The sequence below is a fragment of the Agromyces sp. NPDC127015 genome (genome assembly GCF_042725165.1).
In the GTDB taxonomy this organism is placed as follows: domain Bacteria; phylum Actinomycetota; class Actinomycetes; order Actinomycetales; family Microbacteriaceae; genus Agromyces; species Agromyces chromiiresistens.
In genome coordinates this window covers 789456-846190 of sequence record NZ_JBHXDI010000001.1, presented here as the reverse complement: position 1 = coordinate 846190, position 56735 = coordinate 789456, and the positions used below count along the sequence as shown (strand labels likewise).

Sequence of the window (56735 nt, the reverse complement as noted above, 5' to 3'; positions counted from 1 at the left end):
CTCCCAGAGGCAGTGCATGAGGCCGCGCGAATCGGTCGAGCCGATGTACATGCCGGGGCGCTTGCGCACCGCCTCGAGCCCTTCGAGGACGGAGAGATGGCGGGCGGAATAGTCGGAGCTCACGTCGAACAAGCCTAGTGAGCGCGGCCGACACCGGAGTGCAGGCGCTACGCGCTGAGCGAAATGCCCGGCGGAACGGAAGTCCCCCGCTGCTACGCGTGTTTTCATTGATGAACGGAAGATCGAGCATGAGCGACGGAGGAGGAGCCATGACCCAGTACACCGAAACCACCGGTGCGGTCGAAGTCGAGACCCCCTACGAGCTCACGGCGCTCGACCGCTGCGACGCCTGCGGCGCCCAGGCCTACATCCGCGTCGTCGTTGCGAGCGGCGAACTGCTGTTCTGCGCCCACCACGGCCGCAAGCACCAGGAGAAGCTCTCGCAGATCGCACAGAGCTGGCACGACGAGAGCGATCGCCTCCTCGCCGACGACCGCAACTGACGACCTGACGCACGACACGAGCAACGCCCCGGCAGGACCGGGGCGTTGCTTCGTTGCGGGGCGGTGGCAGCCGCCGAACGCTCAAGCGTCGGGCGCCTCGACGCCGGCGGCGCGTGCTTGCACCGAGCGTGCCGCGGCCGCGTAGCCGTCGACCTCCTCGGAGCGCCCCCCGGGCGTGTAGTCGACCCCCGCGCGCTCGGCCATGATCGTCAGCAGGCGATCGGCGAAGGCCGGGTTCTTCGCGAGCACGGGGCCGTGCAGGTGGGTGCCGAACACCGAGCCCATGACCACGCCCTCCTGTCCGGAGTCGCGGCCGTTGCCGCCACCCGCGAGCACGCGGCCGAGGGGCGAGCCCTCGGCCCCGATGTAGTCGCGCGCATGGTTCTCGAAGCCGACGAGCATGCCGAACGCGGGTGAGCGCACGACGAGGTCGCCCGTGACGCGCTCGGCACGCGGCACGGCCCGCCCCGGGAGGATGCCGAGTCCCTCGATGCTGCGACCGTCCCCGGTCTCGATGCCCCAGCTGAGCAACTCCCAGCCGGTGCCGACGCCGAGGATCGGTACGCCCTCGGTGCCCCACCGCCGGAGTTCGTCGTGGAGTCCGAGGAGCCGTTCGCGGCTCGCCTCGAGCGAGGCGTCGCTGCCGGAGCCGAGCACGACCGCGTCGACGCGGTCGGGCAGCACGGCGGCATCGTCGACGGCACGGACGTCGGCCTCCAGGCCCGCCCACCGCGCGCGCATCGCGAGCACCTGCGCGTTCTGCGCGTCCCCGTTGGTGTTCTGCAGCGTCGGCAGCAGCGAGACGATCGTGAAGCTCATTCGGTACCCGTCAATCCGAGGTGCGCCCTCGTGCGGCGCATCGAGTCGGCCGAGAAGACGATCGTCTTCACGCCGGCGGTCGGCGCGGGTGCAGCGAGGAAGTCGTCGAGCGCGCGCGCCAGGTCGGGCTCGATGCGATCGATGCCGACGCCGTCGTAGGCGAGCATGAGCGCGGCCTCTGCCGCCTTCGATCCGCTGACGATCGCAACCCGTCGGAGCGACGACGCGTCCGCCGGCCAGAAGTACGACGGATCACGGACGTCGGACCCGATCGCGAAGAGGATGTCGCTCGTGCCGGGTTCGATGCTGTCCACGTTGAGCTGGTAGCTCGCAGGGTTCTGCACGAGCACGAACTCGACCTCCTGTCCTCGCACGGTCACTCGCTCGCCCCGGCCGAACACGGCGGGGATCGCGTCGAGCGCTCGCGCCGCGGTCTCGCCCGAGAAGCGTTCGCCGAGCACGGCCTTCGCCGTCGAGTACGCTGCCGCGGCGTCGACCGCGTAATGCGTTCCGCGTGCCGGCAGCCCGGCGACGACCCGACGACCTTCGTCGAGGAGCGTGGTCGTGCGACCCTCGACCGAGTCGATCACGACTCCTGCGGCGGGGTCGAGACGCGTCGTCGACGTCTCGGTGTAGCCGAGCCCCCGCGGCGCCGCGTCGAGGACCGATTGCGAGACGCCGAAGCGTCGCACCGAGACATCCGGCCCGACCTTCTCGGCGAGCCGCTCGAGGTAGGCGTCGTCGGCGTTCACGACGACCGACTCCCCCGCCCGGGCGGCGATCCGGCCGAGCATGCCCGCGACCATCTCGGAGTCGTGGAACCGGTCGATCTGGTCGACCATCACGTTCGTCAGGCAGACGACGCGCGCATCGACGCCCTGCATGACGAGCGCGCCGTGGCCCTCGTCCATCTCGAGGACGGCGACCTCGCCCGGCACCCGGCCCCGCCAGTCGGCCTGCTCGAGCAGCGCCGAGGTCAGCCCCTGGCTGATGTTCGCGGTCGACGGGTTGGTGAACACGTCGACGCCGTGCTCGCGGAGGATCGCGACGAGCATCTTCGTCGTCGTCGACTTGCCCGCCGATCCGGAGACCACGACGAGCCCCTGCGGGAAACCCGACAGGGTGCGCTTCAAGTAGTTCGGCGCGATCCGGTTCACGACCAGACCGGGAACGGCAGAGCCGCCGCCCGGCTTGCGCAGCCGGGCGGCGAATCTGGTGAGTCTGCCGACGAGGATCGCCGGCCCATAACGCAGGGATCCAGCGCGCACCGGCGGCCTACTCGAGGTAGTCGCGCAGCGACTGCGACCGCGAGGGGTGGCGGAGCTTCGCCATCGTCTTCGACTCGATCTGGCGGATGCGCTCGCGGGTCACGCCGAACGTGTCGCCGATCTGGTCGAGGGTCTTCGGCATGCCGTCGCCGAGGCCGAAGCGCATCCGGATGACGCCCGCCTCGCGCTCGCTCAGGGAGTCGAGGAGCGACTCGAGCTGCTTCTGCAGCATCGTGAAGCCCACGGCGTCGGCCGGCACGACCGCCTCGGTGTCTTCGATCAGGTCGCCGAACTCGCTGTCGCCGTCCTCACCGAGCGGCGTGTGCAGCGAGATCGGCTCGCGGCCGTACTTCTGCACCTCGATGACCTTCTCGGGGGTCATGTCGAGTTCGCGGCTCAGCTCTTCGGGCGTGGGCTCGCGCCCGAGGTCCTGCAGCATCTGGCGCTGCACGCGGGCGAGCTTGTTGATGACCTCGACCATGTGCACGGGAATGCGGATGGTGCGGGCCTGGTCGGCCATCGCGCGCGTGATCGCCTGGCGGATCCACCACGTGGCGTAGGTCGAGAACTTGAAGCCCTTGGTGTAGTCGAACTTCTCGACCGCGCGGATGAGACCGAGGTTGCCCTCCTGGATGAGGTCGAGGAACTGCATGCCTCGACCCGTGTAGCGCTTCGCGAGCGAGACGACCAGGCGCAGGTTGGCGCCGAGCAGGTGGCTCTTGGCGCGCTGGCCGTCCTTCGCGACCCACTGCAGCTCGCGACCGAGCTGCGACCGCTTCTCGGTGTCGCTCATCTGCGACAGCTTCTCCTCGGCGAAGAGTCCCGCCTCGATGCGCATCGCGAGCTCGACCTCTTCGGCCGCGTTCAGGAGCGCGACCTTGCCGATCTGCTTGAGGTAGTCCTTGACCGGGTCGGCCGTCGCGCCCGTGATGGTGGACGAGTAGACCGGCACCTCGTCTTCGTCGTCGGAGGCGCGCAGCACGAGCGCACCCGTCGGGTGCGGTTCGATGGCGACGGGCTTCGCGTCGTCGTCCTCGTCGGTCGCCTCGTCGTGGGCCCCCTCGGCGGCGTCGGTCTCGACCACCTCGAGGTCGGCGGGGTCGACCTCGTCGTCCTCTTCGTCGTCGGCGGCCTTGCCCTTCGCCTTGGTGCGGGGCTTCGCGGCGCTCTTGGCCGTGCTCGTGCGAGGCGTCTTCGACGCCGTCGTGGTCTTCGCAGCCGCCTTCGCGGCGGGCGCCTTCGCAGGCGCCTTGCTCGCAGTCGACTTCGCGGCGGTCTGGCGCTTCGCGGCCGGCTTCTCAGCCTCGGCCTCGGCCTTCGCCTTCGTCGTTGCCATACGTTTGAACCTCTCCTACCGTCGCGCGGCGTGTGCCCTCTCGGAAGGCGCGGCTCGTGCATTCGGTCCGGTCGTTTTCGGACACTATGAGGACCCATGTCAAGTCCGCGTGGATGGCACGGTCTCGATCGTGCCCGCGAACCCGAACGGGTCCTGCCTTAATTATACAGGTCCTGAACGATCGACGCGCACGCCCGACGCCCCGCCGCACATCCACAGACAACGTCGGCGGGCCACCCGCCATTCCCCGGATCGGACGGTCCTCGCGTTCAGGCGCCTCGCGGGGGTTCGTCGTCGCGCGACCGACGGAAGGCCAGGAACTTCTCGAGCTCTGCCGCGATCTCGTCGGCGCTCGGCAGTTCGCCGTCCTCGTCGGTGAGCGGGGATCGCAGGGTCGTGCCCTCCATGTAGGCGTCATGCCGCCCCTCGAGGGTGCCCACGAGCTTCGCGAGCTCGCCGTTCTCGGCGACCTGCTCGTCGATTCGTGCGATGAAGTCGCGCCCCTGCTCGCGGAGCGCGTCGGTCGGGAAGATGCGACCCGTCGCGGCACTGATCGCCTCGAGGGCGGCGATCGCGGCCGACGGATACTCGGTGTCCGCGAGGTAGTGCGGGATGAGCAGCACGAAGCCCGTCGTCGGATGCCCGAGCTCGACGAGCCGGTACTCGACGAGGTGCAGCGCGTTGCCCGGCACCTGGGTCGTCGGACGCCAGACGGACATCGTGTCGATGAGCTCGTCCCGGTTGCCGCTCACGGTCACCCGGATCGGGCGCGTGTGCGGCACCGGCATCGGAATCGAGTTCACCCAGGTCGTCGACGCCACCTGCAGTTCGTCGATGAGCTGCAGCACGGCCGCCGTGAACCACTCCCACTTGAAATCGGGTTCGAAGCCGGTGAGCAGCAGGAAGGGCCGGCCGAGCTCGTCGCGCGCGAGCTCGAGCTCGAGCCGCGGAGGCGTGTACTCGGTGAAGTGGTCGCCCTCGAAGAGCATGATCGGTCGCCGAGCACGGTAGTCGAGGAGCTCGTCGACGTCGAAGGTCGCGATCGATGTCGTCTCGAGCGTCTCGCGCAGGTACTCGGTCGTTTGCGCGACCGCCCCGCCGGCGTCGGCGAAGCCGGTGAGCCCGGCGACGAGCGGGAGCCCCGGCGGCACCGACACGTCGACGTTCAGCTCGTACAGGGAACGTGGATCGCGCATGTTTCCAGCCTACTGACGCGGTGCCGGCGACCCGCCGCCGACGGAGCCGCGCCGTGCATGCCCAGAGCGAACACGTAACATCTGGAGCCATGACCGTTCCCGCGCTCTCCGTGATCGACTCCACCGCCGCCTCCGCCGACGCCGACGTCGTGCTCCTCGTCGCCAGGCAGGGGGCCGACGGCGTCGAGCTCCTCACGCCCGAGGGCTTCGACTGGGTGCGCCCGCAGATCGTCGCGCTCGGCGCGACCGGCGCGGCGGAGGAGCTGACCCGGCTCCCGGGCGCCGACGGCGGGCCGCGCGTCATCGCGGTGGCCGGGGTGGGCGACCGAGCGGATGCCTCGAGCCTGCGCCTCGCCGCGGGTGCCGCCGTGCGTCGCCTCGGCAAGGCCGAATCGGTGGCCGTCGCAGTCGCGCTGGGCGACGCCGACGCCGTCGCCGCACTGCTCGAGGGCGCCGCGCTCGGCGCCTACGCCTTCGACGAGTACCGCAGCGAGGCGAAGCCGCGGGTCACGCGCATCGACCTGCACTCCGAACTCGGCGCCGAGGCGGTGGGACTCGACCGGCTCCGCTCCGTCGTCGCCGCCGTGGCACGCACGAAGGACCTTGTGAACACGTCGCCCTCGGAGCTCTTCCCGGCGAGCTTCGCCGAGCTCGCCGTCGCCGCGGCCGCCGAGGTCGGCGTGACGGCGACGGTCTGGGACGAGCGGGCGCTCGCCGCCGACGGCTTCGGCGGGATCCTCGGCGTCGGCCAGGGCTCCAGCCGCGGGCCGCGCCTCGTGCGCCTCGAATGGGCTCCGGCCGAGGCATCCGCCCACCTCGCGCTCGTGGGCAAGGGCATCACGTTCGATTCGGGCGGCCTCTCGCTGAAGCCGATGCTCTCCATGGTGGGCATGAAGACCGACATGGCCGGCGCCGCCGCCGTGCTCTCCGCGATGATCGCGTTCGCCGAGCTCGGACTGCCCATCCGCGTGACCGGCTGGCTGTGCCTCGCCGAGAACCTGCCCTCGGGTACCGCGACCCGGCCCAACGACGTGCTCCGCATCCGCGGCGGCAAGACCGTCGAGGTGCTCAACACCGACGCCGAGGGGCGGCTCGTGCTCGCCGACGGCCTCGTGGCCGCGAGCGAGGAGCAGCCCGACGCGATCGTCGACGTCGCGACCCTCACCGGTGCGCAGATGGTCGCGCTCGGCGGGCGCATCTCCGGCCTGCTCGGCGACGACGAGCTCGTGGCACGCGTCCGGTCCGCGGCGGACCACGTCGACGAGGCCGTCTGGCCGATGCCGCTGCCCAAGGACCTCATGCCGATGCTGAAGTCCGACGTCGCCGACCTCACCAACACGAAGCTCGGCCAGACCGTGCCCGGCATGCTGCTCGCCGGCGTCTTCCTGCAGGAGTTCGTCGGCACGCGCAAGGGCACCGAGGAGCGGATTCCCTGGGCGCACCTCGACATCGCCGGCCCTTCGCACAACTCCGGCGCGGGCTGGGGCTTCACCGGGACGGGAGCGACCGGGGCGGCCGTGCGCACCCTCGTCCGTCTGGGCGAGGAGCTCTCCGCCAAGTAGTAAGGTCGTTCAGGGCGAGAACGTCGCCCGAACGCCTGCCTGGGCGACACGCCCGTGGCAGTCCGTGTCGCAGATCAGGTGCGCAAGGGAGATTGCGGTTGTCCGAGCAGAACTTTGACATTGTCGTCCTCGGCGGGGGCAGCGCGGGCTATGCCGCAGCGATCCGCGCCGTCGAACTCGGCCTCACCGCCGTGGTGATCGAGAAAGACAAGCTCGGCGGCACGTGTCTGCACCGCGGATGCATCCCCACGAAGGCGCTCCTGCACGCGGCCGAGGTCGCCGAGGTCTCGAAGGAGTCCGCGAAGTACGGCGTGAAGGCCGCGTTCGAGGGCATCGACATGGGCGGCGTCACCGCCTACCGCGAGGGCATCGTCTCGAGCAAGTGGAAGGGCCTCCAGGGTCTCCTCAAGGCGCGCGGCATCCTCGTCGTCGAGGGTGAGGGCCGCCTCGTCTCCGCGAACACCGTCCAGGTCGGCGACGACCGCTACGTCGGCAAGAACGTGCTGCTCGCGACCGGCTCGTACTCGCGCTCGCTGCCCGGTCTCGAGATCGGCGGCCGCGTCATCACGAGCGAGCAGGCGCTCGAGCTCGACTTCGTGCCGAACAAGGTCGCCGTGCTCGGCGGCGGCGTCATCGGCGTCGAGTTCGCGAGCGTCTGGCGCTCGTTCGGCGCCGAGGTGACCATCATCGAGGCGCTCCCCCACCTCGTCCCGAATGAAGAGGAGTCGGTCTCGAAGCAGCTCGAGCGCGCGTTCCGCAAGCGCGGCATCGACTTCTCGCTCGGCGTCCGATTCCAGAGCGTCACGCAGAACGACCAGGGCGTCGTCGTCACGCTCGAGAACGGCACGACCTACGAGGCCGACCTGCTGCTCGTCGCCGTCGGACGCGGCCCCGTGACGCAGAACCTCGGCTACGAAGAGGTCGGCATCACGATCGACCGCGGCTTCGTCATCACCGACGAGCGCCTCCAGACGAGCGTTCCCGGCGTGTACGCCGCGGGCGACATCGTCCCCGGCCTGCAGCTCGCGCACCGCAGCTACCAGCAGGGCATCTTCGTCGCGGAGGAGATCGCGGGCCTCAGCCCGATCATCGTCGAGGACGTCAACATCCCGAAGATCACGTACTGCGAGCCCGAGGTCGCTTCGATCGGCTACACGGAGGCGAAGGCCGCGGAGAAGTTCGGCGCCGACCAGGTCAGCTCGTTCGACTACAACCTCGCCGGCAACGGCAAGTCGAGCATCCTCGGCACCGGCGGATCGATCAAGGTCGTCCGCGTGAACGACGGCCCCATCGTCGGCGTCCACATGATCGGCGGCCGCGTCGGCGAACTCATCGCCGAGGCGCAGCTCGCCGTGAACTGGGAGGCGTACCCCGAGGACATCGCCCCCTTCATCCACGCGCACCCGACCCAGGGCGAGGCGTTCGGCGAGGCTGTGCTCAAGCTCGCCGGCAAGCCGCTGCACGCCATCTGAGTCCGCTGCCCGACCCCACGACTGCAATAAGCTAGAACGCGTTCCCACGCTGTGAAGGAGACAAGCGCATGAGCGAATCCGTCAGCCTCCCGGCACTCGGCGAGAGTGTCACTGAGGGCACGGTCACCCGCTGGCTGAAGAATGTCGGCGACCGTGTCGAGGTCGACGAGCCGCTGCTCGAGGTCTCGACCGACAAGGTCGACACCGAGATCCCGTCGCCCGTGGCGGGTGTCATCGAGGCGATCCTCGTCCAGGAGGACGAGACCGTCGAGGTCGGCACCGCGCTCGTCACGATCGGTGACGGTTCGGGCGCTGCGGCGCCCGAGGCCGCTCCCGCGCCGGCCGAGGCTCCCGCCGCGCCCGAGGCTCCCGCCGCCGCACCCGAGCCGGTCGCCGCACCGCCGGCCGCCGAGCCCGCCGCTCCTGCGGCACCGGCCGCTCCGGTGGCACCTGCCGAGGTGCCGGCTGCGGCGCCCGCCGCTCCGGCAGCGCCCGCTGCTCCGGCGGCTCCGCCAGCCGTTCCGGCAGCGACGCCTGCCGCTGCGGCGCCTGCTGCTCCGGCTCCGGCCGCACCGGCCGCTGCTCCCGCTGCCGCACCCGCCGCGCCGGCTGCTGCTCCCGCTGCCGCGCCGGCTGCACCCGCTGCACCGGCCACTGCTCCCGCCTCCGGCGCGCACGCGGGTCCGTCGGGCTACGTCACGCCGATCGTCCGCAAGCTCGCGAACGAGCAGGGCGTCGACCTCGCGAACGTCACCGGCACGGGCGTCGGCGGTCGCATCCGCAAGCAGGACGTCATCTCGGCGCAGACGGCTCCGGCCGCGGCGGCCGCCGCGCCGGCACGTCAGCCGCTCGAGACCTCACCGCTCCGCGGCACGACCGTTCCGATGACGCGCCTGCGCAAGGTCGTCGCCGAGCGGGCCGTCGTCTCGATGACCTCGACCGCGCAGCTCACCACCGTCGTCGAGGTGGACGTGACCCGCATCGCGCGCCTGCGTGATCGCGTCAAGGGCGAGTTCCTCGCGAAGACCGGCAACAAGCTGTCGTTCCTGCCCTTCTTCGGCCTCGCCGCGGCGGAGGCGCTCAAGGCGTACCCGATCATCAACTCCACGGTCGACGGCGACAGCATCGTCTACCCGGCCCAGGAGAACATGAGCATCGCGGTCGACACGGAGCGCGGCCTGCTCACCCCGGTCATCCGCAACGCGGGTGAGCTCGACATCGCAGGTCTCGCCGCCCAGATCGCCGATCTCGCCGAGCGGACCCGCAACAACCAGCTGAAGCCCGACGAGCTCGCCGGCGGCACGTTCACGCTCACGAACACCGGTTCGCGTGGTGCGCTGTTCGACACGCCGGTCGTCTTCCTCCCGCAGTCGGCCATCCTCGGCACGGGTGTCGTCGTCAAGCGCCCCGTCGTGGTCAGCCAGGACGGCGCGGACGCGATCGCCGTGCGTTCGATGGTGTACCTCGCACTGTCGTACGACCACCGCATCATCGACGGCGCCGACGCCGCCCGCTTCCTGACGGCAGTCAAGGACCGTCTCGAGGAGGGCGCGTTCGAGGCCGACCTCGGCATCTAGTCGAACAGTTCCCGCAGTCGCCAACCGGCCTCGCCCCTCATCACGAGGAGCGAGGCCGGTTCGCGTTGTGGGTCGGCGTACGGGAGCTCGAGCAGCACGGCGTCGCCCATTTCGGCGCTCACGGAGAGTTGGTCGAGCGCGAAGCCGGGAACCTCCGGCACCTCGCCCTCGCGTGCCCGGGCGAGTGCCTCCCGGTCGGAGCGATCGAGCGCCGAGCCCGGCTGGTCGACCTGGTCGAGGCAGCCCGCGTCGATCGCGGCCAGGCACTCCTGCCGGCGCGTCATCAGCGCCACCGCCGCCGCCACCGGATCGACGAGGGCGTCTCCCTCCTCGGCGGCCGGCCCGTCGGAGTCCCGCTCGGTGCCGTGCGCCTCGTCAGCGCCGCCGGTCCCGCCCGTCGGCACTGCGGCCCGGCGCGCTTCGGTTCGGCCGGACGACGCGCTGTCGGTCGCGGTGAGCGTCTCGCGATCCGCGCCGCCGGCCTCCGCCGCCGGCGGCACGAGGGTCAGCAGCACCACGAGCGCCGCTCCGCCGGCGGCGGCACCGACCACCAGTGGGCGGCGCCGGCCCGCGATGAGTTCCCGCCATCTCCGTCGGGCGGCACCGGCACGGTCGGCGTCGGCCGAGCGCGCCACCCGCTCCACCGCCGGTATCGGCAGCTGCGCGAGCTCGCCGAGCGTGGCACGCCATCCACGCGCCCGGCTTCCAGCGGGGCGTTGCCGTTCGCGCGTCGCCTGCGACGTGACCGGGCCCGCCGTCGACATCATCGGTCCAGACGGCGACGGAGCGATCCGCGTCGGCAACGACCCTCGAGCCGCCGCGCCGACGTTCGTTCGCACGGGTGCGGCAGTGGCCGCGGCGAACAGCGCACGCTCGATCTCGCCTTCGGTGCGGGCGAACGGCCGGGACTCCGCCCCGGACCGTGCGATCGCAGCCGCGCGCTCGAACACTGCCGGTTGTCGCGTCGATCGCGCCACCTCCTCGATCAGAGCGGCCAGTCGCCGGTGGCTCTCGCGCAACAGCTCCGTGCGGGCGACGGCGGCGCCGGCGGCGTCGAGCGAACGCACGGCCCCGAGGCCGACGAGACGCGGCCTCCCGGTCTCGTCGATCATGACGTCGCTCGTCGCCATCCGCGTGTGCACGAATCCCGCGTCGGCGAGACCCGCCGCAGCCGCGACGAGCGGAGCGAGGATCGTGGTCGCCTCCCCCGGATCGAGCAGCCGTTCGCCGAGGAGATGCGCGAGCGTCGGCCCGGCGATGCGGTCGAGCACGAGGACGCGCCGGCGATCATCGAGCACGGCGACGTCGACGAGCGTCGGCAGCGTGCCCGAGGCATCCGCCCCCATCACCGCGATCTCGGTGCCGATCTGATCGTCGTCGACCCCATCGCGGTACACCTTCACGGCGACCGGCCTGCGAGCCGTCGCACCGTCGGCACCTGCCGGCGACCCTGCACCGTCGACGGCGTCGACCGCGAGGTGCACCTCGGATCGATCCCCGGTCGCGACGCGGCGAAGCAGCCGGTAGCCGGCGACCCGACCGTCACCTGCCGCGGCGCCGTCGCTCGGCACGGGCGCGCCCTGCGCCCTGGTGGCCGCCGTCACGGCCGCGCTTCTCGCTTCACGTCTCATCCCGGCAGTCTCCACGGAGCTCGTGGCGCACGCGATCGAGCCGACGGATCGGATGCCCCGATGCGGCACCGCCACGGTTGGGGAGGACGAGTCGCCTAGACTGGCCGAATGCTCGACATCGTCGTCACGGGGCTAAGCGCCAACTCCGTGCCGTACATCGAGGGTCTCGACCTTCAGCGCGCCGTCCATCGCGCGGTCGTCGCGGGCGAACGCCCCGACACCGTCCTCCTCCTGGAGCACCCCTCCGTCTACACTGCCGGGAAGCGAACCGCTCCCGACGAACGGCCGACCGACGGGACACCCGTCATCGACGTCGACCGCGGCGGCAAGATCACCTGGCACGGTCCCGGCCAGCTCGTGGGGTATCCGATCATCCACCTCGCCGAGCCGGTCGACGTCGTCGGCTACGTGCGCCGACTCGAGGGCGTCCTCATCGACGTCCTCCAGGAGCTCGGCGTCGACGGACGCCGAGTCGACGGACGCTCCGGCGTCTGGGTCGGGTCGCCCGGGCTCGAGAACAAGATCGCCGCGATCGGCATCCGTGTCGCCGAGGGCGTCACGATGCACGGCTTCGCCCTCAACTGCTCGAACTCGCTCGAGCCGTACGAGCGGATCGTCGCCTGCGGAATCCGCGACGCCGGCGTGACCACGATCAGTCGCGAGCTCGGCCGCACGGTGACGCCCGCCGACCTGGTCGACGCCGTGGGCGCACGTCTGCGCGACGAGTTCGAGGAGGCGCTGGCCGCATGACCACCGCACCCGAGGGGCGCAGGATGCTGCGCCTCGAAGTCCGCAACGCCCAGACGCCGATCGAACGCAAGCCCGAGTGGATCAAGACCCGGGCGAAGATGGGTCCCGAATACCGCGCGCTGCAGTCGCTCGTGAAGAGCGAGGAACTGCACACGGTCTGCCAGGAGGCCGGCTGCCCCAACATCTACGAGTGCTGGGAGGACCGCGAGGCCACCTTCCTCATCGGCGGCTCGCAATGCACGCGGCGCTGCGACTTCTGCCAGATCGACACCGGCAAGCCGGCCGACTTCGACTCCGACGAGCCGCGCCGCGTCGGAGAGTCGGTCGTGCGAATGCAGCTGCGCTACTCGACCGTCACGGGCGTCGCCCGCGACGACCTGCCCGACGGCGGAGCCTGGCTCTACGCCGAGACGATCCGCGAGATCCACCGGCAGTCCCCCGGCACCGGTGTCGAGATCCTCGTGCCCGATTTCAACGGCGAGCCCGAGCTGCTGCAGCAGGTCTTCGGCGCAGAGCCCGAGGTGTTCGCGCACAACGTCGAGACGGTGCCGCGCATCTTCAAGCGCATCCGCCCGGCGTTCCGCTACGAGCGCTCGCTCGACGTGATCACGCAGGGACGCGACGCAGGGCTCATCACGAAGTCCAACCTCATCCTCGGCATGGGCGAGGAGCGGTCAGAGATCACGCAGGCGCTGCACGACCTCCACGACGCCGGCACCGACATCATCACGGTCACGCAGTATCTGCGGCCGAGCCCGCGCCATCTGCCGGTCGCGCGCTGGGTGCGTCCGGAGGAGTTCCTCGAGATCAAGGCGGAAGCGGAGGAGATCGGTTTCCTCGGCGTGCTCTCGGGGCCGCTCGTGCGCTCGTCGTACCGCGCCGGACGGCTGTGGGCGCAGTCGATGCACGCGAAGGGCCGAGCACTCCCGCCCGGCCTCGCCCACCTCGCCGACACGTCGCTCGGCTTCGCCCAGGCCGTCGGCTGATCGACCGGTCGGCCCGACGACCTCGTCTTCGTCTGGGGCCGCTCGCTCCGCGCCCATCGCGGTCCGAGCGGCCTCCGGCCGCCGGTATCCTAGACACCATGGCACGCACGAAGGACGCATCGAAGGCTCAGAAGGAGCCGGGCCGGCTCAAGCAGATGTGGCAGGTCTTCCAGATGACCCGCCGCTACGACCCGACCGCGCAGTGGCTGATGCTCCTCGCGTTCCTCGTGCCGGTGCTCGCGGGCCTCGCGCTCGCCCTCTGGCTGAGCGAGGGCAATGGCTTCACGATCGCCCTCTGGATCGTCGCCGGCGTGCTCGCCGGCCTTCTGCTCGCACTCGTCGTCCTCGGCCGGCGTGCCGAGCGTGCCGCCTATGCCCAGATCGACGGGCAGCCGGGTGCCGTCGGCGCCGTGCTGCGCAGCGGCCTGCGCGGTGCATGGGTCGGCAACGAGATGCCGGTCGCCGTCAACGGCAAGACGCAGGACGCGGTGTACCGCGCGGTCGGCCGCGGCGGGGTCGCGCTCATCAGCGAAGGGCCGGCCACGCGCACGAAGCGCATGCTCGACGACGAGCAGCGCAAGGTCTCCCGCGTGCTGCCGAACGTGCCGATCACGCTCATCTCCGTCGGCCATGACGAGGGATCGATCGAGCTCTACAAGCTTCCGTCGACGTTGCGCAAGACCAAGAAGGCGCTCACGAAGCCCGAGGTGCTCGCCGTCACGAACCGCCTGAACTCGCTGCAGACGTCGCTGCCGATTCCCAAGGGCATCGACCCGATGAAGGTTCGGCCCCAGCGCGGCAAGATGCGCTGAGCGCACACGCCGACCACGCGGCATCCGCTTCACGAAGCGGGTGCCGCTCCGTCGTTCACGGGCCGGATGGCTCGGAGCCGGTCACGCCCGGATGAGCACCGTTCCCGCGACCTTGTCGTGGAAGCCGCGCTGGTCGGAGTCCCACACGAGCGCCGGCACGACGATGAGGAGCAGGGCCGTGCGGACGACGGGCCGCCAGAGGCCGATCCAGCCGCCCTCGAGCGGGACGACGTGCATGCCGAGGAGCCGGTGCCCGATGCTCCCGCCGATCGTCGGGATGAACACGATCTGCAGGACGGCGAAGACGAGCGGCGTCACCCACGTGTACGCAACGGATTCGTACGGCGTGAAGAGCAGCGAGATGAGCATCGCGCTGGCCCAGTCGATGAAGATCGCCGCGATCCGACGGCCCGCCCGGCCGACCGACCCCCTCCCCTCTGCGGGGAGCCCGAGTCGTTCGCCGGGCCAGCGGCTGGGTTCGAGATCTCCGAAGGTCTGGGGTTTCGCGTCGGGCACCCCACGAGTCTACCGATCGGGCATGGGCGTAACATGGCCGAAACATTCCGGTCACGGTCGGGAAACGGCGTGCGGATACCGTCGCCGTTGGCTGTGCAAGTCCATCCGTTCCACCCGCCCCCTGGAGATCATCACATGTTCAGTGATTCGTCCGAAGTGCTCAAGTTCATCAAAGAGACCGATGTCAAGTTCCTCGACATCCGGTTCACCGACCTGCCCGGCGTGCAGCAGCACTTCAACATCCCGGCCTCCACGGTCGACGAGGAGTTCTTCACCGTCGGGCAGCTGTTCGACGGCTCCTCGATCCGCGGGTTCGCGAACATCCACGAGTCCGACATGCAGCTCATCCCCGACGTGTCGACCGCGTACATCGACGCGTTCCGCGCCGAGCGCACGCTGGTCATGGTGTTCGACATCTACAACCCCCGCAACGGTGAGATCTACGCGAAGGACCCGCGCCAGGTCGCGAAGAAGGCCGAGAAGTACCTCGCCTCGACCGGCATCGCCGACACGGCCTTCTTCGCCCCCGAGGCGGAGTTCTACATCTTCGACGACGTGCGCTACGAGGTGAACCAGCACTCGAGCTTCTACTCGGTCGACTCCGAGGAGGGCGCCTGGAACTCGGGCCGTGCCGAAGAGGGCGGTAACCTCGGCAACAAGACCCCCTACAAGGGCGGCTACTTCCCGGTCTCCCCCGTCGACAAGCAGGCCGACCTGCGCGACGACATCTGCCTGAAGCTCATCGACGCCGGGCTGATTCTCGAGCGTTCGCACCACGAGGTCGGCACGGGCGGCCAGGCCGAGATCAACTACCGCTTCGACACGATGGTGCACGCGGCCGACGACATCCTGAAGTTCAAGTACATCGTCAAGAACACCGCCGAGCAGTGGGGCAAGACGGCGACGTTCATGCCGAAGCCCCTCTTCGGCGACAACGGCTCGGGCATGCACACCCACCAGTCGCTCTGGAACGACGGCAAGCCGCTCTTCTACGACGAGGCCGGCTACGGCGGCCTCAGCGACATCGCGCGCTGGTACATCGGTGGCCTCCTCAAGCACGCCCCCGCTGTGCTCGCCTTCACGAACCCGACGGTGAACTCGTACCACCGCCTCGTCCCGGGCTTCGAGGCCCCGGTCAACCTCGTCTACTCGGCGGGCAACCGCTCGGCGTCGATCCGCATCCCGATCACGGGCACCAACCCCAAAGCGAAGCGCATCGAGTTCCGCGCGCCGGATGCCTCGGGCAACCCGTACCTCGCGTTCGCCGCGCAGCTCATGGCCGGCCTCGACGGCATCAAGAACCGCATCGAGCCGCACGAGCCGGTCGACAAGGACCTCTACGAGCTCCCGCCCGAGGAGGCCAAGGCCATTCCCCAGGTGCCGGGATCGCTCGGCGAGGCGCTGGCCGCGCTCGAGGCCGACCACGACTTCCTCCTCGAGGGCGGGGTGTTCACGAAGGAGCTCATCGAGACCTGGATCGACTACAAGCGCGAGAAGGAGCTCAAGCCCCTCGCGCAGCGGCCGCACCCGTTCGAGTTCGAGCTTTACTACGGCGTCTGATCACCCGCAGCCCCCTGCTGCCAACGAAGGGCCGTCCCGCGCAAGCGGGGCGGCCCTTCTCGTGCATTCCGACCCCGAGGAAGCCGTTCGGATTCCACGTGGCGGGCGTGCGATCGCACGGCGCTGCTCGCGTCGTCAGACGGTCGGTTCGCGCTTCGGCTCGAGGCCGTAGAAGCCCCGTTCGAACACCGCACGAGACCGCCGGGTGAGTTGCAGGTAGTCGTGCTCGAGTTGCGTCGCCGAGCCCGCCGGGTAGCCCATGATGCGGGCGACGCCCTCGAGCTGCGAACGTTCGACGGGCAGCACGTCGGTCGTCTTGTCGAGCCAGAGGGTGAGCGCCGAGCGGGCCCGCGAGGCGAACACCCACGCCGCCCGGAGCGTCTCGGCATCGGCACGATCGATGAGTCCCGCCTCGGTCGAGGCGTCGAGCGCGCGGAGCGTCGACGTCGTGCGCAACGACGCGATCTCCGCGCCGTGCTGCAGCTGCACGAGCTGCACGAACCACTCGACGTCGGAGATCGAGCCGCGGCCGAGCTTCAGGTGGCGGGTCGGGTCGGCCCCCTGCGGAAGCCGTTCGTTCTCGACGCGCGCCTTGATGCGCTTGACCTCGCGGACCTCCTGCTCACCGATCTCGCTCGGATAGCGGACGGTGTCGGCGAGCTCGGTGAAGTCGTCGATCAGTGCGCGGTCGCCGGCGACGCCACGCGCCCGCAGGAGCGCCTGCGCCTCCCACGTGAGCGACCAGCGCGAGTAGTAGGCGCGGTAGGCGTCGAGCGATCGGGCGACGACGCCGTTGCGCCCCTCGGGCCGGAGGTCGGCATCGAGCTCGAACGGCAGCCGCGCATCCTCTGAGAGTCGCACGAGCTCGCTCACGATGCGCAGCGCGCGGGAATGCGCTGCATCGGGCTCTGCGCCCTGAGCGCGATACACGTAGATGATGTCGGCATCGGAGCCGATGCCGAGCTCCCGGCCGCCGAAGCGGCCCATGCCGATCACCGCGAACTCGATGCCGTCGGACTCGCCGCCCCGTATCGCCGCGACAAGCGCGGCGATGTGGTTCTCGGTGAGATCGGTGAGCCCGTGCCCGAGCTCTTCGACGGTCGTGACGTCGAGGATGCCGGCCAACGCGAGGCGCAGCATCTCGCGGCGCCGGATGGCGCGGAAGATCTTCGCCGCGTCGTCGGACTCGCCGTGACGTCGGAGCACGGCGCGCGTCTCGTCCTGGAGTGCGGCGAGCGAGCGGGGTCGAAGCTCCTCGAGGTCCTCGAGCCAGGCGACCGCCTCGGGTGTGCGCTCGAGGAGTTCGGCGGCATAGCGCGACCCCGACAGGACTCGGGTGAGCCGAAGCGCCGCGTCGGACGAGTCGCGCAGCAGCCGAAGGTACCAGTGCGTCGTCCCGAGCGTGTCGCTCAGGCGGCGGAAGGAGAGGAGCCCGAAATCGGGATCGGTCCCCTCAGCGAACCACGAGATGAGCACGGGCATCAGGTGTCGCTGGATCGTCGCCCGCCGCGAGAGGCCCGACGTCAGCGCGGCGATGTGCGCCAGCGCACCGCGAGGATCGCGGAACCCGATGGCGGCGAGCCTCGCCTCCGCCTGCGCACTGGTGAGCTCGAGGCCCGACGCGGGCAGCGCGGCCACCGCCGACAGCAGCGGCCGGTAGAAGAGGCGCTGGTGGAGACCGCGCACCCGCTGCCGCGTCGACTGCCAGACGCGGGTCAGCTCGGCGGCGTCGCGTCCGAGCCCAGACGCCCGAGCGAGGATGCGCAGGCTGTCGGCGTCTCGCGGCATCAGGTGCGTTCGTCGAAGGCGTTCGAGCTGCAGCCGATGCTCGAGCACGCGGAGCACCCGGTAGTCGCGGGAGAACTCCCCCGCCTCCTCGCGACCGACGTATCCTGCCTCGGCGAGGGCCGTGAGGGCGAGCAGGGTGCCGCCCTGCCGGATCGAATCATCGGTCGCGCCGTGCACGAGCTGCAGCAGCTGCACGGTGAACTCGATGTCGCGCAGGCCACCTGGACCGAGCTTCAACTGGACATCCACCTCGTCGGCCGGGATGTGCTCGGTGACCCGCTCGCGCATGCGCTGCACCGACTCGACGAAGCCCTCCCGGCTCGAGCTCGACCACACCATCGGCTCGACGCCGGCCGTGTATCGGCCGCCGAGTTCGAGGTCCCCCGCGAGCGGGCGCGCCTTCAGCAGCGCCTGGAACTCCCAGCTCTTCGCCCAGCGCTCGTAGTACTGGAGGTGCGAGTCGAGCGTGCGTACGAGCGCCCCGTCCTTGCCCTCCGGGCGCAGGTTCGGATCGACCTCCCACAGCGGCGGCTCGATGCCGGGCTCGCCGATCAATCGCATGGTCACCATCGCGAGACGCGTCGCGATCTCGACGGCGCGCGGAGTCGACACCGCCTGCTCGTCAGCGGATTCGGCGACGAAGATGACATCGACATCGCTCACGTAGTTCAGCTCGCGGGCGCCGGCCTTGCCCATGCCGATGACGGCGAGCCGCGTCGCCGCGACCTCCGCCGCGGGATACCGGCCGGGCGCGGCGGGGGCGCCCTCGTCGCGCGCGACGATCCGGCGTGCACCGGCGAGGGCGGCGTCCAGGGCGGCGCCGGCGAGGTCGGCGAGCCCCGCCGAGACGGACTCGACGACGTCGACCGCGTCGTGCCGGGTGAGGTCGTAGACGGCCACGCCGGCGAGCAGCCGGCGATATCGCACGCGGATCGCCGCAGCCAGCGCGTCGGGATCGTCGACGCGCTCGGGCGCGAGTCCGTCGACCGCTGCGAGCAGCGAGGATCGCGCCTCGGTGCTCGTGGGCGGCGGCGCCGGCACCGCCTGCAGCAGCGCGATCTCGGCGGGATGGCGGTTCAGGAAGTCGGCGAGACCCCGCGATGCGCCCACCAGTCGGGCGAGCCGCTCGGCCGCCGCGGGTTCGTCGAGCACCGCGGCGACCTCCGCAGGCGCCCGGTCGTGCAGGCGGCGGAACTCGATCAGCGCCGAGTCGGGGTCGGCCGCTGCGCCCAGCGCCGCGAGGAGCGCCTCGCCATCGACCCCGGTCGCCGCCGCGAGCTCCCCGAGGCGCGTCGACGCCCGGTCGAGGTCGTCGAAGCCGGCACGTGCGAGTCGGCCGAGCGTCGGCGCCTGTCGAGACATCCGGCGGTCAGAGGATCTCGAGATTGCGGTGCAGCTCGAAAGGCGTGACCTGCGAGCGGTAGTCGCGCCACTCGGCCCGCTTGTTCGCGAGCACGTAGTTGTAGACCTGCTCGCCGAGCGTCTCGGCGACGAGTTCGGAACCCTCCATGTACTCGATCGCGTGATCGAGGCTCGCCGGCAGCGGATGGTAGCCGAGCGCGCGGCGCTCGCTGTCGGTGAGCGCCCACACGTCGTCCTCCGCCTCGGACGGCAGCTCGTAGCCCTCCTCGATGCCCTTCATGCCGGCTGCGAGCAGCAGGGAGAAGGCGAGGTACGGGTTCGCCGCCGAGTCGATCGCGCGATACTCGACTCGCGCGCTCTGACCCTTGTTCGGCTTGTAGAGCGGAACGCGCACGAGCGCCGAGCGGTTGTTGTGGCCCCAGCAGATGAAGCTCGGTGCCTCGTCGCCGCCCCACAGCCGCTTGTAGGAGTTCACGAACTGGTTCGTCACGGCCGAGATCTCGTTCGCGTGGCGCAGCAGGCCGGCGATGAACTGACGACCGATCTTCGACAGCTGGTACTGCGCGCCGGGCTCGTAGAACGCGTTCGTGTCGCCCTCGAAGAGCGACAGGTGCGTGTGCATGCCCGATCCGGGGTACTGCGAGAAGGGCTTCGGCATGAACGTCGCGTAGACGCCCTGCTCGATCGCGACCTCCTTGACGACGGTGCGGAACGTCATGATGTTGTCGGCCGTCGTGAGGGCGTCGGCATAGCGGAGGTCGATCTCGTTCTGGCCGGGGCCCGCCTCGTGGTGGCTGAACTCGACCGAGATGCCGAGGTCTTCGAGCATGCGCACCGAGCGGCGGCGGAAGTCGTGCGCCGTGCCGCCGGGGACGTTGTCGAAGTACCCGGCCGAGTCGACGGGGATCGGCCCCTCGTCGCCGAACTTCGACGAGCGCAGCAGGTAGAACTCGATCTCGGGATGCGTGTAGAAGGTGAACCCGCGATCGGCGGCGCGCTCGAGGGTGCGCTTCAGCACGTTGCGCGGGTCGGCGACTGCCGGCTCGCCGTCGGGCGTGGTGATGTCGCAGAACATGCGACCGGTCGGGTCCACATCGCCCCGCCAGGGCAGCGTCTGGAACGTCGACGGGTCGGGGTAGGCCAGCAGGTCGGACTCGTACGTGCGGCTCAGGCCCTCGATCGCCGAGCCGTCGAACCCGATGCCCTCGGTGAACGCACCCTCGACCTCGGCCGGTGCGATCGCGACCGACTTCAGGGTGCCGACGACGTCGGTGAACCAGAGCCTGACGAACTTGACCCCCCGCTCCTCGATCGTGCGAAGAACGAAGTCGCGCTGCTTATCCATCCACACCCTCTCTCGCAGATCCCAGCGTACCGGCACCGGCCGCCGCAGGGCGGCCTCGCGGCAGCCGATCGGGCTCGGCCGATGTGCGAGGATTGCGGCATGTCAGGCGAGCCCCAGACCTCAGCATCCGACACCTCCGCCCCGACCGGCGCGGCCTCCGACGCCACGGCGGAGCTGAACCCCTACGGCGGCGCCTCCGCGACCGGCGGTCCGAAGCGGGTGCGCACCCGCCACTTCCAGAACGCGAAGCGCAACGGCATCAAGATCACCGGGCTCACGAGCTACGACCAGCTCACGGCGCACATCTTCGACGAGGCGGGCATCGACTTCCTGCTCGTCGGCGACTCGGCCGGCAACAACGTGCTCGGCTACGAGACGACGCTTCCGGTCAAGGTCGACGACCTCATCCCGCTGACGCGCGCCGTCGCCGGGGCGGTCAAGCGGGCCTTCGTGATCGCCGACATGCCGTTCGGCTCGTACGAGAACGGCCCCGAGGACGCACTGCACACCGCCGTGCGATTCATGAAGGAGACCGGGGCGCACGCCGTCAAGCTCGAGGGCGGGGAGCGCAGCGCCAAGCAGATCCGGCGCATCGTGAACGCCGGCATCCCGGTGATGGCGCACATCGGCTACACCCCGCAGAGCGAGCACGGGCTCGGCGGCCACGTCATCCAGGGGCGCGGCGAGGGCCTCGACCAGCTGCTCGCAGACGCCCGGGCCGTGCAGGATGCCGGCGCGTTCGCCGTCGTGCTCGAGATGGTGCCGGCCGAAGCGGCCCGCCAGGTCACCGAGCTCCTCGACATCCCGACCATCAGCGTCGGCGCCGGTCCGCACACCGACGGCCAGCTGCTCGTCTGGACCGACTGGGCCGGCCTCACCACCGGCCGGGTGCCGCGGTTCGTCAAGAAGTATGCGGATCTCGCCGGCGTGCTCAGTGCGGCGGCCAACGAGTGGCGCGCCGACGTCGAGTCGGGGGCGTATCCGACCGCGGAGCACTCGTTCGAGTGACCCGCTGATCAGTCGTCGGCCGCGTCCTCCTCGGCCCACTTCGCACTGTTCGCGCGAAGGATCTCGAGCGCCCGCTCGGCCTCTTCCCGCGTCTCGAAGGGGCCGACCCGGTCGACCGACTGCGAGACGAACCCCTGTTCGACCGCACCGGTCTTGAGGTTGTACCAGAACATGTGCTCGACGTCCTCGGTCATAGGCTGATCCTATGCCCAAAGACGCCGCCGGCCACCTGATCCCCGGACGACTCTCACCGGCGCGCGCCGTGCCCGCCGGCATCGCCCGGCCCGAGTACGTGGGCCGTCGTGCACCCGCCCCGAACCCGGGCGGCGACCGGTACGCACCCGACGAGGTCGAGCGCATCCGGGCCGCCGGCCGCATCGCGGCCGGCGCGATCGAGGAGGCCGCGGCGGCCATCCGCCCGGGCGTCACGACCGACGAGCTCGACCGCATCGTGCACGAGTACGTCACAGGCCACGGGGCGTACCCGTCGACCCTCGGCTACCGCGGCTATCCGAAGTCGAGCTGCACCTCGGTCAACGAGGTCATCTGCCACGGCATCCCCGACGACACCGTGCTCGTCGACGGCGATCTCGTGAACCTCGACGTCACCGCCTTCCTCGACGGCATGCACGGCGACCTCAACCACACGTTCCTCGTCGGCGACGCCGGCGAGGAGGCCGCGCTGCTCGTCGATCGCACGCGCGAGGCACTCGCACGAGGCATCCGCGCCGTCGCGCCCGGCCGTCAGGTGAACGTGATCGGGCGCGCGATCGAGGCGTATGCCAGGCGTTTCGGCTACGGCGTCGTGCGCGACTACACGGGGCACGGGGTGGGCCGGGCGTTCCATACCGGGCTCGTGATCCCCCACTTCGACGACCCGAGCGCGACGACGGTCATCGAGGAGGGCATGGTGTTCACCATCGAGCCGATGCTCACGCTCGGCACCGTCGAATGGGATGTCTGGGCCGACGATTGGACGGTCGTCACCCGCGACCGTTCCCTCACCGCCCAGTTCGAGCACACGCTCGTCGTCACCGACCGCGGCGCCGAGATCCTCACCCTCCCGTGACGCATCCGGCCTGAGCGTTCGCCGCACGGCACCGCGATAGTGTGAGCGCATGGCCACGGAACTCGCGATCGGCATCGACATCGGCGGCACGGGTATCAAGGGAGCAGTCGTCGACCTCGGCGAGGGCACCCTCGTCTCCGACCGCATCAAGGTCAAGACGCCCGAGGGCGGCCGTCCCGCCGACATCCTGACCGCGACCACCGAGCTGCTCGACCGGCTCTCGGCCGACTTCGACGAGTCGCTGCCGCTCGGCGTCTGCTTCCCGGCGATCGTCAAGCGCGGTCGCACCCTGTCGGCTGCGAACATCTCGCGCGAGTGGATCGGACTGCCTGCCGAGGAGCTCTTCGAGGAGACCTTCGGCCGCGAGATCCACTTCATCAACGACGCGGATGCCGCCGGCTACGCCGAGTCGCGCTACGGTGCGGCGGTCGACGCCGATGGGCTCGTCATCCTCACGACGCTCGGAACGGGCATCGGGTCCGCGTTCCTCTACGACGGCGTGCTGGTTCCGAACACCGAACTCGGGCACATCGAGCTCGACGGCACCGAGGCCGAGAAGCGCGCGGCGTACTCCGCGATGGAGCGCGAGTCGCTCGACTGGGCGTCGTGGGCCGCCCGCCTGCAGCGGTTCTACGCGCACATCGAGTTCATCTTCTCGCCCGACCTGTTCGTCGTCGGCGGCGGCGTGTCGAAGCACCACGAGCAGTTCCTGCCTCTGCTCGACCTGAAGACGCCGATCGTACCCGCCCGCCACCGCAACAACGCCGGCATCATCGGGGCCGCGTCGCTCGCGGCGAAATGACCGTGTGGTGCAACGCCGCCCGCGATCGCCGGCGCGATCACCGGAGTCGGCGCCACGCCTCGTGGTGCGAGCGGGCCGGCTGATACGCCGGGTTCTGTTCACCGCGAGCCTTGCGTCTCGCGGCTGGACGGCCATCTCTCTCGGGGCCACGTCGCCGTGACCCTCCAGCGGTCTACCCGGGAACGGGACGGGCAGCCCCATGGTTCCCTGTCTGACCTTGCTCCGGACGAGGTTTACCGAGCCGGCCGGGTCACCCCGGCCGCTGGTGGGCTCTTACCCCACCGTTTCACCCTTACCGCCCGCTCGCGCGGGAGGCGGTCTGCTTTCTGTGGCACTGTCTCGCGGGTCGCCCCGGGTGGGTGTTACCCACCGTCCTGCCCTGTGGAGCCCGGACGTTCCTCGGCGCACGGGGTGAACCGTGCGACGCGACCGTCTTGCCGACCCACTCGCCCCTGAAGTCTACCGTCAGAGCCCCGACTCGTCGGTGCGCACGAGGATGCGGTCGCACTCGGGGCACTGCACGACGTCGTCGGGCGCGGACCGACGCACCGACTCGAGGTCGGAGCCCGTGAGCGTCATCGTGCACCCGCCGCAGGTGCGCTGGCGCAGGAGGGCCGCGCCGACGCCGGCGCCGCGCGTGCGACGCTGCTCGTAGAAGGCGAGGAGTTCGGCGGGGACGCCCGACGCGACGACCTCCCGATCGCGCTCGGCCTGCTCGCGCTCGACGGTGATGCCGCCCGCTGCGGCATCGCGCTCGGCCTCGAGCTCGGCGACCTCGGATTCGATGGCGGCGCGCTGCAGGTCGATGCTCGAGACGACGACCTCGGCCTCCTCGACCCGCTCCATCACGACGAGCTCCTGGTCTTCGAGGTCGCCGCGCCGCTTGGCGAGGGAGGCGAGCTCCGCCTCGAGCGCCTGCACGTCCTTCACCGACGAGGTGTGCTGCAGCCGGTCCGAGTCGCGGGCGATACGGGCCTCGACGACGGCGACATCGGACTCGAGCCGGGCGAGCTCCGTCTTCGCGTCCTCGAGCGTGCCGATCGCCTCAGCACGGGTGCCGCGCACCGCCGTCTCGCGCTTGGCGAGCTCGGCGAGCTGCGCGGTCTGCGGCAGGACGCCGAGCCGGTGCGCGAGCTGCTGGATGCGGGTGTCGATCGACTGGAGCCGCAGCAGTTCCTGCTGGTCGGCGGGCGTGGCCTTCACGTGGTGCTCCTCGCGGGGGTCTGGGCTGGACTCGTCATCATTGCACGACCTGGAAGTCCCATGGGTCGGTGCGCAGCTCGCTCACGACGATCTCGAGCCCCGGCAGGGCCGCGCGCAGCTCGGCGGCGGCGACGTCCAGCCAGAGCCACTCGCTCGCCCAGTGCGAGACGTCGACGAGCGCGGGTCCGCCGCCGAGCGCGGCCTGCTCGCGCGCCTCGGAGGCGGGATGGTGGCGCAGGTCGGCGGTGACGTAGACGTCGGCCGCACGTACCGCAGGGTGCCCGAGCAGCGAATCGCCGGCCCCGCCGCAGACCGCGACCGTCTCGACCGGGTCGTCGAATCCGCCGGCAGCACGCACGCCGGTCGCGGTCGCCGGGAGGAGCTCGGCGATGCGTTGCGCGAGACGGCCGAGCGTGGTCGGCTCGGTCAGGCGACCGACCCGGCCGAGCCCCGTGTCACCGTCGTCGGATGCCTCGATCGGGCGCTGCTCGGCGAGGCCGAGCCGATCGGCAAGCACTGCGCTCGTGCCGGTCGCGACGACGTCCGCGTTCGTGTGCGCCGCGAGCAGGGCGCAGTCGGCGCGGATGAGCCGGGCGAGCAGCGCGCCCTTGTAGCGGTCCTCTGCGACCGTCGTGACGCCCCGCAGCAGCAGCGGATGGTGCGCGATCAGCAGGTCGGCGCCGGAGGCCACGGCTTCGTCGACCGTCGCGGCGACCGCGTCGACGGCCAGCAGCACCCGCCGCACGGGCGCGTCGAGAGCGCCGGAGACGAGCCCCGAGGCATCCCACGCCTCGGTGCCGGCCGCGGGCCAGAGGCGTTCTGTGACGGCGAGCACATCGGCGAGGACCAGCGACATGTGGGCCCTGCCGGGCTCGAACCGACGACATCCACGGTGTAAACGTGGCGCTCTACCAACTGAGCTAAAGGCCCTCGCGCCGCACGCGGCGCAGGCTCATCGTATCCGAGCGGCCGGGCGGCGCGGCATCCCGCCGGGTCAGGCGGCCCTTCGCAGCGAAGCGAGCGCCTCGCGGTACCGCTCGAGCGGACGCGCCTCGCCCTTCGGCGTGGCGAAACTGTCGACCACCACGCCGTCGTCGTCGATGAGGAAGGTCGCGCGTGCCGCGACGCCGTGCTCGGCGTCGAACGCGCCGTACGCCGCGGCGACCTCGCCGTGCGGCCAGAAGTCGGCGAGCAGGCGGAACCCGTAGCCCTGCGCCTCGCTCCACGCCCGGAGCGTGTGCTTGGAGTCGACCGACACGCCGATGAGCTCGACCGACTCGTCGGCGAACATCGCGAAGTTGTCGCGCAGCTCGCACAGCTCGCCCTGGCAGATGCCCGAGAAGGCCAGAGGGAAGAACACGAGCACGACCGGTCGCCGGCCGCGGAAGTCGGCGAGCCGCACGGTCTGCCCGTGCTGGTCGACGAGGTCGAAGTCGGGCGCGACGGCACCAGGGGCGAGGATCATGGACGGGGACCTCCGATCGGAACGGCCCATCATCGTACCGCCCCCGATTCCCGACGAGACTCATTAGGATGGCGGGGTGCCATGCGACCGCGAGGCGGTCAGCCTCGGCGTGCGCACGTCCACACCACGCAGGTGATCCCTGCAGAGAAGAGAGGTCGAGTGTGACTGTCAACGACCAGGATCCTTACTCGGTCGAGGCGATGGACTCGGATCCCGAGGAGACGAACGAATGGGCGGAGTCGCTCGACTCGCTCGTCGCCGAGAAGGGCCACCAGCGGGCGCGTGAGATCATGCTCAGCCTGCTGAAGCGCTCGAAGGAGCTGCACCTCGGCGTGCCGATGGTGCCCACCACCGACTACCTGAACACGATCGCGCCCGAGAACGAGCCGGAGTTCCCGGGCGACGAGGAGACCGAGCGCCGCTATCGCGCGTGGATCCGCTGGAACGCCGCCATGCTCGTGCACCGCGCGCAGCGTCCCGGCATCGGCGTCGGCGGGCACATCTCGACCTACGCGTCGAGCGCCGCCCTGTACGAGGTCGGCTTCAACCACTTCTTCCGCGGGCAGGACCACCCCGGCGGCGGCGACCAGGTCTTCTACCAGGGTCACGCCTCCCCCGGCATGTACGCACGCGCGTTCCTCGAGGGCCGTCTCTCGAGCGACCAGCTCGACGGCTTCCGCCAGGAGAAGTCGCACGCCCCGAACGGCCTCTCGAGCTACCCGCACCCGCGGCTCATGCCCGAGTTCTGGCAGTTCCCGACCGTGTCGATGGGTCTCGGCCCGATCAACGCGATCTACCAGGCGCAGCTCAACAAGTACCTCACCAACCGCGGCATCAAGGACGCCTCCGACCAGCACGTCTGGGCGTTCCTGGGCGACGGCGAGATGGACGAGGTCGAGAGCCGCGGCCAGCTCCAGGTCGCCGCGAACGAGGGCCTCGACAACCTCACGTTCGTCATCAACTGCAACCTCCAGCGGCTCGACGGCCCGGTGCGCGGCAACGGCAAGATCATCCAGGAGCTCGAGAGCTTCTTCCGCGGTGCGGGCTGGAACGTGATCAAGGTCATCTGGGGTCGCGAGTGGGACTCGCTGCTCGCGAACGACCACGAGGGCGCGCTCCGCAACCTCATGAACGTCACCCCCGACGGCGACTACCAGACGTACAAGGCCGAGTCGGGCGCCTACGTGCGGGAGAACTTCTTCGGCCGCGACCCCCGCGCCCTCGAGCTCGTGAAAGACCTGAGCGACGACGAGATCTGGGGCCTCAAGCGCGGCGGCCACGACTACCGCAAGGTGTACGCGGCGTTCAAGGCCGCGGTCGAGCACAAGGGCCAGCCCACCGTCATCCTCGCGAAGACCATCAAGGGCTACGGACTCGGTCCCGCCTTCGAGGGTCGCAACGCGACCCACCAGATGAAGAAGATGACGCTGGACAACCTGAAGACGTTCCGCGACTCGATGCGCATCCCGATCACGGACGCGCAGCTCGAGGAGAACCCCTACCTGCCGCCGTACTACAACCCGGGTGAGACCGACCCGGCGATCCAGTACCTGCACGAGCGGCGTCGCGCACTCGGCGGCTACACGCCCGAGCGCCGCGCGAAGTACACGCAGATCACGTTGCCCGACGAGTCGGCCTACGCGATCGCGAAGAAGGGCTCGGGCACGCAGGAGATCGCGACGACCATGGCGTTCGTGCGACTCCTGAAGGACCTGATCCGCTCGAAGGACTTCGGCCACCGCATCGTGCCGATCATCCCCGACGAGGCGCGCACCTTCGGCATCGACGCGTTCTTCCCGACCGCGAAGATCTACAACCCGAACGGCCAGCACTACACGTCGGTCGACCGCGAGCTGCTGCTGGCGTACAAGGAGAGCCCGCAGGGGCAGATCGTGCACGTCGGCATCAACGAGGCCGGCGCACTCGCCGCGTTCACCAACGTGGGCACGTCGTACTCGACGCAGGGCGAGCCGCTGATCCCGATCTACGTGTTCTACTCGATGTTCGGGTTCCAGCGCACGGGCGACGCGATGTGGGCCGCCGGCGACCAGATGGCGCGCGGCTTCATCATCGGCGCGACCGCCGGTCGCACGACGCTCACGGGTGAAGGCCTCCAGCACGCCGACGGTCACTCGCCGCTCCTCGCAGCGACGAACCCCGCGGTCGTCTCGTACGACCCCGCGTACGGCTACGAGATCGGGCACATCATGCGTTCGGGCCTCGAGCGCATGTACGGCGGCCAGCACGCCGACCCGAACGTCATGTACTACCTCACGGTGTACAACGAGCCGATCGTGCAGCCGGCCGAGCCCGAGGGCGTCGACGTCGACGGCATCGTCCGCGGCATCCACCGCCTCTCGGAGTCCGGTGCCGCCGGCCCGAAGGCCCAGCTGCTCGCCTCGGGTGTCGCCGTGCCGTGGATCCTCGAGGCGCAGCAGCTCCTCGCGGACGACTGGGGCGTGTCGGCGGACATCTGGAGCGTGACCAGCTGGTCCGAGCTCCGCCGTAACGGCGTCGCCGCCGACGAGCACAACTTCCTCAACCCCGACGCCGAGCGGCAGGTCCCGTACCTGACGCAGAAGCTCGGCGGGGCGCAGGGTCCGTTCGTGGCCGTCTCCGACTACGCGCACGCGGTGCCCGACCAGATCCGCGCCTACGTGCCCGGTCAGTACGCGACGCTCGGCGCAGACGACTTCGGCTTCTCCGACACGCGCGCGGCGGCCCGTCGCTTCTTCAAGATCGACGGCCCGTCGGTCGTCGTGCGCACACTCGAGCTGCTCGCCGACCGAGGCGAGGTCGACCGCTCGTTGCCGGCCCAGGCGATCGAGAAGTACCGGTTGCACGACGTGAACGCCGGTACGACCGGATCGGCCGGCGGCGAGAGCTAGCGGGCGCGAGGTGGCGACGAGGCCGAAGACGAAGGCGGAGACGCTCGCGTGGTTGCGCACCATCGCGGGTGAGCTCGCGACTGCGACGCTCAAGCGACTCGAGGACACGTTGCCGTGGTACGGCGACATGCCCCCGAGCCGCCGTTCCGCTGTCGGCCTCGTCGCCCAAGCCGGCATCTCGTCGTTCATCGCGTGGTTCGACGACCCCCGGTCGACGCCCTGGATCGCCGCCGACGTGTTCGGCGCCGCGCCGCGGGAGCTCCTGCGGTCGGTGAGCCTGCAGCAGACGCTGCAACTCATCCGGGTGACGGTCGAGGTCGTCGAGGAACGGGTGAAGGACGGCGGCGAGCCGCTCCGCGAGGCGATCCTGCTGTACTCGCGTGAGATCGCGTTCGCGGCAGCCGACGTCTACGCCCGCGCCGCCGAGGCGCGCGGCCTGTGGGACGCCCGGCTCGAGGCCCTCGTCGTCGATTCCATCCTCTCCGGCGAGTCCGACGACGAGCTTCCGAGCCGCATCGCCGCCCTCGGCTGGCACGGGCACGGCGAGGTGGCCGTGCTCGTCGGCACGGCGCCGAAGCAGCTCGACGTCGACCACGTGCGCCGCGCCGCCCGGCACATGCACGCCGACGTGCTCATCGGCGTGCAGGGCAATCGCCTCGTACTCGTGATCGGCCGGGCCGACCCCCTCTCCCCCGACGGCGAGGAGTCGATCGGCACCTCGCCCGCCCTCACGTTCATGGAGATCGCGGCGCAGCTCGAGCCGCACTTCGGTCCCGGCCATCTCGTGCTCGGGCACGCCGTGCCGAACCTCGTCGACGCGTCGAAGAGCGCGAAGGCGGCGCTCGCCGGGTTCGCGGTGGCCCGGTCGTGGCGGCACGCGCCGCGACCCGTGCACGCCGACGACCTGCTGCCCGAGCGCGCGCTCGCGGGCGACCCGCTCGCGCGTGCGACGCTCGTCCACCGCATCTACCGCCCCCTGCAGGCGCACTCGACCGAGCTGCTGACGACGCTCTGGAGCTACCTCGACAACGGCCGGTCGCTCGAGGCGACCGCCCGGGAGCTCTTCGTGCACCCCAACACGGTGAGGTACCGGCTGAAGCGCGTCTCCGACGTCATCGGCTGGGATGCCACGGGCGCACGCGAGGCGCTCATCCTCCAGTCGGCGCTCATCATCGGATCGATGAGCGACCACGAGCACGCCCCGCGACGACCATCCTGAACCGGCCCAAGCATGGCCGTGGCATCGCGACGCTGTGCAGTCGATACAACGGTTGTGCGAAGAGCTTGTGGCGTGTGCACACCACAGTTCGTCCTGTGATTGGCAGACTGGGGTGGTGATCGTCGTCGTCTGCCCTGGACAGGGCTCTCAGACCCCCGGATTCCTCACCCCCTGGCTCGCAGAACCCGGCTTCGCCGAGCGCCTCGACGCGCTCTCGGCCGCCGCGGGCATCGACCTGGCCGCGCACGGCACGGTGAGCGACGCCGACACCATCCGCGACACCGCGGTCGCGCAGCCGCTCATCGTTGCGGCCGGCCTGCTCACGCTCGACGCGTTGATCGACGACGGGCGTGCAGAGCGAATCGGCGGGATCGCCGGACACTCGGTCGGCGAGATCACGGCGGCCGCCGGGGCCGGCGTGCTGACCGGCACCGAGGCAATCGGCTTCGTTGCCGAGCGCGGCCGCGCGATGGCCGAGGCCGCTGCGCTCGAGCCGACCGGGATGAGCGCCGTGCTCGGCGGCGACGAGGCCGATCTGCTCGCGCGCCTCGCCGAGCTCGGCCTCGAACCCGCGAACTTCAACGGCGGCGGGCAGATCGTCGTCGCCGGCGCGGTCGACGCCCTCGAGCAGCTGAAGGCCGAGCCGCCGGCCGGCGCACGGGTCATTCCGCTGCAGGTCGCCGGCGCGTTCCACACCCGGTACATGCGACCCGCCGTCGAGCGCCTCGCCGAGGTCGCCGAGCGGCTCTCCCCCGCCGACCCCGCCCTGCCGATCTGGACGAACCGCGACGGCAGCACGGTCGCCTCCGGCACCGAGTTCCTCGAACTCCTCGTCGGGCAGGTCTCCTCGCCCGTGCGCTGGGACCGCTGCATGGAGTCGTTCGCCGAAGCGGGCGTCTCCGGCATCATCGAGCTCGCGCCCGCCGGCGCGCTCGTCGGTCTCGCCAAGCGCGGCCTCAAGGGCGTGCCGACGGTCGCCGTGAAGACTCCCGACGACCTCGCCGCCGCCATCGAGCTCATCGACCAGGCCGCCTGAGCCGCCGCCCCCGCGAACGGAGAAAGCCGAGCATGACGAGACCAACCCTCCAGCAGTCGCACGGACCCGCCTACACGCGCATCTACGCACTCGGTGCTGCGCGCGGCGCGAACGCGGTGCCGAACGACGACCTCGTCGGCCCGATCGACTCGTCCGACGAGTGGATCCAGCAGCGCACCGGCATCGTGACCCGCACCCGCGCCGACGCCGACGTGTCGGCGCTCGACCTCGCGACGGCCGCGGCGACCGAGGCCATCGAACGCTCGGGCGTCGCCCCCGAGCTCGTCGACCTCGTCATCATCGCGACGATCTCGAACGTGCAGCAGACCCCGTCGATGGCTGCGGTCGTCGCCGATCGGGTCGGGGCGAACCCCGCCGCCGCCTACGACACGAACGCCGCATGCGCCGGCTATGCCTACGCGGTGGCCCAGGCCGACGCCCTCATCCGCGCCGGCGCGGCGCACTACGCGCTCGTCATCGGCGCAGAGAAGCTCTCCGACGTCGTCGACCCGACCGACCGCTCCATCTCGTTCCTCCTCGGCGACGGCGCCGGCGCCGCCGTCATCGGCCCGAGCGACACGCCCGGCATCGCACGCACCATCTGGGGTTCGGACGGCTCGAAGGCGGGCGCGGTCGGCATGAACAGCACCCTCATCGAGTTCCGTGACGGCGCGGCCGAGTGGCCGACGCTCCGTCAGGAGGGCCAGACGGTCTTCCGCTGGGCGGTGTGGGACATGGCGAAGGTCGCGAAGCAGGCCCTCGACGCCGCCGGCGTCACGAGCGCCGACCTCGCCGCCTTCATCCCGCACCAGGCGAACATGCGCATCATCGACGAGTTCGCGAAGCAGCTCAAGCTGCCCGAGTCCGTGGTGATCGCCCGCGACATCGCGACGACCGGCAACACCTCGGCCGCTTCGATCCCGCTCGCAACGCACCGCCTGCTCGAAGAGCACCCCGAGCTTTCCGGAGGCCTCGCCCTCCAGATCGGCTTCGGCGCCGGACTCGTGTTCGGCGCCCAAGTGGTGGTTCTCCCCTGAACCGCCGACCCCTGTCCATCTAGACTGTCACTCGGTCAAACGAGACACCCCTCAAGGAGAAGAACCATGGCATTGTCCACCGAAGAAGTGCTTGCCGGCCTGGCCGAGCTCATCAACGACGAGACCGGCATCGCGACCGACACGGTTGAGCTGGACAAGTCGTTCACCGACGACCTCGACATCGACTCGATCTCGATGATGACGATCGTCGTCAACGCCGAGGAGAAGTTCGACGTGAAGATCCCCGACGAGGAGGTCAAGAACCTCAAGACCGTCGGCGACGCCGTCGACTTCATCGTCAAGGCCCAGGCCTAGTCGCTGCGACGAGCGGGCCGCGGCAACGTCCCGGCCCGCTCGATCCGTCCCCTTCGTCTTCCTCCCCGGAGTGTTTTCGTCATGACCAAGAACATCGTCGTCACCGGCATCGGTGCGTCGTCGCCGATCGGCGGCACCGCCCCCGACAGCTGGGCCGCGCTGCTCGCCGGCGCATCGGGCGCACGCACCCTCGAACACGACTGGGTGGCCGAGTACTCGCTGCCCGTCACCTTCGCCGCCGAAGCCCTCGTGCGGCCCGACACCGTGCTCGAGCGCCCGGTCGCGAAGAGACTCGACCCGTCGTCGCAGCTCGCACTCGTCGCCGCGCTCGAAGCGTGGGCCGACGCAGGCAGCCCCGAGGTCGACCCCGAGCGTCTCGGCGTCGACTTCGCCACCGGCATCGGCGGCGTCTGGACGCTGCTCGACGCGTGGGACACGCTGCGCGAGAAGGGCCCGCGACGGGTCCTCCCGATGACGGTGCCCATGCTCATGCCGAACTCGGCCTCCGGCAACCTCTCGCTGCACTTCGGCGCCCGCGCCTTCGCGACCACGGTCGCGAGCGCCTGCGCATCGAGCACCGAGTCGATCTTCAACGCCATCGAGCACCTCCAGGACGGCCTCGCCGACGTCGTCATCGCCGGTGGCACCGAATCGGCGATCCACCCGATCACCATCGCCTCGTTCGCCTCGATGCAGGCGCTGTCGAAGCGCAACGACGACCCGGCGACGGCATCGCGCCCGACGAGCATCGACCGCGACGGCTTCGTCATGGGCGAGGGCGCCGGCGTCCTCATCCTCGAGACCGAGGAGCACGCCAAGGCGCGCGGCGCGAAGATCTACGCGTACGTCGCCGGCGGCGGCGTCACGGCCGACTCGTACCACATCACGGCGAACGACCCCGAGGGCCGCGGTGCCGCCCGCGCGGTGAGGCTCGCACTCGAGCAGGCGGGCGCATCGCCCGACGAGGTGACCCACATCAACGCCCACGCGACGTCGACGCCCGTCGGCGACCCGAACGAGTACCAGGCGCTCAAGGCCGTGTTCGGCGCCCGGGTCGACGACATCCCCGTGTCGGCGACGAAGGCCTCGACCGGGCACCTGCTCGGCGGCACCGGAGCGCTCGAGGCGATCTTCACCGTGCTCGCACTGCGCGACCGCGTGGCCCCGCCGACGATCAACATCACCGAACAGGACCCGGAGGTCCCGTTCCGCGTCTCGGGCGCGACGCAGGAGCTGGGCAGCGGCGACCAGCTCGCGATCTCGAACTCGTTCGGGTTCGGCGGGCACAACGCCGTCGTCGCGTTCCGCTCGGCCTGATCGGCGACTCGCATCGAAGGACCCCGGCGCTGACGCGCCGGGGTCCTTCTCGTCCGCGACATCCAGACATCGAAGGACCCCGGCGCTGACGCGCCGGGGTCCTTCTCGTCATGGGGCCGTCTGCTTCGCTCGTACGTCTGCCGGGGTTCCCCGTCCGACCTCCGCGTCGCGCCGCAGCCGGCCCTCGGTCGTATCACCCCACCTGGTGCAGCCAGACGACGGGGGCGAAGTCGCTCGCGTGGCGGAAGGGCTCGAGCTCGTCGTCCCAGGCCTGCCCGAGCGCGAGCCTGAGCTCGCGATGGAGTTCCCGTGCGTCGTGCCCGCCCATCTCCATGGCGTAGCGGATGCGGTCCTCGGGCACGACGGTGTTGCCGGCCGAGTCGGTCTGCGCGAAGAAGACGCCGAGCTCTGGTGTGTGCATCCAACGAGCACCGTCGCTGCCGGGCGTCGCGTCCTCGCTCACCTCGAACCGCAGCTGCTCCCAGCCGCGCAGCGCCGAGGCCATGCGAGCGCCCGATCCGGCGTCACCCTCCCAGTAGAACTCCGCGCGCAGCGCACCGCGAAGCACGGGCTGCTCCTGCCAGTCGAAGTTCACGGGGACTCCGAGGGCGCGCCCTGCTGCCCACTCGACGTGCGGACAGAGCGCCCGCGGCGAGGAATGCACGAACAGCACACCCCGCGCGGCGCGTGCGGTCCGCGCGACCGTCTCTGCCATCTCCATCTCCGTTCTCGTGAGGTGCGTCTTCCCCTACGACCTCGGAACGGCGGGTGGCCGGTGTTCGATTGTGGGCGGCATCGGCCGCACCGCCGATTATGCCCCGGATCAGGCGGGTTGACAAGGGTTCCCCTCGGTTCGCCGTGCCTCGGCATCATGCCCCGTCGACAACACTATGCTCGGTGAGGTATTCGCTCGCGTGGAAGGGAAGCCGCCGATGGCCGTCAGAGAAGCGCTCCTCGCACTGCTGCTCACCGGACCCGCCTACGGCTTCCAGCTGCATTCGGCGCTCGCGACGCGAACCGGCGGACGCCGACGCGTCAACGTCGGGCAGAGCTACGCGACGCTCGAGCGGGCCTCGAAGGCCGGCCTGACCGAATCGGCCGGGACGACGGCGGACGGACTCCCGCTGCACCGGCTCACCGCGGCGGGAACCGCGGTCGCGCGCGGCTGGCTCGAGGGCACGGATGCCCCGGGCGCCGACCCGTGGGACGAGACGATCGATCGCGTGCTGATCGGCGCGTCACTGCCTGACGTCGATGATCGCGCGATCATCACGGGCGAGCGCGCACGATGGGCCGACCGACTCGCATCGGCCGAAGCCGACGGTGACGTCGACGAGGCAACCGGCACGACGGTGGCGGCCACCGAACTGGTGCGCCTGGCCGGGGCCGCGGATGCCGCCCGAGCACGCGCGGCGATCGACTGGCTCGATACGACGGCACGCGTATCGGCATCCGGCCGGACGCTCGCGTTCGCGCCGACGGCCGAGCGCCCGCGGCGCGGCCGTCGCCCTGCGATGACCTCGGACGCCGCCGGGGAGGCTCAACCGTCGGCCATCGCGTAGCTGTCGACGATCGCGAGGTCGAGCGGAAAGTCGACCGGGAAGTCGCCGAAGAGCAGTCGGCCCGCGTCGACGGCGCACGCCCGGACCGCGGTCGCGACCGCTTCGGCATGCTCGCTCGGCGTGTGCACGATGATCTCGTCGTGCAGGTAGTAGACGAGGTGGGGCACCTCGCCGAACACCGGCCCCGACCGCTCGGCGCGCTTGATCGAGGGCGGGAGGGCGGCGAGGCGGGTGCGAAGCGCCGCCATCCAGCAGAGCGCCCACTCTGCGGCACTCCCCTGCACCACGAAGTTGCGGGTGAACCGGCCCCAGTCGCGCGCGACGCTGCGCGCGCGGCGCTCGTCGGCCGGAGTCGCGTCGGGCTCACTCGCCCTGGCCTGGACGGCATGCCAGGACGACGCCGGGGCGGGCGACGACCGCCCGAGGTTCGTGGTGACCTGTCCGCCGCGTTCACCCGTCGCCGCCGCCCGGTCGACGAGCGCCATCGCTCGCGGGTAGGCACGCGCCAGGCGGGGCACGAGCCGTCCGCTGTCGCCCGTCGTCGCTCCGTACATCGCCCCGAGGATCGCGACCTTCGCCTGGTCGCGCGTCTCGACGACGCCGTCGTCGACGATGCCCTGATAGATGTCGCGCCCTCGCGCGGCCGCGGCCATCGCATCGTCGTGGGCCAGGCCCGCGAGCACCCGGGGCTCGAGCTGGGCCGCGTCGGCGACGACGAGCGACCAGCCCGGGTCGGCGACCACGGCGCCGCGAATGTTCTTCGGCAGTTGCAGCGCTCCACCCCCTGAGGTCGCCCAACGTCCCGTCGCCGTGCCGCCCGGTACGTAGTCGGGGCGGAATCGCCCGTCGGCGATCCATTCGTCGAGCCACGCCCAGCCGTTCGCGCTCAGGAGCCTCGCCGATCGCTTGTACGCGAGCAACGGGGCGATCGCCGGGTGGTCGTGGTCGCGAAGCTCCCATTTGGCCGTGGAGTCGACCTGGATGCCCGCGTTCCGCAGCGCACGCAACAGCTCGACCTGCGAATCGAGGTTGGCCGAGGGCTGTTCGAGCGCGGCGCGGACCTCGGCCGCCAGGATCGCCATGCGCTCGGGCTTCCAGCCGGGTTTCGGACGCGGGCCGAGCTCGGCCTCGAGAATCGCCTCGTGGACCTCCCTCCGCCACGGAAGACCGGCGGCATGCAGCTCAGCGCCGATCAGGGCACCGGCCGACTCGGCCGCGAGGAGCAGCCGCATCGCTCCGGGACGTGCACTCGCGCGCGTCAGCCGCTCCTGCCGCCGGAACTCCGCGACGACCGCGTCGAGGACGACGGTCGCCGGATTCGTGTTCGGGGATGCACCGTCGTCGAGCGCTTCCCCCAGTTCGAACAGGGCGGTCGCTCCCGCGCCCGAGTGCGAGGAGGGCGCGACCGCGCCGACCCCACCACCCGAGAGGTTCGGTGCGGCGTCAAGCCATCGCGGCCTGCCCGTCTCGGCTTCGCGAGCGGCACGCGCATCGGTCGACCCCTCGAGGATCGCACCGCAGAGCAGGAGGTCGTGGCACCGCTCGATGCGGACACCGGCGTCGAGCAGCATCGGATACCAGTGCCGAGTGTCGCTCCACACCCACCTCGGCCCGTGCTGCTCGAGCGCGGCCGCCCGTGCCGGCAGGTCGGCGACCTCGATCACTTCGGCGCTCGCCGCGGGGTCGTCGAGATCGACGAGGGCGACCCGGTCGCGCCCGTCGGCCCCGGCCGCGATCCGCACGTATCCATTCTCGTGGCCGCCGCCGACATCGGATGTCGGCGGCGCAAACGAGACTCATGGTCATGACGAACGAGGAGCGGTCTCCGTGGTCGCAGTGAGGTTCCGCTGCGGGCACGGTGCACCGGCCGACGATGCGCACGTCATCGGCCGTCCCTGCCCGCTGTGCATGCTCATCGCCGAGACCCAGCGCTCGCGTGCCGAACTCCTCAGGCGCGTGTCGCCGGCGCAACGAGCCCGCCTCGCCACCGAGACGCGTCTCGGCGCCGAGTACGAGTGGCGCTGCGATCGGGGTCACGATCGCTATCGGGGCTCGGTCGCCGACCAGCTCACGGGCACCGGCTGCACCAAGTGCCGAACGAACGCGCACGCACCGGCAGCCCTCCGGGAGGCGGGTGTGGCGTTCATGAACCCGGGGCTCCGCACTCGCACGTCGATGACCGAGCAGCGGCTGCGAGCGCTCCTCGGCGAACGCATCAGGCTGCATCACCGGGTCAACGCCGTGCGGGTCGCCCGCACGTTCTTCGGCCGCACCGAGGTCTGGCCCGACATCATCGTGCCGCAACTGCGCATCGCGGTCGAGTACGACGACCCGGGCCGCTCGCGCCGAGCGCACCTCGGGCTGAAGGAGGCCTCCGACCTCGAGAAGGACGAAGCGCTGGGCGAGGTCGGCTGGCGGGTCATCCGAGTTCGCGGCGGCGGGCTCGGCCCGCTCGGGCCCACGAGCATCGTCTGTGCACGCCTCACGGCCGAGGTCGCCGACGACGTGGTCGCGATGATGCGACGCATCCGCGGCGACGCCGCCGTCGACGCGATCCTGGTCGGCGTTCAGCGCTCGGGCTTTGATTCGGCCTGACTCCGTCTGCTAGGAATGGAGCGCCCCCCTACCGGCCGACGATTGGACCCGACGATGAGTTCCCCCAGCCTCCAGACCGAGCCCGAAGCCCTGAGCGACTACGCAGCGGTGGGAGGCGCCCCCGCGATCAGCGCGGTCGTCGACCGCTTCTACGAACTGGTGCTCGGCGACGAGAACCTCGTGCGGTACTTCGACGGCGTCGAGATGGTCCGCCTCAAGCGGCACCAGGTCGCGCTCGTCTCGACCGTCATGGGCGGTCCGGTCGTCTACGAGGGCCGCGATCTCCGCAAGGCCCACGCGAACATGGGCATCTCGGCGGGCGACTTCGCCGCTGTCGCGGGTCACCTGGTGACCGCCTTGACCGACGCCGGCGTTCCGTCGGAGATCATCGATCGCACGGTGAGCGCGGTCGCCGCGACCCAGCCCGACATCGTCGAGGTCACCTCGACGCACGAGTGACGCGTTGGACACCGCCGCTCTGAAGCACACCTGGTCGCTGGCGGAGTCGCTCGGCGACGAGGTGCCGCTCTTCTTCTACTCGCACCTGTTCTACACGCACCCCGAGCTGCGGGCCATGTTCCCGGTGTCGATGGCGACCCAGCGCGACCGACTCGTCGGCGCGCTGGGCCGCATCGTCTCGAACGTCGACCAGCTCGACGAGGTGACCGCGTTCATCCAGCAGCTCGGCCGGGATCATCGACGCTTCGAGGTGATCGCCGAGCACTACGACGCCGTCGGTCTCTCACTGCTGACGACGCTCAAGCACTTCCTCGGCGACCAGTGGACCGCTGAGCTCGCCGCGGACTGGGCCGCGGCCTACGGCCTGATCGCCACCGTCATGGTGCAGGCGGCCGAGGATTCCGAACACGACAGTCCGGCGTCCTGGCAGGGTCATGTCATCGCCGTCGAGCGAAAGAGCATGGAGCTCGCGGTCGTGCAGGTGCGCCCCGAACCCGAGCTGACCTTCGAACCCGGGCAGTCGGTCGCGGTCGAAACGGCGCATGCGCCACGACTGTGGCGCTACCTCAGCATCGCGAACGCGCCGCGGGTCGATGGAACGCTCGAGTTCCACGTGCAGCTCGTACCGGGTGGCCAGGTCTCGAGCGCGATCGTTCGCAAGCTCAAGGCCGGCGACGTGCTGCGGCTCGGGGCGCCGGTCGGGCGGGAGCTCACGCTCGAGCCCGAGGAGCACCACCGTGAACTGCTGATGGTCGCGGGAGGCACCGGGTTCGCGCCGCTCCGCGCGCACCTCGAGCGCATCGACCTCAACTGGCAGAAGACCGGCCAGGCTCCTCGCGTCCACCTGTTCCACGGAGCACGCGTGCCGTGGAACCTGTACGAGCACCGTCTGCTGCAGAGCCTCGCCGGACGCCCGTGGTTCACCTACACGCCCGTCGTCTCCGATGATCCGAGCTACCCCGGGCAGAAGGGGCTGGTCGGCGATGCCGCGGTCGCAGAGGGCGTCCGCCCCGATGCCCTCGCGATGGTCTGCGGCTCCCCCGCCATGGTCAAGCACACGCTCGCACGGCTCCGCGGCGCCGGCGTCGCGTCGGGCGATCTCCGGTTCGAGCAGTTCGCGACGCTCGAGGAGGAGCGCCCGGAAGAACGTCACGACATCCGAGATGGGCAGCCGTCCGGGTTGCCCGCCGAACGAATGGGAAGTGCCCGATGACTCCCGATCTTGAAAATGAGCCGCAATCCGATTTCGTACCGATGCCGACGGCGATCCCGTCGACGCCGGCAGCACCTGAGTCGAGTCCTGCGCAGGAGATCGATCTCGCGCGCGCCGTCGCCCGCCTGCCCAAGACGGACTCTGCCAGGTTCGCGGTCCGGCACATCGGCGCCGGTTACGATCGCGCCGAGATCGACGCGTTCCTCGTCGAACTGAACGAGGCGATCGACGTCGTCCGAGAGGCGGCGGAACGGGATCGCCGAGAGCTCGAGGAACTTCGCGCAGAGAACGCGAGACTCAGCGCTACGGCTGAGGCGAAGCTCGACGAAGAAGTCACTCTCGGAGCCGTCGACCTGCTCTCGCAGGCGCAGACGATCGCCGACCGGGCCGTTGCCGACGCCGAGCAGTACGCGCGCGAACTCGTGCTCGCGGCCCGCGAGGAGTACCGCGACGTGCTGGAGCGTGCCGCACGTGCAGAGGACGCCCATGCGGCTGCCGGAGCCACCGGGCCGGCGCCGGCGCCCTCGCCGCAGGCGGCGATGCCCGAGATCGAGTACGTGCGCACATACGCTCAGGTCGCGCAAGTTCAACTGCGTTCGGTGCTCGAGGCGCTGGCCGAGCAGGTCGACCGGCTCGGCGCCCTGCCGCAACCCGCAGGCGAACCGGCTGCACCGGCGGCCGGCGACGATGTCGCCGACGCGGACGAGGTCACCGACGAAGAACCCGACTGGCTCCCTGCTGTGCCGCCGGAACCCGCTCTGCAGCGACAGACGTACATCAAGCCCTGATCCGGCGGCCTCGCGACGACCTCGCCCCGGAGATCTGCGAACGTCGGCGTGCGCCGCTCCCCCGACGCGCGCAGATCCAATGGCATTCGTCGTCGTCGAGGCCGATGCGTTTCGCGTGCGCACGGTCTCCGAGCGCCACCGGCGCGTCAGCGAAGCGGCGGCGCGCGCCGAGGACGGATGGGTGGCAGCGTCTCATCGCTCGACTCCATCGACGGGTGGATGCTGCGGACTCGGCGTCGGCCACCGCGAATCCCTCCGTCGCGTGCTTGCAGCGAGACGGTGCTTGCGCCAAACTGAGCATGTCTCGCATACGAGACGGCCAGTGGGGGGCGGGCATTCGGAGCGCAGGGCGTCACGAGCAGGCGCGAGGTGGGATCGATGGATGACCGTCGCACGAGCACAAGCACGAGCACGAGCACGAGCACGAGCACGAGCACGAGCCTGCGGCTGAGCCGCCGCGCGTTCATCACGGCCGCCGGCGCCGTCGGAGCGGGCTTCATGCTGTACGCCGTGATGCCGGGTGGCATCCGAGTCGCGGTGGCACACGTCCCCGGCGGCGCCCTCGCACCCGCCGACGTGCCGAAGTTCCGAACACCGTTGCTCATCCCGCCGGTCATGCCTCGGGCCGGCACCGTCGCCATGCGTGGCGGCAAGAACGCGGACTCCTACGAGATCTCGGTGCGGCAGTTCACTCAGCAGGTCCTCCCCGCCGGCATGCCGGCCACCACCGTATGGGGGTACGGCGCTGTCGCCTCGACGAGCAAGAAGGGACTGCTGGTGCACCACGCTCCCTCGCTCACGATCGAGGCGAAGTGGAATCGGCCGGTTCGGGTGAAGTGGATCAACGAGCTCGTCGATGACGACAGGCGGTTCCTGCCGCACCTGCTGCCGGTCGATCCCACGTTGCACTGGGCGAACCCGCCGGGCGGTGCGACCGGACGGGACTCGCGGCCGAGGTTCGAGACGACGCCGAACGCCTACGACGGACCGGTGCCGATCGTCACGCACCTGCACGGCGCAGTCGGCGTCGGTGACGAGAGCGACGGATACCCCGAGGCGTGGTATCTGCCCGCCGCAGACGACATCCCCGCAGGCTTCGCGACGGAGGGCACGTGGTACGAGTTCTTCGCCGGCAAGGCGGGCAGCGAACACGCGGTGGCCTGGGGCACCGGCTATGCCGTCGTCGACTACCCGAACGACCAGCGCGAATCGACCCTCTGGTATCACGACCACACACTCGGAATGACCCGGCTCAACGTCTATGCAGGTCCGGCGGGGTTCTTCCTCGTACGCGGCGGGCCCGAGGGCGCAGACGCGATCCTCGACGGCCGCTTCGGGACCACCGCCGTGCTACCTGGGCCGGCACCGAAGGACGGCGACAAATTCCCGGCGAACAAGACGTACCACGAGATCCCGATCGCCGTGCAGGACCGTTCGTTCAACGAGGACGGATCCTTGTTCTACCCGGACACGCGGGCCCTCTTCGACGGCATCGTCGGCGACTACCTGCCCGCGGGCGAGTTCTCCCCGATCTGGAACCCGGAGTTCTTCGGGAACATGATCATCGCCAACGGCAACACGTGGCCGTTCCAGGTCGTCGAGCAATGTCGCTACCGGTTGCGGTTCCTCAACGGATGCCAATCGCGGTTCCTGATCCTGGACTTCTCTGCGATCCCCGGTCTCGAGGTGTGGCAGATCGGCAATGAGGGTGGATACCTCGATGGGCCGGTGAACCTATCGGCCGATCACGCGGGCCGGCTGCTCATGGGGCCTTCCGAGCGCGCGGACCTCATCGTCGACTTCACCGGCGTTCCGCTCGGGTCGTACGTCCTCGGCAACGTCGGTCCGGACGAGCCGTTCGGAGGCGGAACCCCTGGCGTGGACTTCGAGCCCTCCGACGCCGCCTCGACGGGGCAGGTCATGCAGTTCCGGGTCGTCCCGGCGGTCGCGCCCGATCCGACGACCCCGCCCCGATACCTGGTACTCCCCGCGCGAACCCCTCTGCCGGCCGAGACGTCTACCCGGTCGCTCGCGCTCATCGAGAAGTCCGCGATCGGATTCGATGCTGGCGGTCGTCCGGTCGACGGCCCGACGGAGGCGGTCCTCGGCGTCGTCGACGCCGGCGTGCCGGTCCCGCTCGATTGGGACGACGACGTCACCGAGAATCCGCAGGTCGGCGCCACCGAGGTGTGGGAGTTCGTGAACACGACCGGCGATGCGCATCCGATGCACGTGCACGAGGTCGCCTTCGAAGTGGTCGGCCGCGAGAGGCTCGTCCTGGACGAGGAGGGTGAGGTCGCCGTGCCCGTGACGCCGGCCGGCCCGATGCGTCCCCCGGAGCCGTGGGAGACCGGCGTGAAGGACTCGGTGATCTCCTATCCCGGCGAGGTCACCCGCGTGCGGCTCCGGTTCGCACGTCCTGGACAGTTCGTCTGGCACTGCCACATCGTCGAACACGAGGACAACGAGATGATGCGCCCGTATCGCGTCGGCCCCGAACAGCACGGGCAGCCGGGCGTGCAGGTCATGCAGGGCGGCGGAGTCCGACATCGCGCGGCGCCTGACGGTTCACGTCCGGTCGCCTGACGAGCCGTCCCTCAACTCACCCGCAGTTCCTCCGGCGAGACGACCAGGTCGACGAGCGCGCCGTTCCGCAGCACGGTCATCTCCATGCGCCGGCCGATCGCCGCTTCGACCATGAGCCGCTGCACGCCGGTCGGATCGAAGACGGGCGTGCGGTCGATCGAGATCACGATGTCGCCAGCCTTCGCGCCGGCGAGGGCGGCCGGACTGCCCGCGATGGTCGAAATGACCTGCATGCCGGTCGGCGATCCGATGCGGTCGCTCGCGTCGGGGCTCAACCTGACCCTCGTGCCGGCGATCCCGAGCCACGCGCGGCGCACGCGACCGGTCGTCGTGAGGGTCTCGATGATCGCGAGCGTGCTGGCGTTCATCGGCACCGCGAGTCCGAGGCCGATACCCGCGACCGCCGTGTTGACGCCGACGAGCCGACCTGAACTGTCGGCGAGCGCACCCCCGCTGCTCCCGGGATTCAGGGCGGCATCCGTCTGGATGACCTCGTCGATCACCCGCCCGGAGCGAGTCGGAAGCGAGCGCCCGAGGGCTGAGACGATGCCCGCCGTGACGCTGCCCGCAAGCCCCCTCGGATTGCCCAGCGCAACCACCAGCTGCCCGACCCGCAGTTGCGACGCGTCGCCGAGCGGCACCGGAGCCGGCGTCGGCCCGAGCGCGCGCAGCACGGCCAGATCGGAGAGCACGTCGGCACCCACGACGCGCGCGTCAGAGGTTCGCCCGTCGGCGAACGCGAGTTCGACGGTGGATGCCTCGGCCACGACATGCGCACTGGTGAGCAGGTGCCCGTCGGCGCTGATCACCGTAGCGCTGCCGGCTCCCGAACCCGCCGACGTGCGCACGCTCACCGCGGCGACCGCGGGCAGCACCTGCTCGGCCACGCGCACGACCGCGGCGGAATAGGCGTCGAGCGCCTCGCTGTCGTCCATGCGGCAAGTCTCGCCCCGCGTCGGCGCCGTTCCGCCGCTGTTCGCCGACGGCGGAGCGGACGCCGAACTCGAGACGCGATCGAACGGCCCGAAAGCGCTCGGCCCGACCTCGTTCCTCGCGAGCCGTTCGCTCGGTCAGACGTCGATCCACTCGGTTCCATCACCGGGGCGGATCCGCGCCATCGGCCGTCGCCCCGCACGCGACGAACAGCGCCCGGCTCTCCGCTCCGCGAAACGGACGTCGGCAGAACACCGACGAAGCTGATCCATTCGCTCGAGTCCTTGCCCGATCCTGCTCGAATCAGCAGAATCGGGTGCGCACCGGGCCGGCATCCTGCTTCAATTCCGGCATGCGACTCGACGACGTACGCGACCTCATCTCCAAACACGCCGGCGAGGCGACACCGATCGTCGACGGGGCGGTCATCTCCAAGATCGAGCACAGCGGACCGCCGGAACTCAGCACGACCGGCACCGTGCTCGTGCTGCTCGCGCAAGGCGCCAAGCGACTCGCCGTCGGCGACCAGGTGCACGACTACGCGGCCGGCCAGTGCCTCGTGGCATCGGTGGACCTGCCCGTGAGCGGGCACTTCGTCGACACGACGCCCGAGTCTCCAGCGCTTGGTTTCGCGCTGACGCTCCGCCCGGCGTTGATCGCCGAGTTGCTGCTCCAGGCAAACACGATGCCGCGCCCTCCCGTCGAACGCGATCGCGGCAGCACCGGGATCTCCGTCGGAGACGCTTCACCGGACCTGATCGACGCGGTCGGGCGGATGGTCCGCCTCGTCGAACGACCGGCGGACCGATCCGTGCTCGCACCGCTCATCGAACGGGAGTTGCACTGGCTCGTCCTGAGCAGCCCACACGGCGTCTCGGCCCGCGACCTGGGCCTCGCGGACAGCGGTGTGAGTCGCGTCGGCCACGCGGTGCGATGGATCCGCGAGCACTACACGGAACCGTTCCGGGTCGTGGAGCTCGCCGATCTCGCCCGAATGAGCCAGTCGGCCTTCCATCGCGCGTTCCGCGCCGTCACCGCCCTCAGCCCGATCGAATATCAGAAGCAGGTGCGATTGCAGGAGGCGCGGATCCGGCTGGTCGCCACGCCCGGCGACGTCGCCGGCGCGGCTCGCGCGGTCGGCTACACGAGTCCGTCGCAGTTCAGCCGCGACTACCGTCGCCGCTTCGGTGCCGCTCCGTCGCAGGATGCCGCGCGACTGAACGAAGCGGGAGGCGCACGATGATCCGGGGCACCTCGACCTTGACCGCCGTGCGAAGCATGGAGGGCGACCGGGTCACGACCCTCGAGCTCTTTTTCGACCTCGCCTTCGTCTTCGCGTTCACCCAGCTCAGTCGCCTCATGGCGCAGGAGCACGACCTCATCGGGGTCGTGCAGGCGATGACGATCCTTGCGCTGCTGTGGTGGTCGTGGAACTCATACGGGTGGCTCGCCAACCTCGCTCATGCCGACCAGGGCTGGGTGCGCGCCGTGATGCTCGTCGCAATGGGCTCGATGGTGATCGTGGGCGTCACGGTTCTGGAGGCCTACCACGATCTGCGCGGCGGTCTGTTCGCGCCGCTCGTCTTCGTCGGCGCATACCTCCTCGCGCGCATCACGCACATCTTCGCGTTCGCGGTGGTCTCGGCGCGGCCGCTGCGACGCCGGGCGTTCCTCACCTCGCTGCTCGCCGTTGTACCGTCAGGCGTCCTGCTCATCGCCGGCGCGATGATCGGCGGCGGGTGGCAGCTCGGCCTGTGGCTCGCCGCCGTCGTGATCGAACCCGTCGTCACCCACCGCATGAGCAGCGGCGTGGACTGGCGGGTCGGTTCGACGGTGCACTTCACCGAACGACACGGGCTGATCGTGATCCTGGCGATCGGCGAGTCGATCATCGCGATCGGAGCCGGCGTCGCCCAGGAGCCGATCGACCTTCCCATCCTGCTCGGCATCGTGTGCGCGCTCGTCGTGGCGGCCGGATTCTGGTGGGCGTACTTCTCCCGACTCGCCCACGATGCCGAGGGAGCACTCGCCCGTCGCGACGAGGGCGACCGGGCCAGGACTGCACGGGATGCCTACACCTATTTGCACCTGCTCATCGTCGCCGGCATCGTCTTCGCGGCACTCGGTATCGAGGAAGCACTCGCGCACGTCGGCTCGGCAGCACCGCTCGGGTGGTTCAACGCGGCAGCACTGGGCGGCGGCACCGCCGGCTATCTGGCGGCGACGGTGTGGTTCCGGTGGCGGACGACGGGCGAGACGAACGCGGTGCGCCTCACAGGCGCGGTCGCGTCGGTGCTGATCGTGCCACTGCTCGGTGCCCTGCCGGCGCTCGGAGCGCTGGCGATCGTCTCGCTGGTCGTCGTCGGCGCGCTCGGCTTGGAATCGATGTCTCGCGGATCCAGGCGGCACTGCGGCTCGGGCGATCGATCGACATCGGCCTGAACGGGAGCGTGCACACCGGGGCCTCGCCGATGGCTCCGATGTCGTCGGTGCGTGCGACGATCGGCGGAACGACGAGCGGTGAGAGGGCGGCATGCGGGGCGAGGCGACCGTGTTGCACGCGGATCTCGATGCCTTCTACGCCTCCGTCGAGCAGCGCGACGCTCCGGGGTTGCGCGGCCTGCCCGTCATCGTCGGCGGCGGTGTTGTGCTCGCAGCGAGTTACGAGGCGAAGGCTCGTGGGGTGCGCACCGCGATGGGTGGTCGGCAGGCGCGCGAGCTGTGCCCTGACGCCGTCGTCGTCCCGCCGCGGATGGACGCGTACTCGGCGGCGAGCCGAGCAGTGTTCGCGATCTTCCGCGACACCACCCCGTTCGTGGAGGGGCTTTCGATCGACGAGGCGTTCCTCGAGGTCGGGGGCCTCCGGCGCATCGCCGGCACGCCTGAGCAGATCGCGGTGCGATTGCGTGCGCGAGTTCGTGCGGAGGTCGGGTTGGCGATCTCGGTCGGGATCGCGCGGACCAAGTTCCTCGCCAAGGTTGCGAGTGCGGTCAGCAAGCCCGACGGACTGCTCGTGGTCGAGCCCGCGCAGGAGCAGGCGTTCCTGCTCCCACTGCCCGTCGAACGGTTGTGGGGCGTCGGTGCCGTGACCGCCGAGAAGCTGCACCGGCTCGGCATCACGACCGTCGGGCAGCTGGCCGAGCTCGAAGCCGCGACCGCGGAGCGGCTCCTGGGCAAGGCGACCGGCGCGCATCTGCACGCGCTCGCCCGCCTCCGGGACCCTCGCCCGGTCGACACCACGCGCCGCCGTGGCTCGATCGGCTCGCAGCGCGCGCTCGGCAGTCGCCCGCGGACGGCCGACGAACTGGACCTCATCCTCATCCAGATCGTCGACCGGCTCGCCCGCCGCCTCCGCGACGGCGACCGGGTGTGCCGCACTGTCGTACTGCGCCTCCGCTTCGGAGACTTCGCGAAGGCCACCCGATCGCGGACCATCCGATCCACGACCGACCGCACCGCGGTGCTCCTCGCCGTCGCGAAAGAGCTGCTGGCGGGCGCGCTCCCCGAGATCGCCGAGCGCGGCGTCACCCTGATCGGCGTCTCGCTGACGCAGCTGGTGCGCGGCGACAGCCGTCAACCCGAACTGCCGATCGACTGGGACGACGGCGGGCGCCTCGACACGGTGCTCGACGCCGTTCGCGATCGCTTCGGTGCTGAATCAGTCGCTCGAGCGGCGCAGCTCGGTCGCGATCCGGGATGGTCTCCGCCGCTGCTGCCCGAACACGAGTGACCGCTCCCGAACGCCCGCAGGTCGAGTCGCCGGACGCGATCCTGGAAGCCGCTCGCGAGTACCTCGGGGAGATGCTGCAGACCTTCGAACTCGCCCCAACTGCGGCGCCCCTGCGGCCGAACGCTCGGCGGTACGGCTCAGGACCCCAGGCTCACCTGGCGCTCCAGGGCTTCGATGACGGTTTCGGCGATATCGATGTCGTAGAGCCGCTCGATGCTCTGGAACCCGCCGGGACTCTCCGCGTTGATCTCCACCACCTGGCTGCCGATCACGTCGATGCCCACGAGGAACAGCCCATCGGCGACGAGCTTGTCGCCCATCGCCTCGGCGATGCCGAGCTCGGCCTCGCCCACCTCGAGGGGCACCGACCGACCACCGGTGCTGATGTTGGCGCGCGGGTCGTTGCCCGTGGGCACACGTCGGAAGGCGGCCGGCATGCCGTCGCGCTCGAGGATGCGGCCCTCCAGAAGGAAGATTCTGGCATCGCCGTCCTTGGCGCCGTCGATGAACTCCTGGATGATGGCGTAGCCGTCCTGCAGGACGGCCTCCGTCATCTGCGCGAGGTTGGTCTCCCCCGGGCCCTCGATCATGAACACGTTGCGGCCCTTGGCCCCGTACAACGGTTTGACGACGCAGTGGCCGACTTCATCGACGAACCGCTCGATCGCCTTCGGATCTCGTGTCACCAGCGACCGTGGCCGGACGCTCTCGGGAAATTCCTCCAGGTAGAGCTTGCTGGTCGCTCGATGGAGGGTGTTCGGGTCGTTGACGACCGTCACACCTCGGGCCGCGAGCATCTGTCCGAAGACCACACCCATCGGGCTGGCCCACGCGCGCTCCTGCAGGTCGTCGATCGACTCGTTGCGGAGGACGAGCGCATCCAGCTCGTCCATGACGATCCGCTCGGCGTCGCGCGACTTGATCCCCTCCATGAAGCTCGCGAGGGTGTCGTCGCTCTTCCACCTCGCGGCACGGGCCCTGGCCGCGAACAGTCCGTCGCTGCTGCCGAGCTCGAGGTCCCCGACGCCGACGTACCAGGTCTCGTGCCCGCCCCTGGCCGCGGCCCTGGCGAGTCGGGTGGTCGTGTACTCGTCCACCTCGGTGTCGACGTCGTTGACGACGAATGCGAGCCTCATGCCGCCACGTCTCCTTCGTAGAGGTCGGTGACCGTCGCACCCGCGCGCAGCCGCTCCAGACGCTCGTGTGCACCGGGCACGTCCAGCCAGCGTGGCCGAACCCACGGTTCGTGGAGCACCTCTCGGTCGAGGAGGTCCTGCACCAGGGGGATGTGGTCCAACGCGAGCTTGCCGATGAGCAGGACGTCCAGGCTGCGGCCTTCGGCGATGGCGTCGAGGATGCGCGTGATCCCGCGCAAATAGATCGCGTCCTTCACCGAGCCGCCCCCGACGACGACCCGGATGGCGATGGACCATGCGGTCCTGGTCGGTATGCGGTGGTCGGCCCGCAGCGACTCGAAGATGTCCAGGAAGTCGGCGCCGTCGAGCATCTTGCCGACCGCGACCACCCGAGCCGCGAGCACGCGCAGCCGCCGCGGGTCCAACCCGCCGGTCAGGTACTCGGCGAGCACGGCGAGGCCCTCCTGGGTCTCGTCGTAGCCCGGGAGGCCGATGGTCAACAGCGTCAGTGGCTGCCGGGCACCGTTCTGGTACGTGACCACGTGCGTGCCGACCTCGTGGTGCAGCAACGGCTCGACCCGGTCGGCCCGGAAGGCGGCCGTCTCCGGGATGAGCAGGCGGCCGAACGACACCATCAGTTCGGAGATGTCGTCCCGCACCTCGACGCGGACCGGGAAGTCCGGGTACACGGCGCGGTAGCGCTCGAATTCCGCACGGGCGGCGTCGGCGAACGCCCCGGCTGTGACGGTCTGGGTGCTGGGCGCCTGCGGGGGGATGGTCTCGAGCAGCTCCGCCGCTGCCGCGGCCAGCGGAGGAGCCACCGTTCCGTAGAGCTGGAGCGACCCGTAGAGGAACCGCGAGGTGTCGCGGTCCTCCAACGCGGTGATCTGCCGGGCGATCTCGTCCCGCTTCGCCCGGAAGAGCGTGTGCAGTGCCGGGTCGTCGACGTTCTCGATCTCCAGATCGTACAGGTCGCGCTGGGCCAGGTCCGGGTCGAAGTCCAACGGCCGCAGCCGCAGCGTGGGGGCCGTGCCGAAGTCGCTGCGTTCGAAGTCCGCCCATGCCTCCGCCGCGTTGAGCGGCGTGATGTTGACGAGCAGGTTCACCTGGCGCTCGATCTCGGTGAGCCGGGCGTCGATGTCGAACGCGGGCGCCAGTTGCTCGGTCGCCGATGACGTCTCACGAGCATGGTCGTCAGCAGGCGGGTCTGAATCATCAGGGCGAGGGGCCGAAGCCGCTGCGATATCGCTGCGGGCGGCACCAGCCTGCTCGACCGGCTCGACCTGCGCTGGCAGATTCTCCGGGTTCACGATGTCGGCGCTATCGTCGGGCCGATCCGAGCGCTCATTCATCGTCGTCCCCCGGGCTCTCGGCCCCAGCTGACCCAGTATCGATCCCGATGGTCTCGTCTTCGATCCGGGTCTCGGTAGGAGGAGCGACGTCACCTCTCGACGTGCGGCGGTCGTCGATCCTCCCCATCGGGTCGTCAGCCGTTCGCGACGGGGTCATCTCGGCGTCTGACATGGCGACTCCCTTCGCTCGATGATCTGACCGTAGGCGTGCCGCCGTCGCGGCGTCGAGGCCTTGCCTACTGGCCCGAGGTGCATTATGCGGCGGGGTGGCGGGTCGTTCGGGGACCTGCTTTCGAAGGTTGCGAACGCCCGCTCTCCGGGTCGGGCAGGGTTTCGACAACACGAGATCGGATCTGCGCCGATGATGAATCCTGCGCCTCGCCACCCGGCTGGTCGCAGGTGTGCGCGCTCGATCGGCTGACGCACCACTCGACGACGCCTCGCCCTACGAGACGCTCCGCGAGATCCTTCCAGGGGTCGAAGTACCCTATCGCGACCACCTCGCGGCGGTTTACTGAAGGAGCCATCGTGATCTGAAGGAGGTTCGCCTGATGATGTGGGGCTACGGGTACGGGGCATGGTGGATGTGGATCCCGGCAGTTCTGATACCGCTGCTGATTGTGGCGGGCATCGTCGTGGCCATCGTCTTCTCCGTGCGAGAAACGAGAACAAGCAGCCATCCTTCCGCCGGATGGGGTCACGCCGAGTTCGATTCGGCGCGCCGGATACTGGAGGATCGGCTTGCCAAGGGCGAAATCACACCGGATCAGTTCCGGGAACTGCTCGAGACCCTTGACGTCAGTCGCCGCAGGAGTTGACCGCTGCCATCCACTCGACGCACTACCGGCCGCGCGACTGCTTCCAACCTGGCAACGACCATGACGAGCCAACACGACCTCAGCGACACCCGGGTGACGCCGCACATCGTGCTCGAGCAGATCCGTCGGCAACACTTCGCCGTGCTCTCCACGGTCGGACGGGACGGAGCCCCTCACTCTGCTGGCGTGAGTCACGGAACAACACGCCCCGGCGAACCCTTCGCCCTGTACGCCATGACCAGACGCCACCTGCTCAAAGCGCGCGACATCGCCTCGGACCCCCGGGTATCGATGGTGATCCCGATTCAACGATCCACGCTCACGTTTCTTCCACCCGCGACCATCCAGTTGCACGGGCGCAAGAAAGCGGCGATACCCGCGTCTGCTTCGTGAAGGTCACCCCCAACCCGAAGGTGCACACGCACATGGTGGGCTACCAGATCTGGGAACTGCAGCGAAATATGGAGGCCGGCGCCGGCAATGTGACCCTGGCGCCGGAGCAGTGATCGAGCCACGGCGTCGACACGCCTGACCTGCCAGAGGTCGACCAACCGGCCCCGGGTAGCGCGACCACCGCATCATGAACCTGTCCGACCGTGTGCGTGCTCCGCGTACGGCTCCGGCGCTGCATATCGCGGGCATATCGAAATCGGGATACGCCCTGACAACAGCCGCCTGCCTTGACTGGTGGAATGGCCTACCACGAGCGCACTCGAACAGCACCACCCGGCATCTCATCCCGGGCGCCCTCGTACTCGTCGGCCGACGACGGTGCCGGTCGCGTCATCCGCGGCGCCGCCCGCAGTGATGCGCTCGACGGTGCCGCTCGCGTGGTCGCGCGAACGGGCATCTCGATCTACGGTTGCTCCCCCGACGAGGCGGCAGCCTTCCGTGAGGCGGCGCCTCGCTTCGGCGTCATTCCGACGATCATCGACGCCGCGATCGCCGAAGACAATGTCGGGTTGGCATTCGGCAACCGTTGCATCAGCGTCAGCCACAAGACTCCGGTCACGAACGCCACGCTTCGCCTGCTGAGCGATGCCGGCGTCGAGTACATCTCGACACGCAGCGCTGGACGGAACCACATCGATCTGGACGTCGCGCGGAGCCTCGGCATCACGGTCGAAGGCGTCGACTACGCTCCCGACGGCGTGGCCGACTACACCCTGATGCTGATGCTGATGGCGCTGCGGAACGCTCGCTCGATCGTCATCCGCGCCGAGGCGAATGACTTCAGGCTCAACGTCGCACGCGGCAAGGAACTCGGCGATCTGACCATCGGAGTAATCGGTACCGGTCGCATCGGCGCCGCCGTCATGCAGCGGTTGCACGGCTTCGGTTGCCGCGTGCTCGCGTACGACCGCAACCCCAAGACGCCCGCCGACCATGTGCCGCTCGACGAGCTGCTCGAACGGAGCGACCTCATCACCCTGCACACGCCGCTCGCACCGGAGACGCGACATCTGCTGGATCGCCGGCGGATCGCCCAGCTGAAACCCGGTGCGGTCATCGTCAACACCGGTCGAGGTGCGCTCATCGACACCGCAGCGCTGCTCGACGCGCTCGAGTGCGGTGCCGTCGGCGGCGCAGCGCTCGACGTGGTCGAGGAGGAGGACGGGATCTTCTACGCCGATCGTCGGCGTCGGCCGATCGAAAGCCAGCTGTTCGTGCGTCTCCAGCGGCATCCGAATGTGCTGATCACGCCGCACACGGCGTACTTCACCGAACGCGCCCTCGCCGACACGGTCGAACACACCATTCTCAACTGCATCGCATTCGGAGGAACACAGCATGGATAAGTTGAACATCGCGATCCTCTTCGGGGGCGCCTCGGAAGAGCACCCCGTCTCGGTCAAGTCGGCGCAGGAGGTCGCCCGTCACCTCGATCTCGAGCAGTACGAGCCGTTCTTCGTCGGCATCACCACGAGTGGCGAGTGGAAGCTGTGCGAGGGCCCCGCCGCCGACTGGGAGAGCGGCGACTGCCGCACGGCGTCGTTGTCGCCCGACCGCGGCGTGCACGGACTCCTGGTGCAGCAGGACGACCGAATCACCACCATCCACCTCGATGCGGTGCTGCCATTGCTGCACGGCACGCTCGGCGAGGACGGCGCAATCCAAGGCCTGCTCGAACTCTCGGGCATCCCGTACGTGGGCTGCGACATCCCGAGCTCCGCACTCTGCATGGACAAATCGCTCGCCTACCTCGTCGTACGCAGTGCCGGCATCGCGACGCCGACCTTCCGAACGCTCACGGCCGACGGGCAGATCGACCTCGACGGCCTGAGCTACCCCGTGTTCGTGAAGCCGGCCCGATCGGGGTCGTCGTTCGGCGTCAGCCGGGTCGACGACGATGCTGCACTCGCCGCCGCGGTGCACGACGCCCGGCAGTACGACTCGAAAGTGCTGATCGAGCAGGCGGTCGCCGGCAGCGAGATCGGTTGCGCGGTGCTCGAGCACGACCTCGGCCTGATCGTCGGTGAGGTCGATCAGGTCCGCCTGTCGCACGGTTTCTTCCGCATCCACCAGGAGCGCGCGCCCGAGGCGGGCTCCGAGAACTCGGCCGTCGTGGTTCCCGCCGACATTCCCGACGAGACGCGAGTGCTCATGCAGGAGAAGGCGAAGGCCATCTACCGGGCACTGGGATGCCGCGGCCTCGCGCGGGTCGACATGTTCCTGACCGACGACGGCGAGGTCGTGCTCAACGAGGTCAACACCCTGCCCGGGCTCACCTCGTACAGCCGGTACCCGCGCATGATGGCGGCCGCCGGGCTCTCGCTCGGCGCGGTCATCGATCTGCTGGTGTCGTTCGCCGTGCGTCGGGCGGCAGCGGCCCCCGGGGCACTGGAGGAAGCGGCAGGATGATCGACGACTTCGTCTTCGTGGACGAGTTCGTTCCCGGCATCCGCTGGGACGCGAAGTACGCCACCTGGGACAACTTCATCGGCAAGCCCGTCGACGGCTACTCCGCCAATCGCATCGTCGGCACGACGGCGCTGTGCACAGGCCTGGCGCTGGCTCGGGAAGCCGCAGCTGCCCGCGGCCTCGGCCTGCTGCTCTGGGACGGCTACCGGCCCCAGCGTGCCGTCGACGACTTTCTGCGCTGGGCGCAGCAACCCGAAGACGGCCGCACGAAACGCAGACACTACCCGAACATCGAGCGAGCCGAGATGTTCGAGCTCGGCTACGTGGCCACCCAGTCCGGCCACAGCCGCGGCAGCACGGTCGACCTGACGCTCTTCCACCTCTCGACCGGCGAACTCGTCGCCATGGGCGGCGATCACGACCTGATGGACTCGCTCTCTCACCATGACGCCGTCGGCATTCGCGCGACCGAGGCCGGAAACCGACGTCAGCTGCGCTCGATCATGGAGAGCAGCGGCTTCAGCTCCTACGCGACCGAGTGGTGGCACTACACGCTTCGTGACGAACCGTTTCCCGACACGTACTTCGACTTTCCGATCAGGCAGGGCGTGAACGATATCGTCTCCACGCTCTCGAGACGAGGCAAGAATCGCTGATCACGTTGCTTGACGGCAGGGGCGGGCGGGACGTGGACCCGCAACGAAGAGTCGGGCCGCGGTCCGTGCGTCCCGGTCGGAGAGCTCGGGGTGTCCGTGGAGCTGACGTCGCCACTGCATCAGGCCGGCAGTCGCCTCCTGGCCTGCATTGTCGATGCGGGCGTCGACCTGAGCAGCTCGACGAGAGCATCGCGGTGGGTCAGTTGCGGATGGTGCCCGGCGCCCGCTACCGAGATCAGCTCGACGTTCGTACGCGTTGCGAGCTGTTCGACCGCGGCGGGGGTGAGGGGGTCATCGCTTCCCGTGATGATGCGGACCGGGCCGCTGAACCGACCGAGCGCTTCCACGAGTTCGGCCCGCCACTGCGTCGATCCCGCACGACTGAGTTGCTCGGCTGCCCTTTTGGCGCTGCGTCGTCGGAGGTCGCTGACGCTGGATTCGAGCGCGGCCGCGCTCGCGTCCGATCCGGTCAGCCGGTGCGACAGCCGTGCCGGGTCGGTGTGTCGCAAGTAGGTGCGCACGAGCGGGCGCAGTCTCGCCGACGCGCGCATCGGGGTTTGCAGGAAGAATGGTGCGATCAGCGTGAGGGACTCGACCTGCGCCGGGTACCGGTCGGCCGCGACCACTGCGGCAGCAGCGCCGATGGAATGGCCGACGACGTCAGCAGGCCTCCCACCCAGCACAGCGGGAAGCCACTGTTCCCAGTCTCGGATGCCTGTTCCACCGCTGAGGCCGAGTCCGGGAAGGTCAACGACCCGCGCGCCGACGACCGACGCCACTTCGGCCCACGTGTCTGCGTTGACGGGCAAGCCGGGAAGGAGTACCCGGCTGGACCCGGGCACGCCCAGCTCGAATGTCCTCACGCCGCCGGCGTCGACGAATCGACGCCCGTCGGTCGTCACGGCGCCGAATCGATGCGCGGCCAGGTAGTCGGCCCACCGTTCGAGGGACACCCGCACATCGGGCATCGGGATCCCGTGTCGGTCGGCGAGCTCGATGGCGGGCTCTGTCGGATAGCGGTCGGCGGACATGAAGGTGAGTGTTTCGGGATCTGCCTTGGTGATCCGCTGCGGGAGCCGTCGGATGACACCGACCGGGATCCGCACCGGCGGGACTCTCGCACCGAGATGCCGGCCGACGTGCGTGAGCAGCTCCGCCAGCGGCGGGGTGTCGTCGTCGAGCACCCAGTAGGCCTTGCCCGCAGCGGACGGATCGATGGCTGCCGCCGCCATGAAGGCCGCCAGATAGTCGACCGTGACGACCGGGAGGAAGGTCGCTTCGCCGCCGGGCAGCGCGGCCGCGCTGCCGTCCCAGATCTGTTCGATCGTGCTGGCCAGTCCGATGTGCTGATCGGACTCTCCGGTCAGGCTGTCGCCGATCACGCTGGACGGATTGACGATGGTCCAGGGAAGTCCACGCTCCAGGGCTCGGGCCTGGAAGATCGCGTCCGATTCCACCTTCGACGCTTCGTAGGCGCCGAGTTCCTTGTAGGCCGCGGCGCGGTGGTCGTCCGACCAGGGGACGGTCGTGGGGTCCTGTCCGCCGACGCGGTAGCCCGAGATGTGGACGACGCGCTGCAGGTGAGGGAGGCCCTCTGCGAAGTCGAGCAACTTCTCGACGATGCCGACGTTCGCGCTGCGTGCTTCGTGGGCGGTCATCCCGAATCGGTAGGTCCCGGCGCAGTTGTGGATCTCGGTGACGAACGGGAGCGTCAATGGGCCTCCCGCGACGATCTCAGGAGCATCGAAGTCGACGATCGTCGTGCTGATGTTCCGTGTCACGCCGTGCTTCCTGAGCCATCGCTCGACACGCGCACCGGATTCTGCAGTCCGAACTGCCGCCGTGACGTTCGCACCCGCCTCGGCAAGGGTCAGGACGAGGTGCCGGCCGACCAGTCCCGAAGCTCCGAAGACCAAGGCGTGACGGGAGTTCTCATGCGGTGTCATCGCGCCCCGCCAACGGCCTGGCAGCGCTGGTCGATGAGCTCTGCCACGACGTCGGCGGCTGAGATCAGGGGCTGTGTGCTCTGCATGGCCCGAGAGACGATGACCGCCCCCTCGATCGTCGAGACGACGACCGTCGCCAGGGACCGGGCGTCCACGGCGTCGATGCCGTTGGCCTCGAGCAGCGCAGACGTCGGGGCGATCCACGATTCGAAGGCCGTGGCGCAGGCATGCCGCAGTCGCTCGCTCTCCGCGCCCAT

51 protein-coding genes, 1 tRNA gene and 1 other RNA gene (2 of these 53 cut by a window edge) are annotated in these 56735 nt (G+C 70.0%); 31 read left to right on the top strand and 22 right to left on the bottom strand.

Annotated features, from left to right (window positions below; all coding sequences use genetic code 11):
* Positions 1-123, bottom strand: partial view of a type IIA DNA topoisomerase subunit B gene (locus tag ACFWGP_RS03945; RefSeq protein WP_376930165.1) — the 5' end (the start) only. 1956 nt of this gene lie to the left of the window's left edge; 123 of the gene's 2079 nt are visible here — the first part of the coding sequence; its start codon is at positions 121-123; its stop codon lies off the left edge, out of view.
* A 146-nt stretch (positions 124-269) separates the two neighbouring features.
* Between ACFWGP_RS03945 and ACFWGP_RS03940 the strand changes: the two genes are divergently transcribed.
* A complete protein-coding gene (locus ACFWGP_RS03940) occupies positions 270-503 on the top strand; it encodes a hypothetical protein (protein WP_231431076.1) in 234 nt (77 codons plus the stop codon).
* Between the two features lie 81 nt (positions 504-584).
* On the opposite strand, the gene ACFWGP_RS03935 is transcribed toward ACFWGP_RS03940, so the two are convergent.
* The 4 genes from ACFWGP_RS03935 to ACFWGP_RS03920 all read right to left on the bottom strand — a co-directional run bounded on the left by ACFWGP_RS03935 (position 585) and on the right by ACFWGP_RS03920 (position 5122).
* On the bottom strand, positions 585-1322 hold the full coding sequence (locus tag ACFWGP_RS03935) for a type 1 glutamine amidotransferase (RefSeq protein WP_231431077.1): 738 nt from the start codon (positions 1320-1322) through the stop codon (positions 585-587).
* The gene (locus ACFWGP_RS03930) at positions 1319-2479 is read right to left on the bottom strand and encodes a Mur ligase family protein (RefSeq protein ID WP_231431078.1); all 1161 of its coding nucleotides are present in this window, start codon (positions 2477-2479) and stop codon (positions 1319-1321) included. Before ACFWGP_RS03930 ends, ACFWGP_RS03935 begins: the two co-directional genes overlap by 4 nt.
* A 118-nt stretch (positions 2480-2597) precedes the next feature.
* The gene (locus tag ACFWGP_RS03925) at positions 2598-3926 is read right to left on the bottom strand and encodes an RNA polymerase sigma factor (RefSeq protein ID WP_231431079.1); all 1329 of its coding nucleotides are present in this window, start codon (positions 3924-3926) and stop codon (positions 2598-2600) included.
* A 269-nt stretch (positions 3927-4195) separates the two neighbouring features.
* Positions 4196-5122, bottom strand: coding sequence for a proteasome assembly chaperone family protein (locus tag ACFWGP_RS03920; protein ID WP_275505830.1), 927 nt, complete (start codon positions 5120-5122; stop codon positions 4196-4198).
* A gap of 89 nt (positions 5123-5211) precedes the next feature.
* Between ACFWGP_RS03920 and ACFWGP_RS03915 the strand changes: the two genes are divergently transcribed.
* The 3 genes from ACFWGP_RS03915 to ACFWGP_RS03905 all read left to right on the top strand — a co-directional run bounded on the left by ACFWGP_RS03915 (position 5212) and on the right by ACFWGP_RS03905 (position 9733).
* The gene (locus tag ACFWGP_RS03915) at positions 5212-6684 is read left to right on the top strand and encodes a leucyl aminopeptidase (RefSeq protein WP_376930164.1); all 1473 of its coding nucleotides are present in this window, start codon (positions 5212-5214) and stop codon (positions 6682-6684) included.
* A 98-nt stretch (positions 6685-6782) separates the two neighbouring features.
* On the top strand, positions 6783-8156 hold the full coding sequence (gene lpdA, locus ACFWGP_RS03910) for a dihydrolipoyl dehydrogenase (protein WP_376930163.1): 1374 nt from the start codon (positions 6783-6785) through the stop codon (positions 8154-8156).
* A gap of 68 nt (positions 8157-8224) precedes the next feature.
* The gene (locus ACFWGP_RS03905) at positions 8225-9733 is read left to right on the top strand and encodes a 2-oxo acid dehydrogenase subunit E2 (RefSeq protein ID WP_376930162.1); all 1509 of its coding nucleotides are present in this window, start codon (positions 8225-8227) and stop codon (positions 9731-9733) included.
* Here the strand turns inward: ACFWGP_RS03905 and ACFWGP_RS03900 are convergent.
* Positions 9730-11337 (bottom strand): hypothetical protein, encoded by a 1608-nt coding sequence (locus tag ACFWGP_RS03900; RefSeq protein ID WP_376930161.1) that lies wholly within the window; start codon positions 11335-11337, stop codon positions 9730-9732. The two genes, ACFWGP_RS03905 and ACFWGP_RS03900, sit on opposite strands and share 4 nt — an antisense overlap.
* A 135-nt stretch (positions 11338-11472) precedes the next feature.
* Between ACFWGP_RS03900 and lipB the strand changes: the two genes are divergently transcribed.
* From lipB to ACFWGP_RS03885, 3 genes are all read left to right on the top strand, one after another.
* Complete coding sequence (lipB, locus tag ACFWGP_RS03895; RefSeq protein ID WP_231431085.1) at positions 11473-12114, top strand: lipoyl(octanoyl) transferase LipB; 642 nt, start codon at positions 11473-11475, stop codon at positions 12112-12114.
* Positions 12111-13100: a lipoyl synthase gene (gene lipA / locus ACFWGP_RS03890; protein WP_376930160.1), complete on the top strand. Its 990-nt coding sequence runs from the start codon at positions 12111-12113 to the stop codon at positions 13098-13100. The genes lipB and lipA overlap by 4 nt, the downstream gene beginning before the upstream one ends.
* 98 nt (positions 13101-13198) lie before the next feature.
* Complete coding sequence (locus tag ACFWGP_RS03885; protein WP_376930159.1) at positions 13199-13912, top strand: DUF4191 domain-containing protein; 714 nt, start codon at positions 13199-13201, stop codon at positions 13910-13912.
* Between the two features lie 81 nt (positions 13913-13993).
* Here ACFWGP_RS03885 and ACFWGP_RS03880 read toward each other — a convergent pair whose 3' ends face one another.
* Entirely contained in the window at positions 13994-14428 is a 435-nt protein-coding gene (locus ACFWGP_RS03880) for an RDD family protein (protein WP_376930158.1), read from the bottom strand.
* Between the two features lie 135 nt (positions 14429-14563).
* Here ACFWGP_RS03880 and glnA (ACFWGP_RS03875) point away from each other — a divergent pair, with 135 nt between their 5' ends.
* Positions 14564-15988, top strand: coding sequence for a type I glutamate--ammonia ligase (gene glnA, locus ACFWGP_RS03875; RefSeq protein WP_231431089.1), 1425 nt, complete (start codon positions 14564-14566; stop codon positions 15986-15988).
* Positions 15989-16123: 135 nt separating this feature from the next.
* Here glnA (ACFWGP_RS03875) and ACFWGP_RS03870 read toward each other — a convergent pair whose 3' ends face one another.
* Complete coding sequence (locus tag ACFWGP_RS03870; protein WP_275505834.1) at positions 16124-19138, bottom strand: bifunctional [glutamine synthetase] adenylyltransferase/[glutamine synthetase]-adenylyl-L-tyrosine phosphorylase; 3015 nt, start codon at positions 19136-19138, stop codon at positions 16124-16126.
* A gap of 7 nt (positions 19139-19145) precedes the next feature.
* Positions 19146-20483: a type I glutamate--ammonia ligase gene (glnA, locus tag ACFWGP_RS03865; protein WP_231431091.1), complete on the bottom strand. Its 1338-nt coding sequence runs from the start codon at positions 20481-20483 to the stop codon at positions 19146-19148.
* Positions 20484-20582: 99 nt separating this feature from the next.
* Between glnA (ACFWGP_RS03865) and panB the strand changes: the two genes are divergently transcribed.
* Entirely contained in the window at positions 20583-21491 is a 909-nt protein-coding gene (panB, locus tag ACFWGP_RS03860; RefSeq protein WP_231431092.1) for a 3-methyl-2-oxobutanoate hydroxymethyltransferase, read from the top strand.
* Positions 21492-21499: 8 nt separating this feature from the next.
* Here panB and ACFWGP_RS03855 read toward each other — a convergent pair whose 3' ends face one another.
* A complete protein-coding gene (locus ACFWGP_RS03855) occupies positions 21500-21685 on the bottom strand; it encodes an SPOR domain-containing protein (RefSeq protein WP_231431093.1) in 186 nt (61 codons plus the stop codon).
* Between the two features lie 11 nt (positions 21686-21696).
* Here ACFWGP_RS03855 and map point away from each other — a divergent pair, with 11 nt between their 5' ends.
* Positions 21697-22560 (top strand): type I methionyl aminopeptidase, encoded by an 864-nt coding sequence (gene map / locus ACFWGP_RS03850; protein WP_231431094.1) that lies wholly within the window; start codon positions 21697-21699, stop codon positions 22558-22560.
* A 49-nt stretch (positions 22561-22609) separates the two neighbouring features.
* On the top strand, positions 22610-23362 hold the full coding sequence (gene ppgK / locus ACFWGP_RS03845) for a polyphosphate--glucose phosphotransferase (protein WP_231431095.1): 753 nt from the start codon (positions 22610-22612) through the stop codon (positions 23360-23362).
* Between the two features lie 67 nt (positions 23363-23429).
* On the opposite strand, the gene rnpB is transcribed toward ppgK, so the two are convergent.
* The 5 genes from rnpB to ACFWGP_RS03820 form a co-directional block, all read right to left on the bottom strand.
* Positions 23430-23807: RNase P RNA component class A (gene rnpB / locus ACFWGP_RS03840), an RNA gene on the bottom strand.
* 20 nt (positions 23808-23827) lie between these two features.
* Positions 23828-24565 carry a zinc ribbon domain-containing protein gene (locus tag ACFWGP_RS03835; protein WP_231431096.1) on the bottom strand — a complete coding sequence of 246 codons (738 nt, stop codon included), beginning with the start codon at positions 24563-24565 and terminating at the stop codon, positions 23828-23830.
* Between the two features lie 37 nt (positions 24566-24602).
* Entirely contained in the window at positions 24603-25421 is an 819-nt protein-coding gene (locus ACFWGP_RS03830; RefSeq protein WP_376930157.1) for a Nif3-like dinuclear metal center hexameric protein, read from the bottom strand.
* 1 nt (position 25422) lies between these two features.
* Positions 25423-25495, bottom strand: a tRNA-Val gene (locus tag ACFWGP_RS03825).
* Between the two features lie 64 nt (positions 25496-25559).
* Positions 25560-26030, bottom strand: a complete 471-nt coding sequence (locus ACFWGP_RS03820; protein ID WP_231431098.1) for a peroxiredoxin — start codon at positions 26028-26030, stop codon at positions 25560-25562.
* A gap of 161 nt (positions 26031-26191) precedes the next feature.
* Between ACFWGP_RS03820 and aceE the strand changes: the two genes are divergently transcribed.
* The 6 genes from aceE (at position 26192) to ACFWGP_RS03790 (ending at position 33842) form a co-directional block, all read left to right on the top strand.
* The gene (aceE, locus tag ACFWGP_RS03815) at positions 26192-28918 is read left to right on the top strand and encodes a pyruvate dehydrogenase (acetyl-transferring), homodimeric type (RefSeq protein ID WP_376930156.1); all 2727 of its coding nucleotides are present in this window, start codon (positions 26192-26194) and stop codon (positions 28916-28918) included.
* Positions 28919-28928: 10 nt separating this feature from the next.
* Positions 28929-30137 carry a CdaR family transcriptional regulator gene (locus ACFWGP_RS03810; RefSeq protein WP_231431100.1) on the top strand — a complete coding sequence of 403 codons (1209 nt, stop codon included), beginning with the start codon at positions 28929-28931 and terminating at the stop codon, positions 30135-30137.
* 115 nt (positions 30138-30252) lie between these two features.
* A complete protein-coding gene (locus tag ACFWGP_RS03805) occupies positions 30253-31173 on the top strand; it encodes an ACP S-malonyltransferase (RefSeq protein WP_376930155.1) in 921 nt (306 codons plus the stop codon).
* A 32-nt stretch (positions 31174-31205) separates the two neighbouring features.
* Positions 31206-32210: a beta-ketoacyl-ACP synthase III gene (locus tag ACFWGP_RS03800; RefSeq protein WP_231431102.1), complete on the top strand. Its 1005-nt coding sequence runs from the start codon at positions 31206-31208 to the stop codon at positions 32208-32210.
* A gap of 66 nt (positions 32211-32276) precedes the next feature.
* Complete coding sequence (locus tag ACFWGP_RS03795) at positions 32277-32525, top strand: acyl carrier protein (protein WP_056731598.1); 249 nt, start codon at positions 32277-32279, stop codon at positions 32523-32525.
* Between the two features lie 81 nt (positions 32526-32606).
* Positions 32607-33842 (top strand): beta-ketoacyl synthase, encoded by a 1236-nt coding sequence (locus ACFWGP_RS03790; protein ID WP_275505837.1) that lies wholly within the window; start codon positions 32607-32609, stop codon positions 33840-33842.
* A gap of 193 nt (positions 33843-34035) precedes the next feature.
* Here ACFWGP_RS03790 and ACFWGP_RS03785 read toward each other — a convergent pair whose 3' ends face one another.
* Positions 34036-34557, bottom strand: coding sequence for a DUF3145 domain-containing protein (locus ACFWGP_RS03785; RefSeq protein WP_231431104.1), 522 nt, complete (start codon positions 34555-34557; stop codon positions 34036-34038).
* A 217-nt stretch (positions 34558-34774) separates the two neighbouring features.
* Here ACFWGP_RS03785 and ACFWGP_RS03780 point away from each other — a divergent pair, with 217 nt between their 5' ends.
* Positions 34775-35404, top strand: a complete 630-nt coding sequence (locus ACFWGP_RS03780; protein WP_376930154.1) for a PadR family transcriptional regulator — start codon at positions 34775-34777, stop codon at positions 35402-35404.
* Here ACFWGP_RS03780 and ACFWGP_RS03775 read toward each other — a convergent pair.
* Positions 35383-37146, bottom strand: coding sequence for a bifunctional 3'-5' exonuclease/DNA polymerase (locus ACFWGP_RS03775; protein ID WP_231431106.1), 1764 nt, complete (start codon positions 37144-37146; stop codon positions 35383-35385). The two genes, ACFWGP_RS03780 and ACFWGP_RS03775, sit on opposite strands and share 22 nt — an antisense overlap.
* Before the next feature lie 85 nt (positions 37147-37231).
* On the opposite strand from ACFWGP_RS03775, the gene ACFWGP_RS03770 reads away from it, so the two are divergent.
* From ACFWGP_RS03770 to ACFWGP_RS03750, 5 genes are all read left to right on the top strand, one after another.
* Positions 37232-37999 (top strand): hypothetical protein, encoded by a 768-nt coding sequence (locus ACFWGP_RS03770; RefSeq protein ID WP_376930153.1) that lies wholly within the window; start codon positions 37232-37234, stop codon positions 37997-37999.
* A 54-nt stretch (positions 38000-38053) separates the two neighbouring features.
* Positions 38054-38458, top strand: coding sequence for a group 1 truncated hemoglobin (locus ACFWGP_RS03765; RefSeq protein WP_231431108.1), 405 nt, complete (start codon positions 38054-38056; stop codon positions 38456-38458).
* A 4-nt stretch (positions 38459-38462) separates the two neighbouring features.
* Positions 38463-39671 (top strand): globin domain-containing protein, encoded by a 1209-nt coding sequence (locus ACFWGP_RS03760; protein ID WP_275505840.1) that lies wholly within the window; start codon positions 38463-38465, stop codon positions 39669-39671.
* A 41-nt stretch (positions 39672-39712) separates the two neighbouring features.
* Complete coding sequence (locus tag ACFWGP_RS03755) at positions 39713-40459, top strand: hypothetical protein (protein ID WP_275505841.1); 747 nt, start codon at positions 39713-39715, stop codon at positions 40457-40459.
* A gap of 378 nt (positions 40460-40837) precedes the next feature.
* A complete protein-coding gene (locus tag ACFWGP_RS03750; RefSeq protein ID WP_376930152.1) occupies positions 40838-43045 on the top strand; it encodes a multicopper oxidase family protein in 2208 nt (735 codons plus the stop codon).
* A gap of 11 nt (positions 43046-43056) precedes the next feature.
* On the opposite strand, the gene ACFWGP_RS03745 is transcribed toward ACFWGP_RS03750, so the two are convergent.
* Positions 43057-43980, bottom strand: a complete 924-nt coding sequence (locus tag ACFWGP_RS03745; protein WP_376930151.1) for a S1C family serine protease — start codon at positions 43978-43980, stop codon at positions 43057-43059.
* Between the two features lie 350 nt (positions 43981-44330).
* Here ACFWGP_RS03745 and ACFWGP_RS03740 point away from each other — a divergent pair, with 350 nt between their 5' ends.
* The 3 genes from ACFWGP_RS03740 to dinB all read left to right on the top strand — a co-directional run bounded on the left by ACFWGP_RS03740 (position 44331) and on the right by dinB (position 47708).
* On the top strand, positions 44331-45221 hold the full coding sequence (locus ACFWGP_RS03740) for an AraC family transcriptional regulator (RefSeq protein WP_255679938.1): 891 nt from the start codon (positions 44331-44333) through the stop codon (positions 45219-45221).
* Complete coding sequence (locus tag ACFWGP_RS03735; protein ID WP_376930150.1) at positions 45218-46420, top strand: low temperature requirement protein A; 1203 nt, start codon at positions 45218-45220, stop codon at positions 46418-46420. The genes ACFWGP_RS03740 and ACFWGP_RS03735 overlap by 4 nt, the downstream gene beginning before the upstream one ends.
* Before the next feature lie 91 nt (positions 46421-46511).
* Positions 46512-47708 carry a DNA polymerase IV gene (gene dinB / locus ACFWGP_RS03730; protein ID WP_376930149.1) on the top strand — a complete coding sequence of 399 codons (1197 nt, stop codon included), beginning with the start codon at positions 46512-46514 and terminating at the stop codon, positions 47706-47708.
* Positions 47709-47845: 137 nt separating this feature from the next.
* Here the strand turns inward: dinB and ACFWGP_RS03725 are convergent, their stop codons facing one another.
* Entirely contained in the window at positions 47846-48805 is a 960-nt protein-coding gene (locus tag ACFWGP_RS03725) for a glutathione synthase (protein WP_231431115.1), read from the bottom strand.
* A 35-nt stretch (positions 48806-48840) separates the two neighbouring features.
* Positions 48841-50196 (bottom strand): flavohemoglobin expression-modulating QEGLA motif protein, encoded by a 1356-nt coding sequence (locus ACFWGP_RS03720; RefSeq protein WP_376930148.1) that lies wholly within the window; start codon positions 50194-50196, stop codon positions 48841-48843.
* 551 nt (positions 50197-50747) lie between these two features.
* On the opposite strand from ACFWGP_RS03720, the gene ACFWGP_RS03715 reads away from it, so the two are divergent.
* The 5 genes from ACFWGP_RS03715 to vanX all read left to right on the top strand — a co-directional run bounded on the left by ACFWGP_RS03715 (position 50748) and on the right by vanX (position 54532).
* Entirely contained in the window at positions 50748-51014 is a 267-nt protein-coding gene (locus tag ACFWGP_RS03715; RefSeq protein WP_376930147.1) for an SHOCT domain-containing protein, read from the top strand.
* A 60-nt stretch (positions 51015-51074) separates the two neighbouring features.
* The gene (locus ACFWGP_RS03710; protein ID WP_231431118.1) at positions 51075-51407 is read left to right on the top strand and encodes a pyridoxamine 5'-phosphate oxidase family protein; all 333 of its coding nucleotides are present in this window, start codon (positions 51075-51077) and stop codon (positions 51405-51407) included.
* Between the two features lie 437 nt (positions 51408-51844).
* On the top strand, positions 51845-52813 hold the full coding sequence (locus tag ACFWGP_RS03705; RefSeq protein WP_376930428.1) for an NAD(P)-dependent oxidoreductase: 969 nt from the start codon (positions 51845-51847) through the stop codon (positions 52811-52813).
* Positions 52806-53876, top strand: a complete 1071-nt coding sequence (vanA, locus tag ACFWGP_RS03700; RefSeq protein WP_376930146.1) for a D-alanine--(R)-lactate ligase — start codon at positions 52806-52808, stop codon at positions 53874-53876. The genes ACFWGP_RS03705 and vanA overlap by 8 nt, the downstream gene beginning before the upstream one ends.
* Positions 53873-54532: a D-Ala-D-Ala dipeptidase VanX gene (gene vanX, locus ACFWGP_RS03695; protein ID WP_376930145.1), complete on the top strand. Its 660-nt coding sequence runs from the start codon at positions 53873-53875 to the stop codon at positions 54530-54532. The genes vanA and vanX overlap by 4 nt, the downstream gene beginning before the upstream one ends.
* 119 nt (positions 54533-54651) lie before the next feature.
* On the opposite strand, the gene ACFWGP_RS03690 is transcribed toward vanX, so the two are convergent.
* Positions 54652-56478: an alpha/beta fold hydrolase gene (locus ACFWGP_RS03690; protein ID WP_376930144.1), complete on the bottom strand. Its 1827-nt coding sequence runs from the start codon at positions 56476-56478 to the stop codon at positions 54652-54654.
* Positions 56475-56735, bottom strand: partial view of a TetR/AcrR family transcriptional regulator gene (locus tag ACFWGP_RS03685; protein ID WP_231431123.1) — the final stretch only. The gene runs 294 nt beyond the window's last position; the window shows 261 of its 555 coding nt (coding positions 295-555); the start codon falls outside the window, past its right edge; the stop codon is at positions 56475-56477. Before ACFWGP_RS03685 ends, ACFWGP_RS03690 begins: the two co-directional genes overlap by 4 nt.

Excerpts from the sequence above, each read along its gene's own strand:
- ACFWGP_RS03940 (WP_231431076.1), top strand. The coding sequence starts at position 270 with ATGACCCAGTACACCGAAACCACCGGTGCGGTCGAAGTCGAGACCCCC.
- ACFWGP_RS03935 (WP_231431077.1), bottom strand. The coding sequence starts at position 1,322 with ATGAGCTTCACGATCGTCTCGCTGCTGCCGACGCTGCAGAACACCAAC.
- ACFWGP_RS03925 (WP_231431079.1), bottom strand. The coding sequence starts at position 3,926 with ATGGCAACGACGAAGGCGAAGGCCGAGGCCGAGGCTGAGAAGCCGGCC.
- ACFWGP_RS03920 (WP_275505830.1), bottom strand. The coding sequence starts at position 5,122 with ATGCGCGATCCACGTTCCCTGTACGAGCTGAACGTCGACGTGTCGGTG.
- ACFWGP_RS03915 (WP_376930164.1), top strand. The coding sequence starts at position 5,212 with ATGACCGTTCCCGCGCTCTCCGTGATCGACTCCACCGCCGCCTCCGCC.
- ACFWGP_RS03905 (WP_376930162.1), top strand. The coding sequence starts at position 8,225 with ATGAGCGAATCCGTCAGCCTCCCGGCACTCGGCGAGAGTGTCACTGAG.
- lipB (WP_231431085.1), top strand. The coding sequence starts at position 11,473 with ATGCTCGACATCGTCGTCACGGGGCTAAGCGCCAACTCCGTGCCGTAC.
- lipA (WP_376930160.1), top strand. The coding sequence starts at position 12,111 with ATGACCACCGCACCCGAGGGGCGCAGGATGCTGCGCCTCGAAGTCCGC.
- ACFWGP_RS03885 (WP_376930159.1), top strand. The coding sequence starts at position 13,199 with ATGGCACGCACGAAGGACGCATCGAAGGCTCAGAAGGAGCCGGGCCGG.
- glnA (WP_231431089.1), top strand. The coding sequence starts at position 14,564 with ATGTTCAGTGATTCGTCCGAAGTGCTCAAGTTCATCAAAGAGACCGAT.
- ACFWGP_RS03870 (WP_275505834.1), bottom strand. The coding sequence starts at position 19,138 with ATGTCTCGACAGGCGCCGACGCTCGGCCGACTCGCACGTGCCGGCTTC.
- glnA (WP_231431091.1), bottom strand. The coding sequence starts at position 20,483 with ATGGATAAGCAGCGCGACTTCGTTCTTCGCACGATCGAGGAGCGGGGG.
- panB (WP_231431092.1), top strand. The coding sequence starts at position 20,583 with ATGTCAGGCGAGCCCCAGACCTCAGCATCCGACACCTCCGCCCCGACC.
- ACFWGP_RS03855 (WP_231431093.1), bottom strand. The coding sequence starts at position 21,685 with ATGACCGAGGACGTCGAGCACATGTTCTGGTACAACCTCAAGACCGGT.
- map (WP_231431094.1), top strand. The coding sequence starts at position 21,697 with ATGCCCAAAGACGCCGCCGGCCACCTGATCCCCGGACGACTCTCACCG.
- ppgK (WP_231431095.1), top strand. The coding sequence starts at position 22,610 with ATGGCCACGGAACTCGCGATCGGCATCGACATCGGCGGCACGGGTATC.
- ACFWGP_RS03830 (WP_376930157.1), bottom strand. The coding sequence starts at position 25,421 with ATGTCGCTGGTCCTCGCCGATGTGCTCGCCGTCACAGAACGCCTCTGG.
- ACFWGP_RS03820 (WP_231431098.1), bottom strand. The coding sequence starts at position 26,030 with ATGATCCTCGCCCCTGGTGCCGTCGCGCCCGACTTCGACCTCGTCGAC.
- ACFWGP_RS03800 (WP_231431102.1), top strand. The coding sequence starts at position 31,206 with ATGACGAGACCAACCCTCCAGCAGTCGCACGGACCCGCCTACACGCGC.
- ACFWGP_RS03795 (WP_056731598.1), top strand. The coding sequence starts at position 32,277 with ATGGCATTGTCCACCGAAGAAGTGCTTGCCGGCCTGGCCGAGCTCATC.
- ACFWGP_RS03790 (WP_275505837.1), top strand. The coding sequence starts at position 32,607 with ATGACCAAGAACATCGTCGTCACCGGCATCGGTGCGTCGTCGCCGATC.
- ACFWGP_RS03785 (WP_231431104.1), bottom strand. The coding sequence starts at position 34,557 with ATGGCAGAGACGGTCGCGCGGACCGCACGCGCCGCGCGGGGTGTGCTG.
- ACFWGP_RS03780 (WP_376930154.1), top strand. The coding sequence starts at position 34,775 with ATGGCCGTCAGAGAAGCGCTCCTCGCACTGCTGCTCACCGGACCCGCC.
- ACFWGP_RS03765 (WP_231431108.1), top strand. The coding sequence starts at position 38,054 with ATGAGTTCCCCCAGCCTCCAGACCGAGCCCGAAGCCCTGAGCGACTAC.
- ACFWGP_RS03755 (WP_275505841.1), top strand. The coding sequence starts at position 39,713 with ATGCCGACGGCGATCCCGTCGACGCCGGCAGCACCTGAGTCGAGTCCT.
- ACFWGP_RS03750 (WP_376930152.1), top strand. The coding sequence starts at position 40,838 with ATGGATGACCGTCGCACGAGCACAAGCACGAGCACGAGCACGAGCACG.
- ACFWGP_RS03745 (WP_376930151.1), bottom strand. The coding sequence starts at position 43,980 with ATGGACGACAGCGAGGCGCTCGACGCCTATTCCGCCGCGGTCGTGCGC.
- ACFWGP_RS03740 (WP_255679938.1), top strand. The coding sequence starts at position 44,331 with ATGCGACTCGACGACGTACGCGACCTCATCTCCAAACACGCCGGCGAG.
- ACFWGP_RS03735 (WP_376930150.1), top strand. The coding sequence starts at position 45,218 with ATGATCCGGGGCACCTCGACCTTGACCGCCGTGCGAAGCATGGAGGGC.
- dinB (WP_376930149.1), top strand. The coding sequence starts at position 46,512 with ATGCGGGGCGAGGCGACCGTGTTGCACGCGGATCTCGATGCCTTCTAC.
- ACFWGP_RS03720 (WP_376930148.1), bottom strand. The coding sequence starts at position 50,196 with ATGAATGAGCGCTCGGATCGGCCCGACGATAGCGCCGACATCGTGAAC.
- ACFWGP_RS03715 (WP_376930147.1), top strand. The coding sequence starts at position 50,748 with ATGATGTGGGGCTACGGGTACGGGGCATGGTGGATGTGGATCCCGGCA.
- ACFWGP_RS03710 (WP_231431118.1), top strand. The coding sequence starts at position 51,075 with ATGACGAGCCAACACGACCTCAGCGACACCCGGGTGACGCCGCACATC.
- vanA (WP_376930146.1), top strand. The coding sequence starts at position 52,806 with ATGGATAAGTTGAACATCGCGATCCTCTTCGGGGGCGCCTCGGAAGAG.
- vanX (WP_376930145.1), top strand. The coding sequence starts at position 53,873 with ATGATCGACGACTTCGTCTTCGTGGACGAGTTCGTTCCCGGCATCCGC.
- ACFWGP_RS03690 (WP_376930144.1), bottom strand. The coding sequence starts at position 56,478 with ATGACACCGCATGAGAACTCCCGTCACGCCTTGGTCTTCGGAGCTTCG.